Annotated in this window: 51 protein-coding genes, 1 tRNA gene and 2 pseudogenes (1 of these 54 running past the window's edge); 19 read left to right on the top strand and 35 right to left on the bottom strand. The window is 70.6% G+C overall.

Annotated features, from left to right (window positions below):
* A protein-coding gene (locus ACZ4XD_RS30670) for a sigma-70 family RNA polymerase sigma factor (RefSeq protein ID WP_468047393.1) crosses the window boundary here: on the bottom strand, positions 1-1303 show its 5' portion. 206 nt of this gene lie to the left of the window's left edge; only the first 1303 of its 1509 coding nucleotides appear in the window; it begins with the start codon at positions 1301-1303; its stop codon lies off the left edge, out of view.
* 313 nt (positions 1304-1616) lie between these two features.
* Here ACZ4XD_RS30670 and ACZ4XD_RS30665 point away from each other — a divergent pair, with 313 nt between their 5' ends.
* The gene (locus ACZ4XD_RS30665; protein ID WP_468047391.1) at positions 1617-2543 is read left to right on the top strand and encodes a CAP domain-containing protein; all 927 of its coding nucleotides are present in this window, start codon (positions 1617-1619) and stop codon (positions 2541-2543) included.
* 69 nt (positions 2544-2612) lie between these two features.
* On the opposite strand, the gene ACZ4XD_RS30660 is transcribed toward ACZ4XD_RS30665, so the two are convergent.
* Positions 2613-3263 (bottom strand): alpha/beta hydrolase, encoded by a 651-nt coding sequence (locus tag ACZ4XD_RS30660; RefSeq protein WP_468047389.1) that lies wholly within the window; start codon positions 3261-3263, stop codon positions 2613-2615.
* Positions 3264-3608: 345 nt separating this feature from the next.
* Here ACZ4XD_RS30660 and ACZ4XD_RS30655 point away from each other — a divergent pair, with 345 nt between their 5' ends.
* The gene (locus ACZ4XD_RS30655) at positions 3609-4118 is read left to right on the top strand and encodes a MarR family winged helix-turn-helix transcriptional regulator (RefSeq protein ID WP_468047387.1); all 510 of its coding nucleotides are present in this window, start codon (positions 3609-3611) and stop codon (positions 4116-4118) included.
* Positions 4119-4125: 7 nt separating this feature from the next.
* On the opposite strand, the gene ACZ4XD_RS30650 is transcribed toward ACZ4XD_RS30655, so the two are convergent.
* The 8 genes from ACZ4XD_RS30650 to ACZ4XD_RS30615 all read right to left on the bottom strand — a co-directional run bounded on the left by ACZ4XD_RS30650 (position 4126) and on the right by ACZ4XD_RS30615 (position 12343).
* Positions 4126-5388, bottom strand: coding sequence for an amidohydrolase family protein (locus ACZ4XD_RS30650; protein WP_468047386.1), 1263 nt, complete (start codon positions 5386-5388; stop codon positions 4126-4128).
* Positions 5385-5912 (bottom strand): nuclear transport factor 2 family protein, encoded by a 528-nt coding sequence (locus ACZ4XD_RS30645; RefSeq protein ID WP_251085683.1) that lies wholly within the window; start codon positions 5910-5912, stop codon positions 5385-5387. Before ACZ4XD_RS30645 ends, ACZ4XD_RS30650 begins: the two co-directional genes overlap by 4 nt.
* Before the next feature lie 76 nt (positions 5913-5988).
* On the bottom strand, positions 5989-6672 hold the full coding sequence (locus ACZ4XD_RS30640; protein ID WP_468047384.1) for an O-methyltransferase: 684 nt from the start codon (positions 6670-6672) through the stop codon (positions 5989-5991).
* Positions 6669-7610, bottom strand: coding sequence for a TauD/TfdA family dioxygenase (locus ACZ4XD_RS30635; protein ID WP_468047382.1), 942 nt, complete (start codon positions 7608-7610; stop codon positions 6669-6671). Before ACZ4XD_RS30635 ends, ACZ4XD_RS30640 begins: the two co-directional genes overlap by 4 nt.
* Positions 7607-9178: an AMP-binding protein gene (locus ACZ4XD_RS30630; protein WP_468047380.1), complete on the bottom strand. Its 1572-nt coding sequence runs from the start codon at positions 9176-9178 to the stop codon at positions 7607-7609. The genes ACZ4XD_RS30635 and ACZ4XD_RS30630 overlap by 4 nt, the downstream gene beginning before the upstream one ends.
* Positions 9165-9815: a thermostable hemolysin gene (locus ACZ4XD_RS30625; protein WP_468047378.1), complete on the bottom strand. Its 651-nt coding sequence runs from the start codon at positions 9813-9815 to the stop codon at positions 9165-9167. Before ACZ4XD_RS30625 ends, ACZ4XD_RS30630 begins: the two co-directional genes overlap by 14 nt.
* 29 nt (positions 9816-9844) lie before the next feature.
* Complete coding sequence (locus ACZ4XD_RS30620) at positions 9845-10849, bottom strand: methyltransferase (RefSeq protein WP_468047376.1); 1005 nt, start codon at positions 10847-10849, stop codon at positions 9845-9847.
* Between the two features lie 882 nt (positions 10850-11731).
* Entirely contained in the window at positions 11732-12343 is a 612-nt protein-coding gene (locus tag ACZ4XD_RS30615) for a flavodoxin family protein (RefSeq protein WP_042153236.1), read from the bottom strand.
* Positions 12344-12854: 511 nt separating this feature from the next.
* On the opposite strand from ACZ4XD_RS30615, the gene ACZ4XD_RS30610 reads away from it, so the two are divergent.
* On the top strand, positions 12855-13160 hold the full coding sequence (locus ACZ4XD_RS30610) for a hypothetical protein (protein WP_468047374.1): 306 nt from the start codon (positions 12855-12857) through the stop codon (positions 13158-13160).
* Between the two features lie 176 nt (positions 13161-13336).
* Here the strand turns inward: ACZ4XD_RS30610 and ACZ4XD_RS30605 are convergent, their stop codons facing one another.
* Positions 13337-13735: a DUF3662 domain-containing protein gene (locus ACZ4XD_RS30605; protein WP_468047372.1), complete on the bottom strand. Its 399-nt coding sequence runs from the start codon at positions 13733-13735 to the stop codon at positions 13337-13339.
* A gap of 146 nt (positions 13736-13881) precedes the next feature.
* Here ACZ4XD_RS30605 and ACZ4XD_RS30600 point away from each other — a divergent pair, with 146 nt between their 5' ends.
* Together ACZ4XD_RS30600 and ACZ4XD_RS30595 are read left to right on the top strand one after the other, a co-directional pair.
* A complete protein-coding gene (locus ACZ4XD_RS30600) occupies positions 13882-14448 on the top strand; it encodes a GNAT family N-acetyltransferase (RefSeq protein ID WP_468047411.1) in 567 nt (188 codons plus the stop codon).
* Between the two features lie 186 nt (positions 14449-14634).
* On the top strand, positions 14635-15039 hold the full coding sequence (locus tag ACZ4XD_RS30595) for an HIT family protein (protein WP_468047370.1): 405 nt from the start codon (positions 14635-14637) through the stop codon (positions 15037-15039).
* A gap of 33 nt (positions 15040-15072) precedes the next feature.
* On the opposite strand, the gene ACZ4XD_RS30590 is transcribed toward ACZ4XD_RS30595, so the two are convergent.
* The 8 genes from ACZ4XD_RS30590 to ACZ4XD_RS30555 all read right to left on the bottom strand — a co-directional run bounded on the left by ACZ4XD_RS30590 (position 15073) and on the right by ACZ4XD_RS30555 (position 24782).
* Entirely contained in the window at positions 15073-15492 is a 420-nt protein-coding gene (locus ACZ4XD_RS30590; protein WP_468047368.1) for a hypothetical protein, read from the bottom strand.
* Positions 15489-17144, bottom strand: coding sequence for a hypothetical protein (locus ACZ4XD_RS30585; RefSeq protein ID WP_468047367.1), 1656 nt, complete (start codon positions 17142-17144; stop codon positions 15489-15491). Before ACZ4XD_RS30585 ends, ACZ4XD_RS30590 begins: the two co-directional genes overlap by 4 nt.
* A 15-nt stretch (positions 17145-17159) precedes the next feature.
* The gene (locus ACZ4XD_RS30580; RefSeq protein ID WP_468047365.1) at positions 17160-18425 is read right to left on the bottom strand and encodes an OmpA family protein; all 1266 of its coding nucleotides are present in this window, start codon (positions 18423-18425) and stop codon (positions 17160-17162) included.
* Positions 18422-19324, bottom strand: a complete 903-nt coding sequence (locus ACZ4XD_RS30575; protein ID WP_468047363.1) for a hypothetical protein — start codon at positions 19322-19324, stop codon at positions 18422-18424. The genes ACZ4XD_RS30580 and ACZ4XD_RS30575 overlap by 4 nt, the downstream gene beginning before the upstream one ends.
* Positions 19325-19374: 50 nt before the next feature.
* On the bottom strand, positions 19375-21678 hold the full coding sequence (locus ACZ4XD_RS30570; RefSeq protein ID WP_468047361.1) for a hypothetical protein: 2304 nt from the start codon (positions 21676-21678) through the stop codon (positions 19375-19377).
* Positions 21675-22301 (bottom strand): toll/interleukin-1 receptor domain-containing protein, encoded by a 627-nt coding sequence (locus ACZ4XD_RS30565; protein ID WP_468047359.1) that lies wholly within the window; start codon positions 22299-22301, stop codon positions 21675-21677. The genes ACZ4XD_RS30570 and ACZ4XD_RS30565 overlap by 4 nt, the downstream gene beginning before the upstream one ends.
* 232 nt (positions 22302-22533) lie before the next feature.
* Positions 22534-23832 carry a helix-turn-helix domain-containing protein gene (locus tag ACZ4XD_RS30560; RefSeq protein ID WP_468047409.1) on the bottom strand — a complete coding sequence of 433 codons (1299 nt, stop codon included), beginning with the start codon at positions 23830-23832 and terminating at the stop codon, positions 22534-22536.
* Positions 23833-24155: 323 nt separating this feature from the next.
* Positions 24156-24782: a hypothetical protein gene (locus ACZ4XD_RS30555; protein ID WP_468047357.1), complete on the bottom strand. Its 627-nt coding sequence runs from the start codon at positions 24780-24782 to the stop codon at positions 24156-24158.
* Between the two features lie 139 nt (positions 24783-24921).
* On the opposite strand from ACZ4XD_RS30555, the gene ACZ4XD_RS30550 reads away from it, so the two are divergent.
* The 3 genes from ACZ4XD_RS30550 to fabV all read left to right on the top strand — a co-directional run bounded on the left by ACZ4XD_RS30550 (position 24922) and on the right by fabV (position 28738).
* Positions 24922-24993: transfer RNA gene (locus ACZ4XD_RS30550), tRNA-Ser, on the top strand.
* Positions 24994-24995: 2 nt separating this feature from the next.
* Positions 24996-27314, top strand: coding sequence for a hypothetical protein (locus ACZ4XD_RS30545; RefSeq protein ID WP_468047355.1), 2319 nt, complete (start codon positions 24996-24998; stop codon positions 27312-27314).
* A 215-nt stretch (positions 27315-27529) separates the two neighbouring features.
* Positions 27530-28738 (top strand): enoyl-[acyl-carrier-protein] reductase FabV, encoded by a 1209-nt coding sequence (gene fabV, locus ACZ4XD_RS30540; protein ID WP_468047353.1) that lies wholly within the window; start codon positions 27530-27532, stop codon positions 28736-28738.
* Positions 28739-29052: 314 nt separating this feature from the next.
* Here fabV and ACZ4XD_RS30535 read toward each other — a convergent pair whose 3' ends face one another.
* From ACZ4XD_RS30535 to ACZ4XD_RS30495, 9 genes are all read right to left on the bottom strand, one after another.
* Positions 29053-29523 (bottom strand): ATP-binding protein, encoded by a 471-nt coding sequence (locus ACZ4XD_RS30535; RefSeq protein WP_468047352.1) that lies wholly within the window; start codon positions 29521-29523, stop codon positions 29053-29055.
* A gap of 813 nt (positions 29524-30336) precedes the next feature.
* The gene (locus ACZ4XD_RS30530) at positions 30337-32127 is read right to left on the bottom strand and encodes a coagulation factor 5/8 type domain-containing protein (RefSeq protein WP_468047350.1); all 1791 of its coding nucleotides are present in this window, start codon (positions 32125-32127) and stop codon (positions 30337-30339) included.
* Positions 32128-32639: 512 nt separating this feature from the next.
* Positions 32640-34475 carry a glycoside hydrolase family 15 protein gene (locus ACZ4XD_RS30525; protein ID WP_468047348.1) on the bottom strand — a complete coding sequence of 612 codons (1836 nt, stop codon included), beginning with the start codon at positions 34473-34475 and terminating at the stop codon, positions 32640-32642.
* A 312-nt stretch (positions 34476-34787) separates the two neighbouring features.
* Positions 34788-35108 (bottom strand): hypothetical protein, encoded by a 321-nt coding sequence (locus ACZ4XD_RS30520; protein WP_468047346.1) that lies wholly within the window; start codon positions 35106-35108, stop codon positions 34788-34790.
* 219 nt (positions 35109-35327) lie between these two features.
* A complete protein-coding gene (locus ACZ4XD_RS30515; protein ID WP_468047344.1) occupies positions 35328-36020 on the bottom strand; it encodes a DUF4232 domain-containing protein in 693 nt (230 codons plus the stop codon).
* Positions 36021-36331: 311 nt separating this feature from the next.
* On the bottom strand, positions 36332-37471 hold the full coding sequence (locus ACZ4XD_RS30510) for a GDSL-type esterase/lipase family protein (RefSeq protein ID WP_468047407.1): 1140 nt from the start codon (positions 37469-37471) through the stop codon (positions 36332-36334).
* A gap of 174 nt (positions 37472-37645) precedes the next feature.
* The gene (gene tpg, locus ACZ4XD_RS30505; RefSeq protein ID WP_468047342.1) at positions 37646-38203 is read right to left on the bottom strand and encodes a telomere-protecting terminal protein Tpg; all 558 of its coding nucleotides are present in this window, start codon (positions 38201-38203) and stop codon (positions 37646-37648) included.
* Between the two features lie 9 nt (positions 38204-38212).
* A complete protein-coding gene (gene tap, locus ACZ4XD_RS30500) occupies positions 38213-40453 on the bottom strand; it encodes a telomere-associated protein Tap (RefSeq protein WP_468047340.1) in 2241 nt (746 codons plus the stop codon).
* An 88-nt stretch (positions 40454-40541) separates the two neighbouring features.
* A complete protein-coding gene (locus ACZ4XD_RS30495; protein ID WP_468047338.1) occupies positions 40542-40802 on the bottom strand; it encodes a helix-turn-helix domain-containing protein in 261 nt (86 codons plus the stop codon).
* A 10-nt stretch (positions 40803-40812) separates the two neighbouring features.
* On the opposite strand from ACZ4XD_RS30495, the pseudogene ACZ4XD_RS30490 reads away from it, so the two are divergent.
* Positions 40813-41105, top strand: a pseudogene (locus tag ACZ4XD_RS30490) (transposase); the annotation flags it as partial.
* 18 nt (positions 41106-41123) lie between these two features.
* On the opposite strand, the gene ACZ4XD_RS30485 reads toward ACZ4XD_RS30490, so the two are convergent.
* Both ACZ4XD_RS30485 and ACZ4XD_RS30480 read right to left on the bottom strand, forming a co-directional pair.
* Positions 41124-41585: a hypothetical protein gene (locus tag ACZ4XD_RS30485; RefSeq protein WP_468047336.1), complete on the bottom strand. Its 462-nt coding sequence runs from the start codon at positions 41583-41585 to the stop codon at positions 41124-41126.
* A gap of 110 nt (positions 41586-41695) precedes the next feature.
* Positions 41696-42682 carry an ArsR/SmtB family transcription factor gene (locus tag ACZ4XD_RS30480; RefSeq protein ID WP_468047334.1) on the bottom strand — a complete coding sequence of 329 codons (987 nt, stop codon included), beginning with the start codon at positions 42680-42682 and terminating at the stop codon, positions 41696-41698.
* 158 nt (positions 42683-42840) lie between these two features.
* On the opposite strand from ACZ4XD_RS30480, the gene ACZ4XD_RS30475 reads away from it, so the two are divergent.
* The 4 genes from ACZ4XD_RS30475 to ACZ4XD_RS30460 all read left to right on the top strand — a co-directional run bounded on the left by ACZ4XD_RS30475 (position 42841) and on the right by ACZ4XD_RS30460 (position 46563).
* Positions 42841-44199 (top strand): alpha/beta hydrolase, encoded by a 1359-nt coding sequence (locus ACZ4XD_RS30475; protein WP_468047332.1) that lies wholly within the window; start codon positions 42841-42843, stop codon positions 44197-44199.
* Positions 44200-44517: 318 nt separating this feature from the next.
* Positions 44518-45522, top strand: coding sequence for a trypsin-like serine peptidase (locus ACZ4XD_RS30470; protein ID WP_468047330.1), 1005 nt, complete (start codon positions 44518-44520; stop codon positions 45520-45522).
* Between the two features lie 120 nt (positions 45523-45642).
* Positions 45643-46122, top strand: coding sequence for a potassium channel family protein (locus ACZ4XD_RS30465; protein WP_468047328.1), 480 nt, complete (start codon positions 45643-45645; stop codon positions 46120-46122).
* 96 nt (positions 46123-46218) lie between these two features.
* The gene (locus ACZ4XD_RS30460) at positions 46219-46563 is read left to right on the top strand and encodes an MmcQ/YjbR family DNA-binding protein (protein WP_468047326.1); all 345 of its coding nucleotides are present in this window, start codon (positions 46219-46221) and stop codon (positions 46561-46563) included.
* A gap of 84 nt (positions 46564-46647) precedes the next feature.
* Here the strand turns inward: ACZ4XD_RS30460 and ACZ4XD_RS30455 are convergent, their stop codons facing one another.
* Positions 46648-46803 carry a hypothetical protein gene (locus tag ACZ4XD_RS30455; RefSeq protein WP_167536036.1) on the bottom strand — a complete coding sequence of 52 codons (156 nt, stop codon included), beginning with the start codon at positions 46801-46803 and terminating at the stop codon, positions 46648-46650.
* A 458-nt stretch (positions 46804-47261) separates the two neighbouring features.
* Here ACZ4XD_RS30455 and ACZ4XD_RS30450 point away from each other — a divergent pair, with 458 nt between their 5' ends.
* From ACZ4XD_RS30450 to ACZ4XD_RS30440, 3 genes and pseudogenes are all read left to right on the top strand, one after another.
* Entirely contained in the window at positions 47262-47399 is a 138-nt protein-coding gene (locus ACZ4XD_RS30450; RefSeq protein ID WP_468047323.1) for a hypothetical protein, read from the top strand.
* 29 nt (positions 47400-47428) lie between these two features.
* Positions 47429-47686: pseudogene (locus ACZ4XD_RS30445) on the top strand (glycosyltransferase family 2 protein); the annotation flags it as partial.
* A gap of 58 nt (positions 47687-47744) precedes the next feature.
* Positions 47745-48140: a nitroreductase/quinone reductase family protein gene (locus ACZ4XD_RS30440; RefSeq protein WP_468047321.1), complete on the top strand. Its 396-nt coding sequence runs from the start codon at positions 47745-47747 to the stop codon at positions 48138-48140.
* An 84-nt stretch (positions 48141-48224) separates the two neighbouring features.
* Here the strand turns inward: ACZ4XD_RS30440 and hemC are convergent, their stop codons facing one another.
* The 3 genes from hemC to ACZ4XD_RS30425 form a co-directional block, all read right to left on the bottom strand.
* Positions 48225-49160: a hydroxymethylbilane synthase gene (hemC, locus tag ACZ4XD_RS30435; RefSeq protein WP_468047319.1), complete on the bottom strand. Its 936-nt coding sequence runs from the start codon at positions 49158-49160 to the stop codon at positions 48225-48227.
* 562 nt (positions 49161-49722) lie between these two features.
* The gene (locus tag ACZ4XD_RS30430) at positions 49723-50421 is read right to left on the bottom strand and encodes a class F sortase (protein WP_468047317.1); all 699 of its coding nucleotides are present in this window, start codon (positions 50419-50421) and stop codon (positions 49723-49725) included.
* A gap of 124 nt (positions 50422-50545) precedes the next feature.
* The gene (locus ACZ4XD_RS30425) at positions 50546-50890 is read right to left on the bottom strand and encodes a hypothetical protein (RefSeq protein WP_468047315.1); all 345 of its coding nucleotides are present in this window, start codon (positions 50888-50890) and stop codon (positions 50546-50548) included.
* A 15-nt stretch (positions 50891-50905) separates the two neighbouring features.
* Here ACZ4XD_RS30425 and ACZ4XD_RS30420 point away from each other — a divergent pair, with 15 nt between their 5' ends.
* The gene (locus ACZ4XD_RS30420) at positions 50906-51328 is read left to right on the top strand and encodes a hypothetical protein (protein WP_468047314.1); all 423 of its coding nucleotides are present in this window, start codon (positions 50906-50908) and stop codon (positions 51326-51328) included.
* A 1029-nt stretch (positions 51329-52357) separates the two neighbouring features.
* On the opposite strand, the gene ACZ4XD_RS30415 is transcribed toward ACZ4XD_RS30420, so the two are convergent.
* A complete protein-coding gene (locus tag ACZ4XD_RS30415) occupies positions 52358-53083 on the bottom strand; it encodes a Mut7-C RNAse domain-containing protein (RefSeq protein WP_468047312.1) in 726 nt (241 codons plus the stop codon).
* Positions 53084-53327: 244 nt separating this feature from the next.
* On the opposite strand from ACZ4XD_RS30415, the gene ACZ4XD_RS30410 reads away from it, so the two are divergent.
* Entirely contained in the window at positions 53328-54617 is a 1290-nt protein-coding gene (locus tag ACZ4XD_RS30410) for an ATP-binding protein (protein ID WP_468047310.1), read from the top strand.
* A 272-nt stretch (positions 54618-54889) separates the two neighbouring features.
* Positions 54890-55945 carry a cytochrome P450 family protein gene (locus tag ACZ4XD_RS30405; RefSeq protein ID WP_468047308.1) on the top strand — a complete coding sequence of 352 codons (1056 nt, stop codon included), beginning with the start codon at positions 54890-54892 and terminating at the stop codon, positions 55943-55945.
* The last annotated feature ends 73 nt before the right edge of the window (positions 55946-56018 follow it).

The following is a 56018-nucleotide window of genomic DNA, read 5'->3' as shown; positions in this document are numbered from 1 at the left end:
TCCGGTCGTCGGGGCCGGTGCCGTCCGGGGCCTGGTGCTCGTAGTACTGGCGGGCCGCCATATCGGCGGAGTGACGCTGTGCCGCGGTGTGCAGTCGCCGGTCGATACGCAGCGGCCCGCAGCCGGCCCGCGCCCGCCGCTGGTTGATGAGTGCGGTGGCCTGCTCTTCGAGGTCGGGCGGGGTGGCCGAGGGGGTGGGAGTCGGGGTGGCGGAGCGGGTGGGGGGTGCGGTCTTGGAGCGCGACGGGGACGGGGTGGGCGTGGGGGTAGGGGTGGGCGACGGGGTGCGCGAGGCCACGGTGCGGGTCGCCTTCGGCTCGGCCGGCTGTTTCTCCGGGGACGTGCTGGGAGACCACCACACGGCGGCGCCGACGGCCACCACGAGGGTGGCGGTGCCCGCGACGACCGGGCCCGTCTTCCCCCGGGGCGGGCGCGGCGACACGGGGTGTGCGCCGGATGTACCGGAGGGGTGGTGCGGCGGGGGTGTCGAGGTCGCCTGCACGGTCGCGGCGGCCGGGGCCGGCAGGACGTGCGGCGGAGTGAGATGCGAGGGCAGCGGCAGCAGGGCGAGACCGGCCAGCAGGCCCTCGGCGGGCAGCAGGCCGTCCCAGTGTCCGGAGCAGTCCGTGCACTGCCGCGCATGGCGGGCTATTCGCTTGCGCCACAGGGCGCAGGGCTCCTGGTCCCAGGCCGCCGTGAGCTGGGAGAGTTCGGGGCAGCGCGGCGTCGCCGAGAGCGCGCGGACCACGACGCGACCGGCCTCCAGCTGCTCCTTCATGCGCTGCACCCGCACCGCCGCATGGCGGGAGTCGATGCCGACGGCGGCGACCAGCTCCGGCCTGGTGATCTCGCCGGCAGCCTCCAGCCACCACAGGGACAGCAGCGACCGGTCCCGCTCGTCCAACCAGCGGGTGGCCGCGGCCACCTCACGGCGCTGGCCGGACAGCCCCAGCTTCAGAATGGTCAGGTCCACGAAATCGGCCGAGCGGTCGGCCCGTTCCGGCGCCTGGTCCAGGCCGACCACGGGGGTCTTCCGGGCGGCGGACCACCGGCGGCGTACCTGGTTCATGGCGATCGCCACCAGCCAGGAGCGGAAGGACGCCGGCTCCCGCAGGTCGGCCAGCGACTCCAGGACCCGCAGCATGGTCTCCTGCACCACGTCGTCGACGTCCGCATGACCGTCCAGCGCCCGTCCCACGACGTTGTAGATCAGCGGCAGGTAGGCGGCGACCAACTGCTCCCGGGCCTCTTCGTCCCCGGCCTTGGCCGCCTCGACGGCCGCCGTCCCGTTTTCCTGCTTCACGCCCACTCGTTCCTGTTCCTTCGTGCGTACCCGTGGCCCCCGCACACCGGAGACCCCGCGCGCCGGCCGCGATAACGAAAACCTACGTGGTCCCGAAGAGCCCCGTTCCCCGGCCCGCGCCGGTGGCGCGCTCCCGGTGTCCCGGCCCCTCACGCCGGGTGCGATCCGGCCTGCCGACGGCCCGCGAAAAAAGTTTTCGCGCTTTTCGTTATCGGGTGCCGGCCCCGTGGTCTCCCCTGTGTCGGCCGCGAAACCAACGGGTCCCCGGGCTCCGCGGGCCGACGGATCGCTGTCCCCCACAGGAAACGGAACCATGAACTACGACCACCTTCAGACGGAGCGCCACGACGAGACTCCGGCCGGGAGCGGCCGCGGGACGGGCGAGGCCGGTACGCACCGGCGTTCCGGCGGGGCCGGGACGGGCGGCCGGCACGGGCGGACCGGCGGTTCGCACCGCGCCGGCAGCACTCCCCGGCGCAAGGCCACCCTGCTGGCGGTGGCAGCCGTGGTCACCGTGGGCGGCGCGTCCGCGGTGCTGCTGCGCCCCGATTCCGGAGCCGACCGGGCACTCGCGGCGGACGCGTCCGAGCCGTCGGCGCCCACGGCGAAGGTCTCCGCTTCCGCGACACCGGACACCTCGCCCTCGGCCAAGCCCCACAAGCCCTCGGCCTCTCCGTCCAAGGCCAAGAAGCAGGCCAAGAAGCACACTTCGCCCCGGCCGAAGGCCAGCCGTCCCGGCAGCGGTTCCGGGAGCGGCTCCGGGAACGACCGGCAGACGACGCCCCGTACGCCGCACGTCGATTCCGGTGCGGGTGCCACCACGCCGAACGGAGCGCAGACCGCGTCGGGCACCGCCGCGCGGTTCGCGCAGAAGATCGTCGAGCTGGTCAACGCGCAGCGGGCGCAGCACGGTTGTGGCCCGCTCACGGTCGATGCCCGAATACAGCGCGCGGCGCAGGCCCACTCGGACGACATGGCCGCCCGCAACTTCTACGACCACAACACCCCGGAAGGCGTCGACCCCGGTACCCGGATGACCAAGGCCGGGTACCCGTGGGGAAGTTGGGCGGAGAACATCTTCAAGAGCCCGAAGGACCCGGCCACGGCGATGGAGGGCTGGATGAAGAGCCCGGGCCACCGGGACAACATCCTCAACTGCTCCTACAAGACCACCGGTGTGGGCGTCAATCTCAGCGGCAACGGCCCCTGGTGGACGCAGGACTTCGCCACCCACCGCTGATACGCCGGGGCTTCCCGGCGGTGCGGGCCGGAGCCGGCTCGCACCGCCGGTTCCCTGCGGGAGCGCAGGTCAGCTGTCGGCCGGGGCGAAGGTCCGGTCGAGGAAGCCGTCGAGACTGCGGCGGGCCGCCGTACCGTGCGGGCCGGCGAAGATCTCGGCGGCGTGGCGGGTGCCGGGCAGGACCGTGACCTCGGCCTCGGGGAAGCTGTGCGCGACCTCGCGCAGCCGCTTCTCGTCGGCGAGCGGGTCGTCGGCGGTGCCCAGGAGCAGCAGTTCCCCGTCGTACGAGGTGCCGCTCCCGGCGGAGTAGCCGCCCAACGAGGCGAGGGGGCTGATACCGGCGACCCCGGCCGGGCGGTCGGTGCGGTCCGTCAGCATGCCGAGCATCACGTTGCCGCCCATACAACCGCCCACCCACGCCACGTCCTTGGCACCGCGCGAGCGCAGCAAGCGGGTCGCGTCGGAGATGGTCCGGCGGCGGTCCGTACCCCAGTCGAGGGTGACCACGTGATAGCCGCCGGCGGCGAGCCGCTTGGCCTCGGCCGCCCATTCGCAGGCGTCGCCCCAGGAGATGGGGGCGAAGACCACCCCACGGGGACCGCTGCCCAGGGTGACCAGGCGGCCCTTCCCCGAGGAACCGGGCAGACGGTACGCGGTGGCGCCTGCCACGTCGTGGAAGCACGACGGCAGCCGGTCCGGTGTGGCGCTGAACTCTCGCACGGCGATGGTTCCTTTCTCGGTGGTTCCTCCCTCGGCGGAGCGACGGTTTTCCGCCATTGCGCTCCCTTGTGGGGCCTTTTCCGCGTCACCGCCGGCGCACGCGGTGGCACTGGTCAAGGCCAGAAACAGGACCGCTGTCATGGCCAGGGCACGTCTCGGCGCACATGCAAACATGAGAGAAGCATAGAGAGAAAGCATTGGGAAAAGCTATATTGAAAGGTAGATGGAAAGCTTTTCACAGCGTCCACATCTGGCAACCACACAGTCTCCCCAGGTCAGAACATGCCTGTACGGAGGGTGGGATATCTTTGTACTGAGCATCGGGAAGAGGGAAGGCGGTTCACAGTGGAGCCTGACCACGTAGACGAGATCATCTCGGCATGGGGACACGAACTGCCCGAAATCGCCGGCCTTCCCCTGGAACTGGCCAAAAGGACCGCCCTGTTGGTTTCGGCCTTTGATATCGCCGCGGCCGCCGAGCTGGAGAAACTCGGGCTCACCCAGGCCGAGTACGGGGTCCTCGCCACCCTCCGCCGAATCGGCGCCCCCTACCGCCTCAAGCCGACCGACCTCACGCACGCACTCCTGCTGTCCTCCGGTGGGACCAGCAATGTCATCAAGCGTCTGGTGGCCGCCGGCCATGTCACCCGCGCGGCGGCCGAGGACGATGCGCGCAGCAGCTGGGTGCAGCTCACCCCGAGCGGGGTGGAGACCGCCGAGGCGGCGGTGCGCGCCACCACCGCCGTGCACGCCCGGCTCGTCGACCGGATTCCGGAGCGTACGGCGAAGGCCCTCAGCGAGCAGCTGCGCATCGCGCTGGCCGCCATCGAGGAGGGCGTACTGATCCGGCGCTGACGCGAGGTCAGCGGCCGGTCAGCCGGTCACGCACCTCCTCCGCCCGGTCCAGCAGCCGCGGCAGCCCCGCGTATTCCAGCCGCCCGTCGCGCTTGACGATCCGCCCGGCGACCACCACGGTGTCGACATCGGCGCGGTCCATCGACGAGACGACGGCCGCGGTGGCGTCGTGCACCGGCGCCACTCCGGGGCGGTCGGTCCGCAGCACCAGCAGATCCGCCTGCTTGCCCGGCGTGAGGGAGCCGATCCGGTCCGCCATCCCGAGCGCCTCGGCTCCGCCCAGCGTCGCGAACTCCAGCACCTCCCGGGTGGTGAGCAAGGGCGCGTCGGGGCCCGCGTGGCCCTGGAGCGCGGCGAAGCGGCCGACCTGGAAGGCGGTCCGCATCTGCGTGAACATATCGCTCGGTGCGGCGACTTCGACATCGACGCTGAGGCTCGGACGCAGACCCGCGGCCGCCGCCGCGGCGAACGGCGGCAGACCGTGCCCCATGGTCATCTCGATGGCGGGCGCGACCGACAAGGCCCCACCGCTGTCGCGGATCAGCTCCAGCTCGCCGGCGTCCAACCCGGTGCCGTGGATGAACACCGTTCCGGGGCGCAGGACGCCGAGGCGGCGCAGCCGGGAGACGGGTCTGCCGCCCCGGACGTGCAGCGCGGTCGGCACCTCCAGTTCACGGGCCAGGGCCCAGCTGTTCCGGGTGCTCTCCTCGCCGCCGAACTCGGCGTTCAGCGCCATGGTCACCAGGCCGTCCCCGCCGTGCAGCCGACCGCCGCGAATACGGCGGGCGTCCTGCGCGGTGCCCTGCCCGTAGGCGAAGACGCTGCGCAGCCCGGATTCGGTGAGCGCGTCGAGCAGGGCGTCGGTGTGCTCCTCGGTCGGCTTGTCGACATTGGAGATGTCCTGGACGGTGGTCACCCCCGCGTCCAGGGCACCCAGCGCACTCAGCAGATTGCCCAGGTGGAGGTCGTCGGCGCTGAGCCGGGGCGCCAGGGTGTGCAGCACCGTCGCGAAGTACTGGTCGAGGGTCTGGTCGGCGCCGCTGCCGCGGAGCGCCGCCTGCCACATGTGCCGGTGGGTGTCGACGAAGCCGGGGAGCACCAGGCACCCCCGGGCGTCGATCCGCTCGTCCGCCGCGGCGGGGTCGATGCCCGGGCGTACCTCGATGATCCGGCCGTCCGCCACCAGGATGTCGGCGGACGGCAGTTCACCGGTGGCCGGGTCCATGGTGAGGACCCGGCCACCGGTGACGAGCAGGCGTGCGGGGGTCATGCAGTGCCCCACCCCTGGGGCGGTGCCAGGCGGCCCATCTGGAGGTTCCAGTACTCGGTGTTGCGCCGGCAGCGGCCGTCGGGGGCGAAGGTGAGGAAGTTGGTCTCCAGGAAGGTGACCCAGTGCTCGCCGTCGGGGTTGAGGGCGGGGGCCCGCAGGGTGACCCAGAGTTCGACGGCCGCCCGGTTTCCGGTGACGACCGGGGTGCCGTGACGGCCGGTCATGTCGCTCTGGCCGGCGGTGATGTCGCGCCAGTAGCGGCCGATGGCGTCGCGTCCGCGGAAGGTCTGCGCTTCCACGCCGGGCACCGCCTCGTACACGGCGTCCGGGGTGAACAGCCGGACCGCGGCCTTGTCGTTCTTGGTCCGCCAGCTCTCCAGATAGGCGTCGGTCCAGCTCGACACCTGGGCGGCGGTGAGCCGGTCGGATCGTTCATCGGCCTGGGCGGCCGGCGCCAGGGCCGCCAGGGGCAGCGCGGCGGCGCCGGCGCGGAGCAGGGTGCGGCGGTGGGTACGGGGGTTCACTGGTGTGAGGTGCCCTTTCCGTGCGGACGGGGTGACGCGGCCGGCGACGGCTTCGCGCGGCCGGGCGGAGCCGGTGTCATCCGGCTTCGGCTTCCTGGAGGCGGACGGAGAATTCGATGCCGTCACCCAGCGGCAGCTGCTGGGAGAGATAGCCGTTGCCGGCCGTGCGGACATGGTCGGTGAACTCCGGCGGCAGCATCGGCAGGTTGTCGGAGACGACCAGGCCACCGCCGCGCAGTTGCGGTTCGAGCAGCTTGAGGACGGGAAGGTAGAGCTCCTTCCAGCCGTCCAGCAGCAGCAGATCGACCGGCCCGGGGAGCGTGCCGAGCTGCTCCCGGGCGTCGCCGGTCCTGATCTCGGCGTAGTCGGCGAGCCCGGCGCGCTCCAGGTGGCTGCGGGCCCGGTCGGCCTTGCCCGGGTGCAGCTCCGAGCCGATGATGCGGCCGGCGCCGTTGTCGCGCAGGGCGGCCGCCGCATAGATCGTCGAGGCGCCGAAGGAGGTGCCGAACTCCACGACGAGGGCGGGGCGCAGGCTCCGTACGAGCTGGTAGAGGAAGGTGCCGACCTGCGGGTGTACGGGCAGCGCGGCCTGGGCGCACAGCTCGGCCGCCTCCTGCGCGGTGGGCGGCTGCGGCCAGTCGGCCGCGGTGGCGTAGGCCCGCTTCATGACGTCCGGGTCGTTGCGCTCGGCGCTCCGGGCGATCTCGTCCAGGACGGCGCCCACGCGCGGGTCGGCGAGTCCGGTGGTGGCGGTGGTCATGCCTGGGCCCTCCCGTCCCGCACGGCGGTCAGCAGCGCGGGGTCGAGGTAGCTCTGCGCGTTGTAGATGGTCCGGTCGGTGTCGAGTATCTCGCGCCGGCCGTGCATCACCCGGGTATTGTCGATCAGCGCCACGTCGCCGTCCCGCCAGTCCAGCTCCTCGGTCAGTTCCTCGGTCAGGCGGCGGAATTCGGCGAGCAGTTCCTCGGGGATCTCCGTGCCGTCGGCGAAGGTGATGCGCGGAGCCTCGTAGTTGTACGAGGGCCCGAAGACGCTGTTGGCCCAGGAGAGCCGGCTGCCGAAGAGCGTGGGGTGGACGGCACCGACGCGGTAGGCGTAGTGGATGGAGCCGTCGTCGTTGAGCTGGAGGGTGGTGGACACACTGCCGCCCACCAGTTCCTTCATATCGGCGAAGGTGACGTCGTCGAGCGCTTTACGGCCTTCCGTCTGGTGGCAGACGAAGGCCTTCCACTTCTGCTCCTCCACCCGGCGGCTGTACATGATGTCCCTGACGCCGAAGACCTCGCGGGCGGTGTCACTCGCCGCGTCCCAGACCCGGTAGCCGTCACAGACAGTGGTCTGGGAGCCGCTGGCGGCGGCCTTCTCGCACAGGAACCACGTCAGGTCGGGGCCGAAGGGGCTGTTGCCGTTCTCCAGATGGAGGCCGACGGCGACGGTGCCCGCGTCCACCTTCTGGGCGACCTCACCACCGTGGAAGGAGCGCGCCGGGTCGAGGGTGATCCGGCTGGAGTGCGCCTTCACGAAGGAGGTGAACTCCTCCAGGTCGGTGCGGAAGCCCCGGAACAGCAGAAAGCCGGCGTCGGCGAGCAGCCCGGTGACCCATGCGGGGTCCAGTGCTCCGAGCGACCGGTCCCCGGTGGGCAGGACGAGCCGGCCGGTGGCGGCCCCGTAGGGCTCGACGTCAGCGATGGTGGTCATGCGTCTGCTCCTTGGTGGTCGTACAGCGTTCCGTTGGACAGGGCGGTGCGGATGGCTGCCCGCATGGGCCGTCCGGTGACGGTGAAGAACCGCCGGTAGAGGCGCTCGTCGGCGACGGTGAGGTGTGGCACGGCGATCCGCTCCACCTCGGAGAGGTGCGCTTCGCCGAACTCCCGGACTGCCGTTTCGGCCGCCGCGAGATCGGTGGACTCCTTGACGAGGAAGAGTCCGTGGAGGGCGGCGAGCCCGTCACCGATCACGGCGACGGCGCGGACGAACGGGAGTTGGGCATACTGCGCCTCGACCCACTCGGGGGCCACATTGCGGCCGGCCGCGGTGATGATGACGTTCTTCTTGCGTCCGGTGATGCGGATGAAGCCGTCCTCGTCGATCTCGGCCAGATCGCCGGTACGCAGCCAGCCGTCGGCGTCGAGGACCAGGCTGGAGGGGTCGTCGCGGGTGTAGCCGGCGAACAACGAGGTGCTGCTGACCAGGAGTTCGCCGTCGTCCGCGGTCCGGACGCGGACATGCGGCAGCGGCCGGCCGACGGTGCCCGGCCGGCGTGCGTCCGGGGTGTTCCAGCTGACCACGGAGCTGTTCTCGGACAGGCCGTACCCCTCGTGCACGGGGAGCCCGTGGTCTTCCAGCCGCCGCAGCAGCTCCGGGTGCACGGGTGCCCCGCCACAGCAGATGAGCGGCGCGCCGGGGGTGCCGAACAGGGCCGGTGCGACCGCCTGTCCGCTCGCCAGGGCCTCGTCCGCGGCGGCGGCGAAGGCGTCGACGAGCGCGGGCGTGGCGACCATCGCGGTCGGGCGGGCGGCCGTCACATAGGGCAGGACATCGGCCGGCGCCGCCGCCGCGGTGCCGACCAGGGCCTTGCCGGGCGGCATCAGGACCACCGTCCCGCCGTCGAGCAGGACCATGTAGAGGCCGGTGACCTGCTCGATGAGCAGGCTGAACGGGACGACGGAGAGATAGCGGGAGAAGGCCCCGTCGGGCATCACCGACCGCAGTGAGCCCAGCAGTTCGTTCAGGGCCGCCGCCCGGATGCGTACCCCCTTGGGACGCGAGGTGGTCCCGGAGGTATGGATGATCTTGCACTCCCAGTCCGCTCCCCCGGCGGCGGCCGGCGGCAGCACCAGGGGCGTGGACGGCACGGGCCCGTCCGTGGAGAGCGGCAGCACCGTGCAGTCCGGGCGCAGGACCCGGTCCCTGCCCCACTGGGTCAGCCGCTCCTGCCCAGCGGCGTCCACCACGCACAGATCGGTCCCCTCCAGCAGACCGGCGGCCTGCTCGGCGGAGAAGGCCAGCGGGACCGGCACCTCGGTGGCGCGCGCGGCGATCAGTGCGAGGTCGGCGACCACGTACTCCGGGGTGTTGCCGCAGACCACGCCGATGCGCAGCGGGCGGTCGCCGCGCGGGCCGATCCGCTCGGCGAGCTCCGCGGCCCGGCGCGTCACCTCCTGGTAGCTGAGGGTCCGGGCCGGCGTGCCGTCCTCCCCCAGGACCTCGACCAGCGGCCGCGCCGATTCACCGAAGCGGACCAGACTCTGCTCAATGCCCAGCATGGCCGGCCACCTCCATGGCGCTGATGCTCAGTTGGAGATCGGTGACGGAGTAGCGCCCGGTGGCGTCGGAGAACAGCCGGTCCAGGGCGTTCAGCGGGATGACGCCGACCTGTGGCTCCTGGTCGTAGTACGTGCCCCAGCGCGCCGCCTCGTCGGGAGACAGCCGGCTCGGGTCGGCGGGGCCGAACGGCACGAAGGAGATGCCGGTACGGTCCAGCGTGGTGATGAGGCTCCGGGTGACCGTGCACAGGATGTACTCCATGCCCAGGCACCAGGCGATGATCGGGGTGGCTCTGATCAGTTCGCGGCCGACCGCGGCGCGGCGGGTGGCCAGCGCCCCCACTTCCACCACCCGCCTGCGGTCCACCGAGGCTCCGAGACGGGCCAGTGCGGCGTCCTCGACGCCGGTGTCGAGGTACCGCTCGGAGAACAGCTCCTGGTCGCTGCCGAAGGTGAGCCCCGCGCAGGCCAGTGGCGCGCAGGGCTCCTCCGCCGCGCCGCAGGCCGGCCGGGCGACGATGAACGAGTCGGGCCGGGGCGCCACATCGGCGCCGTATGCCTGGGCGTACACCTCGCGAGCGAGGTCCGCGGCGTCCAGCCATGAGCTGGTCGACCGGTGTGCCAGATCGATCTGCACGGTGCTCCCCCCTTCCCCGGCTGCCGGCTTTACTTGGTGCCGACGACCAGAGACACGGATGAAGGCAGCGCGATGCGCTCGACGGACTTCAGACCCGCGTCGGTGAGCCAGCCGGAGATCTCCGGCTCGCTGTAGGTGCGGTCGCCGGAGCAGGCGTACATGGCCAGCGAGAACGCCGCGTTGTGCTCCTCGAGCTGCTCGCCGCGCACGTCTTCGAGCACCACGATCCGGCCGCCGGGGCGCAGCGCCTTGGCGGCCCGCGCGATCAGGTCCCGGTTCTCCTCGTCGGTGTGGTTGTGCACGATCTCGAAGAGGAAGACCACGTCGTAGCCGGTGCCGAGGTCGCCGCTGAGGAAGCTGCCGCGCTGGAGGGTGATCCGGTCGGACAGCCCGGCCTTCTCGATCGCCGCGCCGGTGTCGGCGAGCGCCTCGGGCAGGTCGAGGATGGTGGCGGAGAGCTCGGGGTGCCGCTCGCACATGGCCATGGAGTGCAGGCCGTGCGAGCCGCCCAGGTCGAGGAGGCGCCGCGCCCCTTCGGGCAGCGGGACGGCCTCGACGATGGGCTGCACGGTCAGCCGCGACTTGACCCGCATGTACGCGGAGAAGTCCCGCCCGGCCTCGGGGTTGTCGGCCCAGCGGTCCCAGAGGGACTGGGCGGGCTTGCCGTCCCGGACGGCCTGCGGCAGTTCCCACATCACGTTGGTGAGTTCGTACGCCCACAGCAGCGCCGGGGTGAAGTCGTACTCGGCGTTCTTGCCCAGCCAGCGTTCGGCGAGCGGGCCGTTGCGGTAGCGCCCGTCCTCCAGGGTCAGCCAGCCGAGGACGGCGGCGACGTCGGCGACCGCGCGGGTGCCGTCCGTGCTCGCGCCGATCGCGGCGGCCAGCTCGTCGAGGGTCTTGGGGCCGTCCTCCTCCAGGGTCCGGAAGATGCCGAGCTTGGCGGCGGAGGTGAGCGCGGCGTAGCGGATGGTGGAGCCGATCACCTCATCGATCGGGTTGCCCGCCAGCTCGGCGTCGGTGGTGGTCTTGAACATGGCTGATCTCCTCGGGATGGCAGGGAACGGCCGCACAGCCTGCGCGGCCGGGATGTGCCGTGCGCGCGACGGCCGCGGGCACGGTGATGTGTGGGACTGCCGAACGGGGACGAACGTCAGCCGGCCGGGACCGGTGGGAGCCGGTACGCCCGGGGGCGGGCCGGCGCCGGCTGCGCCGCGAGGGCGAGCGGGAGGTGTGCCACGCCATGGCGGCCGTGGTATCTCGCTCCGGGTGCCGGGTCCCCGGAGTGGTGTTGCTTCGGGCCGCGGGCGAGGCCCGTCGGCGTCGCGCGGCGCCCCTTCGGCACCGGCCACCCGGACCGCACGGCACCGTAGGGCTTCATCGGGCCCCGGCCGGTGTGCGGCGGAGCGGGAACCGGGTGGTCGGGGGGCCGGACGGGAAGGGTCTCACGGAGCCCGTGCGGCGGGGGCCCGGGACGTGCCGGACGCGGGTGGCGCCGGGCGGAAACCTCTTGGGGCCGGCCCGGGGAGGGCAGCGGGGACCGCCGCTCTCCCCAGCGGCACGCTGCTGATGACCTGTTCGCTCCCCGGGCCGGGCTGCGGGGCTCCGGGGCCGCCGGACGGCGAACTGCCCCGGGCGGGCCGGCGCCCGAAGACCCCGCGGTGGAGGGCTGCGATACGGAAGGGGCGGGCCGGGTCGCCCCAAGGGGCGCCGGGAGTGAGCCCGGCCATGGTGCCCGCGCCCCCACGACGCGGGCCGCCTCGGCCCCGGCCACCGTCGTCCCGATGAGTTCGTGACGGCTGGTCATGCCGCGGTGCACCACCCCGGACTGTGTGTCCGCAGGAGAGACCGCAGACTCCTGACGGCTGTTCATCGGGTCCCCCCCCGGTCGCAGCTGCCTCAGTGCGGCTCACCGGATGTCAGGCGGACACCTCGTCGAACCCGACGGCCGCGCGTCCCGCCTTGTGGATGTGGGCGGTCTCGGCGATCCGGCGGCCGAGTGCCTCGGCGGTGCGCAGGTCGCTGGCGCAAGGGGTGACGTCCGCACCCTCGTCGTTGTTCGACTGGGACATGGCGCCCAGCCAGCTGCCGAGCCGGTTGAGGTCCTCGGGGCTGCCGGAGGAGGTGTTCCAGCCGCCGTACTCGGCGAGACCGACCCAGACCATGCCGTGCTGGGCGGCGAACAACGCGATGTCGATCAGCGCGTTGAGCTTGTCGCCCGCCATGTTGCCGCTGTTGGTGAAGCCGCCGGCGATCTTGTTCTTCCAGCGCATGTTGTCGCCCCAGACCTGGCTGGTGGCCTCGACGAACGCGCGGAAGACGGCGCTGCTGCCGCCCATGTAGGTCGGCGTGCCGAAGATCAGGGCGTCGGACTCCTGGAGCACCTCCCACAGCTCGTCGTTGAGCTCGGCCAGGGAGACCAGGCGTACCTGGGTGTCGGGGACCTTCTCCGCGCCGGCCGCGACGGCCGCCGCCTGCTTTGCGGTGTGGCCGTATCCACTGTGATACGCCACCGCAACCTTGATCTGCATACTTCTCCCCCACCCGGGAACGGAACGATGTTTTAGCTTTCACTAAAGCTGTCCAGAAAGCTTTAGGTGCTGGTTACGCTATCCATGCCCGCACTTCCAAGGCAAGCGCCTCCGGCCAACACCCTGAAAAGAACAGGTAAACCCGCAGGTAGGGACAGCTCGCCCAATCACATCCGTACCTCCCGAAACCTGCGCACCACGCCGGACACCCCATCAGCAACCCATCGGCGCACCTCCCGACACCGACCGCGAGGCGACGGGCGAAATCGGGCGCCACGGCACACTTGCCTATCAGACGCACAGGGCCGATCCCAGAGCGCTGACTCGCCGTCAAATCTGTTTTCAGCCAGGGAACTTCACGAGAGGACGAGGCGAAGAGGGCACCCTTCGTCAGACCCCGACGACGCCGTGACGCACGTCACATGAGGGGGTGTCATACGTCGAGGGGGTGCCATCCGTGTGCAGGGTGACGGGCCCGCAAGGGGCTCTGAACTACGGGGAAGGACAACCCATGCGTAACAGGCGAATTCTCAGCACCGCGGTCGCCGCTGCTGCCCTCACGGTCGTCGGACTGGGCGGGGCCGCCCAGGCTCACGCCGCCACCGGGGCCAAGGCCGTAGCACCGGCCGCCTCCTCCGCACAGCACCAGCTCAAGCCGATGGACGGCCCGCCCGGAACCGTGTGGACCGGCAAGAAGTTCTGGACCCTCAGCGGCTGCCAGGCGGCCGGCACCGACCTGGTCAGCAGCGGCAAGTGGGCCGACCCCTTCTGCGACGGCACGGGCCTCCAGTACGACCTGTGGGCCCGGCCGCTGTAAACCCCGTACGGCTTCCGGCAGTTCACCGGTAGTCGCTCGCGGCAACCCCGAGTAGGCGGCCCGTCCCCGCGCACATCCGCGGTCACGCGGGGACGGCCGCCCCCTCGGTCATGAAGAGCAGGACGGCGGCGGCGTCCGCATCCGGCGCCGCCCCGCTGTCTCGGCGGGCTCCCTGATCAGGCTCCCCGGGGACCGGCGGCAACGGCGGGAACGTGGGCGAGCGCCGCGCTCGAAATGCGGTACCGGCCGTTCGGCACCTCGGCCGTGGTGACATGGACGGTGAGCGGGCCCGCCCATTCGTAGCCGCGGTCGACGGCGTGCCCGGCGAGGACATCGGTCAGTTGCCGGCCCACCTCTCCACCGCGGGCGGCCAGTTCGTCGTGTACGTGCTGCGCGAGTTCGACGGTGTAATCATTGGGTACCAGGACTCGGCTCTGGCTGCACACGATCGCGTGGTCGTCGCATTCCTGCCGGAGGGCATCGAGCAACTGGACCGGGTCGGTGCGGAAGATCTTGGCCACCAGTGCGCTCTCGCAGTCCTCCACCACGCGCTCCCAACGCCTCAATATTCCCATGCGATTCACCTGCCCCGGAGCCCGGCGCCACATGCAGGCACGATGCGGGTTCGCGAGCACCGCGGCCGCGGCACCGTACGGGTCCGGCCGACCCAAAACCCCTGGCCTCCGCCGTACGGGACCGTCACAATGAGCGCGTGCCGATCATGACCTTCCGGGAGACCGAGACCCCGACCGCGCTTCAGACACAGGTGTCGGAGCTCCGGGACGAGGCGTGGCCGCCCGACTCCGCGTCGGCGCCCGGCACGTTCGCCCATGACCCGGCCCTGCGGCCGGTGTCGATGCTGCTCGTCGACGGTGCCACGGTGCTCGCCGCGCTGGACATCCTCTCCAAAGAGATCGTCCACGCCGGACAGCGGTACCGGGCCGCCGGGCTGAGCACGGTCGTGACCCGTGGCACCGCCCGCGGAAAGGGCCACGGCCGCCGTCTGGTGGTAGCCGCTCATGACGCGATGGCCGCCATGGACCTGGATATCGGCCTGTTCACCTGTGACCGGCCGCTGCAGCCGTTCTACGAGAGCGCGGGCTGGCAGTGGCTGCCCGGCGCGGTGCTCATCGGCGGTACGCCCCAGGCCCCGTTCCCCAGCGACCGGCCCGGCTTCGACAAGGTCACCATGGCCGACTTCTTCTCGCCGCTGGGCCGGGACCACCGTTCCTCGTTCCCGCACTCCCGGATCGAGTTGTACCCGGGCGAGATCGACAGGCTCTGGTGACGACGGCTGCCCCGGGGCGGCCGATGGCGTGCAAAACGGCTGGAACAAGGCCAAGTGCCGCATCAGCGGAGCGAAGGGGCGATGATGGGGGCAGCGGATGTGCGCGTCGGCCCGGCCCGGTGACGATCCGACCGTCCGGCCGGCCCCTGCGGAGGATCGATGATCAGTTACGGGGAGTCCCGCGAGGTGACCGATGGAGCTGCGGACGCCCGCCCGCGGCCTCCCCGTACTACCCCGCGGCCCGGCTGCCCCTTCTGCCTCATCGTGTGCGGCCGGGCGCCGGCCACGGTACTGCGCGCTTGGCCGGACGCCCTCGCCATCCGGCCCCGCCATGGCGGTGTCACCGCCGGGCATGTGCTGGTCATCCCCCGGGTGCATGTCGCCGATGTCGCCGAGGACCCGGTGGTGTCCGCGGCCACCATGCTGCGGGCCGCCGAACTCGCGGCGGAGGCCGGGGACTGCAATGTGATCACCTCACGCGGCCCCGCGGCCACCCAGACCGTCCGCCATCTCCATCTCCACCTCGTCCCGCGTGCCGAGGGCGACGGTCTGCTGCTGCCGTGGACCGCCGCCCGGTCCGCGGAGAGGTGAACCGCACCGCCCTGGGCGGACCGCCCGCGGCGGTCAGGCGAGGAAGAGGACCGTCATCGTGTCGATGGCGACCAGCACGCCGTAGGAGAGCAGCATCGTCCGGGACAGCGCCACCGCCCGCCAGGGCACCGGGCCGCCGTGCTGCTCGGCGTCCATGCTGAACGGCGGCACCGACGGGCTCACCCGCCCGGCGACGTTCTCGTAGAGGCTGCGGAACCTCCGTTCCTGGCGGAGGTAGTAGCTGTCGAGCAGCCAGAATCCCGTCGCCAGTCCCACGGCGACCGCGGCCGTTTTCCAGCTCGGCCCGCGGGTGGCGACCGCGATGAAGGCGCCGCTGACGGTCATGGCCCAACTCTTGACGAGGAACGAGGTGTTGGCGTGCCGGGCGATCACCGCCTGGAGGAACTCCAGATGCTTCACCTCCTCCGGGCCGAGGGCCGGCTGGGCGGTCATGATGCCGAGCCTTCGTCCCCGGACTGCCGGTTGTCCGGGCCGGCGTCGCGGGGCTCGGCCATGGGATCACCGGCAGCCTGCTCTTCCCCCGGCGGCTGATCGCGATCGGGTGCCTGGCCGGGGGCGGCGGGCTCCTCAGGTGCCCGAACCCCCTCCTCCGGCGCCCGGCCCTCCGGCGCCCGGTCCTCCTCGGGCCGGTCCTCCTCGGATGCCCGGACGTCCTCCGCTGCCGCCGGGGCCCCCTCGGGTGCCTGATCCTCTTCGTCCTCGTCGGAGCGCGTCGACCCTGCGTGCTCCCCCGGCTGCTGCGGCGAGGCACGGAACTGTGCGTTCAGATCACCGGCGATGCCGTTGAGGCGGTCTTCGAGCTGATCGGGGCCGTAGCGTACGAGGACCGTGTAGACGTGATCGAGGAGTTCGAGGCGGGCCCGGGGCGGTGTGGGGTGGGCGGGTGCCCGGTCTCCGGTGGGCAGGCGGGCGCCGTTGCGTGCGGCGGCGGGGTAGGGCCAGGCGGGTGCGGTCAGCGGCAGGTCGTAGCTGCCGGCCACGCCGGTGCGGGCGCGCTCCTCGACGATGCGGATGCAGGCCTCGTCGAGCGTACGGTGCGCCTCGCTCGCCGCCGCCTCGACCGTGGACCGCAGCCGCCACCAGGTCTCGGTGTGCGCCACCAGACTCCGCCGCGCCGCGCCCAGCAGCCTTCTGCCCTGCTGCTCCGCGTCGGTGACGTCCCGCCGGGCCTCCCGGTCACTGTCGGCGCAGGGGTTGTGGGCGAGCACCTTGACCACGATCGCGGCGGTGCTGAGCACCAGGGTGAGGATGACGACGGCGCTCTGGTCCGGTGCCAGATCCACATGCTCACGCACCGCACCGGCCGCGCGCATCCGCGCCCATATACCGACCATGGTGAGGATGGCCAGGGTGAAGAGCACCGGTCCGGCCGCGTTGGGCCAGGGCAGTTCGCCGGCCTTGCGCCGTTCCGTACGCGGGCTCCTGGGCCAGAGTGCTTCGCGCAGCGCCGCGACCGGACCGCGGCGCGTCCGCTCCAGCGTGCGGGCGGTACGGGTACGCCGCCGGAAGACGGACTCGGCCAGGAGACTGCCCGCGGCGAGCAGACAGACGGCGACGCCGAAGCCGGGCAAGTAGGCGAGGTAGTAGCCGACTTCGGTCTCGCCCAGTCCGAAGAACCGCTGCATCAGGGTGCCGATGAACATCGTGTCGAAGGCCACGCAGGCGACCAGGGTGGGCCACAGCAGCCGCCGCCAGAGCACCGGCCGGCGGCGCAGGCTCTCCGGTCCGTCCTCGGCATGGCGGGCGCGCAGTTCGCCGACGCGCTCCTGGGCCTGCTGGGACGACCGGGCGACGACGAACCGCTCGGCCGCTTCGAGGGTCGTCCTGGCTTGCTGGAAGGTGTCGGCGACCGCGGTGGCCGCGGTGCCGAGTCCCGGCTGCGCCGCGGTCAGCGCGGTGTTGGCGTCGGTGAAGGCCCGCATGAGGGCGGCCTGTTCCCGGCTGTCGGTCTGGTCCACGGGCCGGGCGGACGGCCGCTTCCTGAGGTCCGGTCCGAGGAAGGCGGGGTCGCTTCCGGGGCAGTCGACCGCCGACTGATAGCGGGCGGCAGGCCCCGCCCGGTTCTTTCCGTTGGTGGTGTTCATCGCTGCCCGCCGCCCTCACTTCCTGGTGATTTCGATGTCGACGCGCCGGTCGCACTGAAGCTTGTCCTCGGCGGTCATCCGGCCGCCCGCGGTGTGGTCCGGTTTGGCGCAGCCCGTGGGCAGGCCGCGTCCGTGTGCGGTCACCCGCTTCACCCCGAGTCCGGTCAGCACGTCCTTCACCGCGTCCGCGCGTGCCTGCGACAGCCGGTGGTTGTTGTCCGGCCGGCCGCGCGGGTCGACATAGCCGGAGACGACGACCCTGCTGCCGGGGGTGGTACGGGCGCTGACCGCGACATCGTTGAGCAGCGGCAGGGCCTGCGGGCGGACGGTGGACGAGTTGGTGTCGAAGAGCGCCGCGCCCGGGAGTGCGTAGGTCTGCGGGCGGTCCTGCGCGTAGTGGACGGCCGGGTCCTGGGGTGACTTCTTCCCCGGCCGGCGCCCCTCGGCCGTGCCGATGGCGGTCGGGGCGAGGGTGCAGGAGGTGCCGTGCGCGGCCTTGCGGCCGGCGCCGCACAGTGCGCGCCACAGGTTGCTCAGCCAGGTCCGCTGGGCCGCGGTGGGCGCGGGTTGGCCGGTGGCCGGCTGGCCCAGCCCGGCGAGGGTGAGATGCACTCCGGTCAGGGCGGGTGTCTCGTCCCGGGCGGCGCAGACCCGGGTGATGGCCTTGATCTCGCTGCTGTCCCGGAACGCCGCCGCGCGCAGATCGGCGCAGCCCGTGGTGGACAGCCCGTCGGTCAGGACGAGCAGGCCGCGGCTGCCGGACGCGCCGTCCAGCGAGGACGCTCCGGCCGTGAGGGCCGCGAGGACGTTGCTGCCACCGCTGCGGGGCTCGGCGCGCTCGGCCTTGCCGACCAGCCCGGTCAGGCAGCTGACCGCTTGTTGTTTCCGCGTCTTCTGGTTGATCTCGTTGTGGTTGTCCTTGACCCAGTCGGCCGAGCGGTCCTTGGCGATCCAGCTGATCTGTGCCGAGTCGCCGCTGAAGCTGCCGACCGAGACGGTGTCCTTGCGCTCGACCACCGAGGTGAGCAGGGCGCCGATGCTGTGCGCGTAGTCGCGCCCGGCGCCCGGACCGCGTACGGAGGAGGAGGCGTCGACGAGGACGACCGTACGGCCGGCGGAGTCGGCGGGCTGCTTCATCCAGGCGCAGGGGTCCAGGCGGGGCTCCTCGCCGCAGGCGCCGAGGAGGCCGGCCATCAGCGCCGCTCCCAGGGCGCCGGCGATCGTGGCCGTGCCCCGACGGCGTCCGGGTGCCCGGACCGCGCCGCTGACTGTGGTGTTCACGGCGCCAGCTCCCCGACCTCGCCCACGGTGTCCACCCAGGAGAAGGGGTTGAGCCCCATCTGTCGGCAGAATTCGCTCAGGGCCTTGTCGTAGGCGTTGGCGTACTCGAACAGGCCCACCTGCTCGTGGTGCTTGGTCGCCGCCGTGAGGACGTCGGCGAGCGCCTCGGCGCCGTTGCGGCGGGTGTTCTTGAGCGCCTGCATGACCTTGAAGAAGTCCTCGTCGGCGAGGGCCGCGGCGAAGGGCACCAGGAGCCGCCGCTCGGCCGCGCCGAGGGTGCCGAGGAGCTCCAGTTCGCTCATCACCTGGAGCCAGCGCTCGGTCAGCACCTGCACCTGGTCCGCCTTGAGCTTGCCGAGGCGGTGCTCCTTCGCCATCCGTACTTCGGCGAGGTGGAAGGGCAGCACATGTTCGCGCAGCGCCGGGTCCATCCGCATCCGCACCGAGGGGCGGCAGCGGATGAGGCCCTTCTCGTCGTGGTAGCACCAGCCGCCGCGCAGTTCCTTGTTGACGGCCTTCTCCGCGGCCACCGGATCGCCGGGGTCGCAGACGCGGGCGACGGACCAGGCGCGTCGCAGCAGCTTGCCGCGGGCCGCCTCCTCGTGGAGCGCCGCGCGCTCCCGCAGGACGTCGAGCGTCATCTCCTGGCTGCTCCAGCGGAAGTGCGGGACGAGTTCAAAGGCGAACACGTCGCCGTCGGCCGCCACCGACAGCGTCTCCTCGACCGGCGGCAGCTCCACGGCCACCTCGCCCCGGGCCGCCTGCCCGAGCGCCGGGGTGTCCGGGCTCTCCGGGTCGTCGGCGGACTCCGGGGCGCCGACGGGCCCGGTCTCGTCCTTGCGCGTCACCCGGCGCCACCAGTTGCGCAGCCTGGTGCGGAGTCCTTTGCGCTCTGTCATGGTCTGTCTCCTCTTCGTACGGGGTGTCGTCGCTGCGTACGGGGGTGTCGTCAGGACGCGGAGCGGGAAGCGGTCCCGGCCTCCGGGGGCTGGTCTCGGAGCTGGCGGATGGTGCGCGAGTCCGGGTGCCGGCCGGCCCACATGCCGAGGTAGAACGCGGCACGGAGGGAGAGCGGCCGGGCCCAGATGCGCGGGACGAGGACCTCCAGGAACGCGGCCAGCTCTTTGTCCGCGTCCCCTGCCAGCAGCCAGCGCCGCAGCAGGTCCCAGGCGCGCGTCGAGCTGTCCTGTCCCATCAGGGCGTGCCGCCACAGACGGACCAGGGCATCGGCCCGGTCCGGGTCGGTCATCGCGGCATCGGCCAGGACGGGGCGGTCGCGCCGGTCCGGTCCCGCGCCGTAGCGGCTGAGGATCAGCAGGGTGCGGATCGCGTGCTTGGCCAGATGGTCGTTGTCCGAGGCGAGCCAGCGGTCCAGGGCGTCGGCGGTCTGGCCCGGTGCGCCGGCGAGGTAGAGCCAGGACATCGAGAAGGCCACCGAGCTGCTGAACGCCAGCTCCGGCCGGGTGCCCAGTTCGCGCAGCGCCCAGAGGGTGTCCGGGACGTCCTGGGCGCCGACCAGGGTTCCGTAGGCCCGTGCCGCGCTGTCCTGGTACTCCCACCGGGGGCTGCTCAGCCAGCTGCGGATCTGGGCCCGCACCCGGCCCACCATCCGGGGGTCGTGGGCGGCCATCTCCAGGGCGAGCGCGGCGGACTGCCGGTAGGCCGTGGACTTCCGGGCCCAGTGCCGTATCAAGTCCCGGTAGACGCTGTCGAAGTCATGGCTGAGCAGAATCCCGGCGATGTGCGCCGCCCGTACCCGTATCCGCTCCAGCGGCCCGGCGACCAGCGCGGTCAGCCATTCGCGCATGGGGTCGCGCAGACTGTCGTAGTCGTGCCAGACGACCTCGATGACGGCGTGCATCAGCTCTTCGTCCACCAGCCGGGCGCACCGGGGGTTGTCGTCGGTGCGCCCGCCGGACATCGCGTCCCCGGAGGCGCGCATCTCCTGCGGTATCAGCTGGTCCAGTTCCCGCTCGAAGACATGGTTGGTGGGGGCCGGTTCACGGGTCTCGTAGCGCGGCAGCACGGTCGCGCTCAGGACCTCGCCGGCCTCGAAGACATCGGAGAGCGGGAGGCCGTGGAAGAACGCGTAGGCGATCCGGAACGCCTGGCGGTGCGGGTCCAGCACCGGCCCGTGCGAGGTCTCGGCGGGGACCTGGAGCAGCTGTTTCGCGAGTCGGCGCAGCCGGTCGCGCCACTGGCCGATGACATCGCTGAGGCTGGTGTCCTCGGAGTGGATGCTCTGTGCCAGGACCTCGGCGAACTCCACCACGCTGCGTACGGACGGAGCCCCGTCGAGGGTGCGCTGCACCTGCTGGGACTCCAGCATCCGGGCGGTGAACGCCGTGGTGTGTTCGGCGGTGCAGTCCGGCTCGGGGCACACACCGGGGTGCCCGGCGAGCAGGCGGCGCAGATGTACGGCGAGGACCTGGCCGGGGGCCGGGCGCCGGTGCTCGAAGGCGTGCGGCCGCAGCCGGTCGGGGTCCACCCGGCCCAGCTCACCGAGGATGACGAGGAAGGCGCGGTGTTTGCGGGCGAGATGGCCGAGGGTCTCCAGTGTCGACAGCTTCAGCGGCTGGTCGTCCAGGTCCACCACGAAGCCGCCGGGGGTGAGCAGGTCGTCGGCGCGTTGGCACAGCGCCTGGAGGATGCCCGGGGCCTCACTGTGCAGGATCTTGATGCGGTCGTCGGGGCAGCAGCCGGCGAGCAGGGTCAGTGCCGTGGACTGCCGGCCGCTGCCCGGCTGCCCGGCGAGCACCAGGACGTGCTGTGCGGCGAGCCGGGCGGCCATCTGGGGCTGCTGCTCGACGTCCTGGTGGGAGTCCAGGTGCTGGGCGACCGTCAGCGAGGTGACGCTCAGTACCTGGATCTCGATGCCGTTGTCGCCGCCGATGGTCAGCTGCTCGGCGTAGAAGGCGGAGCCGCTGCCGTTGGCGACCGCGCTGCGCTTGAGCTTGTTCAGGGCGTTCTGCTGGCGGGCCTGCTGGTAGCGGGTGAAGTCGCCGCCGTCGCCGGCTTCCCGGCGGGCAGCGGACCGGGCGGTGTCCTGGGCCGATGGCCGGCCGTCGCTGTTCCGGGGTGCGGCGAGGTCGTCCGGGGCGCTCGCACCGGTGGACTCGGCGCCGTCCGACGGTCCGCCCGGGCTCGGCTCCACGCCTTCGGGCGGCGCCGGTTCCTCCGCGGCGGCAGCGGGCTCCTCGACGGGCGCGTCCGCCGCCGCGCTCTCCGGCCCGGCCGGTTCGGTCTCGCTCACTGTCGGCCTCCGCTCTGTGCGTTGCGGTCCTCGTTCACGATGGCGTTGCCGTTCCCGTTGTTGACCACGGCGCAGCCGGTGTAGGTGGAGTGCGAGCCGGCCTGCGCGGCGCCGCTCGCGGGAGGTACCGGCTGCGGGTCCGGCTGCGGCTCGGGCCTGCGCACCGGTACGTGGCTGCGCAGCACCTCCGTGATGACGGGGAGATCAAGATGCGCGTACGGCACCCGCAGCTGCATGAACTGACGTTCCGTCAGCTCGGCGATATCGGCGGGCAGTTGCTCCTTCGTCGGGAGCTGGGCCGAGTCGATCAGCACGGGGATGACAGTCTTGCGCCAGGTGAGGGCGCGCTGGATCTCGTCGTGGACGTAGTCGCCCGGTACGTCGATCCGGCGCCGGCCGTCGGTGTCGCACAGCGAGAGCCAGTTCGGGCCGATCAGCACGAGGAGAACCCCACAGCTTTCGAGGTGGTGCCACAGAACGGGCGGAAAGTGCACGCCAGGCTGCGCGGTGCGGCGGTCCCGGAAGACGTTCTCCGGCCCGAATACCTTTTTCAATTGCTCATCGAGCAGGACAGCCGCTTGGCCGCCGTCGTTGGTCCGGTAGTTGATGAATACTCCGGCCATGATTGTTCTGCCTTTCCTTATGCGGACAGCGGTGGATTGCGGCAGCCGGGTGCTGTGTTGGTTACTCGGGCTGTCGCGGGCACAGGGGGATGAAGCCGAGATTCACAGGGGTTTCAGGCGTGGTCAACGCGTTGCCCCCGGCCTTTTGGCCGGGCAACGGAACACCGCGGATGCGGCGGGAGTGCGGTTCTTCGGGCGGCCTTCTGCGTGGTGCGGGCCGATGGGTGAGAAGTCAGGCCGGAGTTCCCGGACCGGTCCGGTGGGTGTGCAGTCCGATCGCGAGGTGCGGAAGGGTCCGACGGACGGTGGGATTCTTTGGCCAACGATTCAGTGCGCGGCTCAGCCGCAGAAGGTCGGCGCGGATGGTGGCCGAGTCGATCAGGGCGACATGAGAGGCGACCAATTCCGCGATCGCACAGGCCTGCTCGATTTCCCCGACGTTCGCCAGTGCAAGCGCCAGCCGGGCGCCATATCGGGCTCTGGCACGGCGGGATTCCGGCGGAATGGCCTCCAGACCGTCGCCGAGCAAAGTAACGGCCTCCGCCGGGGAACCGAGGTCGTGCATGCACCAGCCGGCGACGAAGGCCGTCAGATCCGGCAGATGGATGCTGCCGAGGACCGGGTCCGTGCCGTCCGGCGGCACCGCACCGGCCGTCAGCTCCGCGCCGCGGTCGAGCGCCCGTCGGCAGGCGTCACGGTCCCCCACCAGCGCATGCCCCTGCGCCTCGCGCTGCGCCGCGAGTCCGCGGATGCGTACGCTGCGGGCCTGCTGCGCCGCCCGTCGCGCCAGCTGGACGGTGGCCACCGAATCGCCGGAGTACAGGGCCAGTTCCGCGCGCCGGATCAGGGCGTAGGCGGCCAGTTCGTCGTCACCGCCGTCCGCGGCCAGCTGGACCGCCTGTTCGGTCCACCACAGCGAGGCCGCGTCGCTGCCTGCCTCCTGCGCCATCCAGCCGGTGTACTCGGCGAACCGGGAGGCGAGCCGGAGCACCACATCGCGGTGCGCGGGCTGCGCCTGGTGCGCCATGCCCCGCAGCGCGCTGGTGGCCGCGATACAGAGCTGGGCGACCACCGACGGCCCGAAGAGCTGTCCCAGCCGGCGGAACTCGTCGAAGACATTGCGGAAGTACGGCAATGCCGAATTCGTCTCCCCGCTTTCGAGGAGAGGCGGTGCGAGAGACCAACTCACAAGGGTGGCGGGCATGGACCCGCCGCCGGACGACGCGGGATCAAATGCCACGAAGTCGCTCTCACCGCCGGCCCGCATACGTAATGTCCAGGGCGTACCGATCTCCGCCTCGGTCATCGGCGTCGCGGGGGTACTGCGCTCGGGTGCGGAAATCAGGCTGCTGAGTTGTCCGCCGGCGTGGAGAGCGCTGTCACATAACTGCGCAAGATCGTGACTGGGCGCCTTCACACCGCGCTCGATCTTGCTCAAGTGGCCTTTGGAAAAACAGATCAGGCTCGCCAGTCCTCCCAGCGACAGCCCCGCTTCAATCCTTCGCCGGCGTAACTCCGCCCCGAACCGCACAGGAATCCGCTGCACCCCGCTCGCCCCCCTCGTCGTTCGCGACCGGTGAGGGGAGTGTGCCACGCCTCACACCAACTCTCACATCCCCTTCACGAATTGCTTGCTATCGGTTTCATCACGCTCCGCTTCTGGCGAGGTAAATCGCCTTCCCCGCAGGAAGGACCCCTTGCGCAACGGTCACATCAAGGCTGCGGCCCGTTCCGCAACGCCGAATTCCCGCCCGGCGAGCCGCCCGCCGCACTCCGGGCCGGGACGAACGGACCAGTCGGCGTCGGGCTGCGTCCCGCCCACCGGACCGCGCACCGCGCGGGCCGGTGCGCGTCCTAGCTGATGAGGTCCTGCGTGCGCAGATAACCGGCGGGCCGCTCGTGTTCGCCGAACCAGCGGTGTGCGGCGCGGGAGCGGGCCGCTTCGATCAGCGCGCCACCGTAGTGACGGATGACGAAGACCGGCAGGCCGATGCGGTAGCGCCGGTCGGATACGCCCGCCACGCCGGACTGCTCCTCGATGAACAGCGGAGCCAGCGCCGGATCCTGCGGTTTCCGCACACCCCCGGCGGGGCACAGCTCAAGGCTCACCAGCCGGTGCCCCGAGCCGTCCGGTCCCTGAGGGCACCAGAACAGGCCCACGGCATCCAGGGAGTCCCACGGAATGACCACATACGCCTTCTTGTTGCGCCACCACCACACACCGGTCGTGTCGAACGCCAGGCAGGCATCACGGTCGCCCCACACGGCCCACGCCATGAACACCGCGGCCGTGCCGAAGACCAGGAACCAGATCACCGCGAACACCCAGGTGCCGACGCCGTATCCGTAGACCACGCAGGAGACCGGCAGTGACAGTCCGAGGGCGAGAGCGGCGACCGCACCGGGCATGGTCCGGCGCATCCGCTGCCTGCCGAAGCGGAACATGATGGCGTCAGGGGCTGGGGTACGTCCGGAGAGCATGCAGGCAGCTTACGAAGCGTCGGTGCCCCACGGGACAGCGGCCCCGAGTGCCCTGACCGGGCCGGGAGTCCGGGGCCGCGACCGCCGTCGAAAACTCGTTTGTACGGCCGCCGACGAGCCGTCTAGTCTCACGGCTCATCGACGTGTAGCTCAGCAGTAGAGCACCGGGCTTGAGACCCGGAGGGCGCGGGGGCGGAACCCGCCACGTCGGCTATGAACGACGACGCTGAGCAGCAGCCCCTCACCCGCGTCCCGTCCTATGCACGGGACCAGTTGGCGAAGGCCTTCGTCACGGCGCTGACCCACGAGGACACCGAGACCCGCCATCGTGCGGAGGAGCGCGCCCGCCGCTGGCGCGCAGTCTTGGACGGCGTGGCCGATGGCTCGTTGACGGTGGGTTCGCGCACCCCGGTAGCCGGCCTTCCGGCCTGGGTGACCCCCGAGGTCGTCCGGGGTGGCTTCGCGACCGGTGAGGCGAGCGCCGGCGGGCCGCTCCAGCCGTACGAGAAGGAGGCGGCGCGCCGGGCCGGCGTCAAGGCCGACCGCCGGGCGCTCTTCGCGCACGCGCTGACCGAGGCCGGGCTGGCCGACCTGTGCGCGCTGCTGGACACCGGGCGCTATGAGGTGTCGGTGCCCGAGGAGGCCGCGCTGCTCACCGTCGCCTGGCTGGTGCGCTCCGGGCAACTGGCCGAGGCGGTGGAGCTCGTCGAGGCGCTGGGGCCGTTCGCCCACCGGCTGCGGTTCACCCCCCGGCCGTCGGTCGCGTCCGCGCCGGACGCCTCCGCGGTGCACCGCCGCACGGTCGCCGATGCCGCCCGCACCCTGGCGCGGCGGCGGCCCCACGCGGCGGTCGAGACCCAGCGGGAAGCGCTCACGGTCTGGCAGCCGTTCGCCGATGACCTGCTGGTCCACTGGCTGGAGACGGCCGAGGGCGAGCGGGTCCTCGCGCGCACGCCGGATGAGGGCTGGTACGAGCGCGGGGCCGCCCTCCTGCGCCGATACCGACAGTTGGCAAGGGCCCACACACGCTGCGCGAAGCATCGCGACCCCAAGGAGAACCTGGGCATCCTGCGCGGCGCACTGGAGAAGACCGTCGCCGGGCGTCCGCTCGATGCCCGCCGGCTCGGTCTGCTGCGGCACGCCGTCGCGTCCATGGTGCGGCGTCGCGGGCTGCCCGGCTCCGACCGGCATCTGACCCTGCGCGCCCGGCAGGCGGCGCAGGGGGCGCTCCCCTCGCACCACGCCCTGGCGCAGCTGGTGCTGCGCCGGCTCGGCGATCTCCCCCAGGACGTGGGCGCGGCCGATGTCGAGGCGCTGGTCGCCCCGGTGACCGAGCCGGAGCACCGGGAGACCGGGCTGCCGGCCGGAGCCCCGGTTCCGGCGACGCTCCGCGGGGTCGTCGAGGCGACGCTGAGCGCTCCGCTCGGCACGCTCGTGGCGCGGGGCGTGGTGCCCTCGGCCGAGGTCCTGGCCGAGCTGGTGCCGCAGCTGGTCGCCGCCACTACTGCGCAGGCATATCCCGATGAGGCGCTGCGCACCCTGATGGCCGCGAACTACCGGGCGTTCCGTAACCGCCGTTCGCTGCTGCTGCTCCATCTGGAGCGGCAGGTGCGGATCGAGGAGCTGCCCTGGGTACGGGCGGTCTCCGGGCAGCGGGGCGACGAGGCGGCGCAGGAGGGTGCGCATACCGCGCTGCGAAAGCTGGGCGAGCTGGCCGTGCAGGGGTTCCCCGGCACGCTTCTCCCCAACCCCCTGGTCCGCGAACTCGGCGTGCTGGCCCGTCAGGCCGACCTCGGTGCTCCGATCGTCGAGGAGCTGGCGGCGGACATCTTCATGGGCACCTTCGCCCCGAAGTTCCTCACGGCCGCGCGGATCGCGGGCGACCTGCTGCGCGGCACACTGTACGAGCGCTATTACGGGATCGACTACGCGGCGCTGCGCAACCTGGCGATCGCCGAGACGGCTGAGGCACTGACCCGCACCTACCGGCCGCGTACCTCCCCGCAGTTCGCGCGGCTGTGCGCCGCGCGGGCCGGGTCGTCCGGGCGGGGCTCGGTGGCGGCGAACGGCAAGGTGATCGAGCAGGCGCAGATCCTCACCACGCACAATCTGGCGACCCTGGTGCGCCAGGTGGGCATCGCCCCGGAGCCCGGCTGGGCGGATCTGGCCCAGCGCTGCTTCCGTACGGTCTGCCGGCTGACGGCCCGGGTGCACCACCACCCGCGGCCCTTGGCGACGATCAAGGACGCGGCGTACGCCTGGCGCCAGCTGATCTTCTTTCTTGCCCTGTGCACGCCCGCTGAGCAGACCCGGCTGCTCGCCTGGCTGGACGAGGAGACGGCCCGTCACCCGGCACATGTCGCCGCCCGGCTCGCCCCCGCCCTGGCAGGGCTGCGCCTGGTGGCGGACGGCGGAAGCTTCACCGCGGACGGGACGGCGCTCGGCGGCCGGGCCCGCCGTTTCCTCGGCTGGAGCACCGGAGAGCACTGGCTGCGCCGGCTTCCGACGACGAAGGGTCGGGCGACGGGCTGAGAGGCGGCTTGTCGGGTCGGAGACACCGGACCTCCCGCAGGCACGTCGGCCGGCCCCGCCCACTGCCCGAACTGAGGGAAATCCTCCAAAACGGCCCCCTCATTACTGTGACCGTCCAACTGATCATGAAATGGTGCGTGGTCGCAGACTTGCAGGGTGCGGTGCGTGCTCCGGTGCGGGCCGCCGCCTCCGCGACGACCCGAAGGACGTGCCTCATGAGCGAACGAGTCATCACCCCGCGCAGCCGCGGTTTCCTCTTCCTCGACTCCCATCCGGCCGGCTGCGCACGCCTGGTGCAGGAGATGTGGCAGGCCGTCCCCGCGCCCAGCGAGGTTCCGGACAACGCACCGGTGGCGCTCATCGTCGGCTCCTCGGCGGGCTACGGGCTGGCCGCGACGATCGCCGGCCTCGCCCGGGTGGGCATCCGCGGCATCAGCGTCTGTTTCGAGAAGGGCCCCACCGAACGGCGTACCGCCACGGCCGGCTGGTACCGCACCGCCGCCACCGCCGAACTCGCCCGCCAACACGGCCACGAGATGGTCTTCCTCAACGGCGACGCCTTCTCCGACGCCATGAAGGACCAGGTCGCGGAGCTGCTCCGGGAGCGTTTCGGCCGCCTGGACCATCTGATCTACTCGGTCGCCGCACCGCGCCGCACCGACCCGGACACCGGTGCCACCTACGCCTCCGCCCTCAAGCCCATCGGCGAGGCGTACCGCACCAAGACCCTCGCCTTCGACAGCGACGGGACGCCGGAGGTCAAGGAGGTGGAGACGGCGCCGGCCACGGAGGACGACATCGAGCAGACCGTCGCCGTGATGGGCGGCGCGGACTGGGAGCGGTGGATCGACCACCTCGCCGAGCGTGAGCTGCTCGCCGACGGATTCAGCACCGCCGCCCTGTCCTACATCGGCTCGCCGCTGACGGACGGGATCTACCGGCAGGGCACCATCGGCGCCGCGAAGTGCCACCTCGAAGCGACCGCCCGTACGCTCAACGAGCGCCTGGAGAAGCTGGTCGGCGGCCGCGCGGTGACCTCCGTGAACGGGGCCGCGGTCACCCAGTCCTCCACCGCCATCCCCGGGATCGCGCTCTACGTGGGCCTGCTGCGCGGTGTACTCGGCGATGCGATGGTGCCGCCGATCGCCCAGCTGACCAGTCTGTGGGACCAGCTCACCGATGCCCGGCCGCTCGATGTCGACGACGACGGCCGGGTCCGTCTCGACTCCTGGGAGCTCAACAGCGCGGTCCAGGCCGCCGTCACCGAACGGTGGGACACGGCCACCACCGAGAGCATCACCCGCCTCGCCGACCTCGACTGGTTCCACGCCGAGGTCCAGCGGCTCTACGGCTTCGCGGTACCGGGAATCGACTACTCGGTCCCGACCAACCCCCAGGTCCCCTGGCCGGACGCGGTCTCCTGACCCCGGAACCCCGGAAGGAATCCCCATCCCGACCGAACGCCCGAGAGTGGTGAAAAGCAAGGGCAGTGAGGGGACGTCACCGGGCGCGCTCGGACGATTCCTCTCCGCCGGTTAGTCACGCAACTCTGCGATTCGGCCGGGCTGTTGACGGTGTGATGGATTCGGCCGACCGCGACACAGCGCATTTAGATGCCGATTACACGTCAAGGAATGTGAACGATGACTGAGCGCCGCCCCATCACATTCCGACTGCGCCGAACATGACACCCGCACCGACCGGGCGCACGGAGAATTGCTTGGCAGACGGTTCGCTTTCAGGCCGTGGCACGTGAGTCACGGCCTGAGCGGCCACCGTCCGGGGCGCTCTGGCGGGAGATGACCGCCGTCACGGTTTTACCGGCCGGCTTGCTGTGGACCTCTACGGATGTCGCGAGGCGACACACCATCGACCATCCGAAGCCGCCGCCCTCTCCGGTGACGTCCGGCGTACGGGGGCGCGGAAGAACGGGGCTGGAGTCGCCCACGGCGATCACGACCGACTCCGGGTCGGCCGTCAGTCGCAAGGTGCAGAGCTTGCCGCCCGCATGACGTACCGCGTTGGTGACCAGTTCGGAGACGACCAGGATCACCGCGTCCCTGGCATCCCTTTCCAGGGAGGGTTCCAGGCGCTCCAGGAACGTGGCCGCAATGTGCCGGGCGGGACCGACAACTTCGGAATAGCAGTCCAGTTCAAGCTCCAGCACCGGCGACGCCGTGACCGTGCGCGGAGCCTCGGCGGTGCTCATGATAAAGCTCACCTCGTATCGCATCGACTTGCCTTCAGGCCGGAAAGCGTGCCCCCTTCCCGAAGTGTCAACCACACATTTCCGAGTTCGGACGAAAATGTTTACTCTTCGCAACCTCGGAATGATCGAACCCCGGCCCGCCCGAACCGACACGGGGCAAGCGGAGCGCCGCGGAACACCTCACCGGACCGGAAGTCGCGCGGTGAGCTCGGTGACCGCCACGGCCATCAGGTCTTCCCTACGATTCCGGCACCGGAAATGATCAGTGCGGCAGCATCAGAAGAAGGGGAACCACAGTTGTCAACCTCAAGACATTCGCGTGCCCGTATCCGCTGCCGCCAATCGGAAATCGTCCCCGGTTTGCCGCACGATCCGGTGGGTAAAAGCGACTGCGCTCCTTCCGCTGCACGACCCGCCGCGCGGCAGATCCCCTGACGGCCGACGACCCCGGACCCGCCTCCCCGCGCGAGGAGCACAGCCCCGGGCGCCTGCCCTGGCGCGAGCGCGGCTCATCCACGCGTTCCCGGCACAGCCGCGACCGACTCCGCCGTCCCGGCCTTATCCGTGCGCACCAAAAGCCGCAAAGACGCATAGACCACCACAGAGGCCAGGAACGGGACGTAGTACGCGAAATCCGCACCATGTGGTGCGGCCGCGACCGGGCCGACGAACAGGTTCAGACACGCCCCACCGCAGGCCCGAGCACCGGCCCGCCCGTCAGGGCCCCCTGGCACGGTACCGCCACCGTTGCCGTTGCCGTACGGGGGCCACACGGCGGCCATGCCCAGGTCGCAGGGGGGCCGCGCAGGCGGGTCACGGATAGGAGACCACCGTGGACGGCACCGTCGACGTGCCCGAGGTGGGAGCGCCGAGGCTGTTGATCACGTGCTCGTACTGGCCCTTGCCGCCCAGCGAGACCACCAGCAGATGGCGGAGCTGCACACCCGGTTTTCCGGGGGCCTGGAAGCCGTGGTCCTGCCGGATGGTGGGGTCCACGTTGTAGTAGCAGTAGCTGCCCAGGCCCCACCCTTCGTGGGTGGTCACACCATCAGCGATCTTGTACGCGGCGTACCCCTTGATGTCGCCGTTCTGAATCGCGGCCTGGTTGGGCGCGTCGTAGGCCTTCTCGTTCTGGAAGAAGACCGTCCGTCCCCGTTCGCCGTGCCACTCCACGTCGTACTTGTTGAAGTGCTCGACGAAGAGCCCCGTTACCAGGACGTCGTCCCCATTGACACGGACCCCGTAGTCGGCCCGGTTCGTCTCCCAGCCCACCCCGTCCCCGTGGTCGGCCCGCCAGACCCAGGTGTGGTCGATAACGGTGTGATTGCTGTTGATCACCATGCTGGTGGTCGCCTTGCCGGGGCCCGCCCCGCCGATCCGTATGAACACGTCCTGCACCGTGGTCGGATTGGCGGCGTGGTCGGCGGACGCGCCCTCGGGGCCGACCTCCAGCAGCGTGACGGAGTTGGCCGGACCGGCGTCGATCAGGAACCCGGCGAGCCGCACACCGTCGACATCGGCGACCTTCATGGCCGTCGCACCGTTGTCGGGAACGAGGGTCGGATACCCCAGCCCCAGAACCACGGTGTTCGCACGCCGTACCTCGACCGGCCGGTCGAGGTGGTAAATCCCGGGCGTGAGCAGCAGGTTGAGGCCCTGGGCCAGCGCCGCGTTGAGAGTTGCCGCGTCGGCACCGGGCTTGGCCACATAGAACCGGTCGAGCGGAAGGGACTCGCCCCTTGGTGTGCCACTCCCCCAGGTGGTGCCGCGGGCGTTGACGCGCTTCTCCGGGAGAAACACCTTGTAGTCGGCGCCGTCGAGATAGAGGAAGGGTTTCTCACGGGAGACCGGGGTGGTGTCGAGGGTGGTGTACGGCGGATCGGGGAAGCTCTGTGCCGGGGCTCCCTCGACGCCGGAGAACACCATGTTCCACACGGCGTTGTTCCAGCCGCCCACCACGCTGTCACGGGTGTACCACTGCTGCTGCGAGTAGGGGCTCACGGTGCCGTCGATGCGGCTGTCGGCGATATAGCCGCCGCTGGCCCAGCCGTAGCCGTCCGGCGCCAGATTCAGTCCGCCCTTGACATGCATCCGCCGGAACGGAGCCGCCTGTGCCACGGCCCAGCGGTTGGTGCCGCTGACCGGATGGAGCGTGAGGTTCTCCGCCGAGCGCCAGAAGTTCTGCGTCGCGTTGCCGTTGAACCAGCCGGCGTCGACGGTGACATCGCCGTGGAACGTCGTGTCAGCGGGCGACAGTCCGAGCCCCGCGATCGAGGTGTAGAAGCCGATCTGGGCGTTCAGCCCGCGGTATGTACCCGGTTTGAACAGGAGCGCGAAGCGCCCCTCACCGAACTGCGCCGACTCCTGCCGCTGGAAGATCTCGTCGAGGGTGCGCTGGATGTTGGGCGTGGCGGGGTCGAACACCAGCACATTCGGACCCAGGTCGCCGCCGCCCGGCAGCGCGGCCGCGGGCGCTGCGGGCGCCCGAGTGGGAAGGGCCGGCAGACTCGCGGCGGGCACGGCAGCCGCCATCGCGGCCAGGATGCTGCGGCGTGCGGGCCTCGGTGTACGGGGCGCCGGGTCGCCGGTGGGGGGTATGGGCATAGCGGCTCTCCTGATTCAGGAAGTGAACGATTGAAGTTCATGGGAGCGCTCTCTTGCCCGATGCATGTTCACCATGTGTGGAGGGCGCGTCAAGGGTTCTGGCGAAATCCAGCGGCGGGAACTGATCGATCGTCAACTTCTCGACGAGACGGAGCAGTTGAAGCCGAACCGGGCCACAAGACTCCCCCGGCCCGAAGGTTCACCTGTTGAGCCCGCCACCTCAGGCACTGAAGACGGGCGCCCGGCCGGCAAAGGTGACGGAGTCCCGCACTCCGCTCGCACCCGCACCCGCACCCGTACCCGCACCCGGACAAGGAAGGCGGCTGGGGCGCACCGACGTGCGAAGGGCAGTGCGCCGCAGCCTTTCCCCGCCATCGGGACGGGTTCTCCGCCGACGGTAGAGCGGCTCGCAGCACCGCGCCATTGCGGGGACGCCGAACGGGGCGCGCGGGGGAAGTCCTCGCGGAGAAAAACAGAGTCAGCCCGCTCCGGAGTGGTCTCGACCGCCGGCCTCAGCCCAACGCCCGGTCGAGGTTGAATGCGGCGCTGATGAGGGCCAGGTGGGTGAATGCCTGGGGGAAGTTGCCGGTCTGTTCGCCGGTGCGGCCGATTTCTTCCGCGTACAGGCCGAGGTGATTTCCGTAGGTGAGCATCTTCTCGAAGGCGAGCCGGGCTTCATCCACCCGGCCGGCGCGGGACAGCGCCTCGACATACCAGAACGAGCAGATCGAGAAGGTGCCTTCCTCACCGCGCAGCCCGTCCGGGCTGCTGCGGGGGTCATAGCGGTAGAGCAGGGAGTCGGACACCAGCTCCTCGCCCAATGCGTCCAGAGTGGAAAGCCATTTCGGGTCCGTGGGGGAGATGAACTTGGCCAGCGGCATCATCAGAACGGAGGCGTCGAGAACGTCATCGCCCTCATGCTGAACGAACGCCTGCCGCTTGCCGGACCAGCCGCGGTCCATGATCCGCCGGTAGATGGTGTCCCTGGCCTTTCCCCAGCGGACCATGTCCGCCGGCAGCCCCCGGTGAGCGGCGATCCGCATCGCCCGTTCCACCGCGACCCAGCACATCAACTGCGAGTACAGAAAGTTCTGGGTCTTGCCGCGGGTTTCCCAAATGCCTTCGTCCGGCTGGTCCCAGTTGTCACAGACCCAGTCCACCAGCTTGCCGATGGTGTCCCAGTGCTCGCTGGACAGCGGCTCCCCCCATTTGTCATAGAGGTAGAGGGAGTCGATAAGTGCCCCATAGATGTCCAGTTGGAGCTGATTGACGGCGTCGTTGCCGACCCGGACGGGGCTCGATCCCAAGTGGCCCTCCAGGTGAAGGAGTTCTTCCTCGGGCAGCTCGCTGCGACCGTCGATGCCGTACATGATCTGCAATGGGCCCTTGGCGCATTCCGTGAGGCAGACGTTCTGGGACAGGAAGTGCACAAAGGCTTTGGCCTCGTCGGTGAAGCCCAGTCTGAGCAGCGCATAGATGCAGAACGCGGCGTCTCTCACCCACGCATAGCGATAGTCCCAATTCCGCTCGCCACCGATCTGTTCGGGCAGGCTGGTCGTGGGTGCGGCCACGATGGCGCCGGTCGGCGCGTAGGTGAGGAGCTTGAGGGTGAGCGCGGAGCGGTGCACCATTTCCCGCCAGCGCCCTCGATAGCGGGAGTGCGACAGCCAGCCGCGCCAGTACCGCACCGTGGCGCCGAACAGATCCTCCGCCTCCGTCAGCGGACAGGCCCGTGGCTCCACCCCGTCACCGATCCGGTCCAGGGCGAACACCGCGGCACTCCCCTCGTCCAGCGTGAAAGCGCAGCGGGCGTCCGGGCCATCGATCTCGACCGGAACACTGGACGACAGCGCCAGCGAAAGCCCCGGCGAATCAAACACGATCTGCCCCTGCTGGGAGCTCACGGTGTGCACACTCCGCCCGTAATCGAAGCGCGGAGCGACCCGGACGATGAACGGCAGCGACCCGCGCACACAGAGCACCCGCCGGATCAGCCGGTGCCGGTCCGCCTCCCGGGAGTCACCGACGATCGGCATGAAGTCCTGGACCTCACCGACCCCGTTGTCCGCGAAGAACCGGGTGATCAGGATGTTGGTGTCAGGAAAATAGAATTGCTTCGTCCGCGCGGGAACATCCGCGGCCAGCTGAAAGGCGCCACCGCGATCGGCATCCAGAAGCGCCCCGAAGACGCTGGGTGCGTCGAATCGCGCACAGCAATACCAGTCGATTGTTCCATTGGTACCGACGAGCGCAGCGGTCCGCATATCGCCGATCATGCCGTGCTCGGCGATGGGCGTATAACGGAGTTCATCCGCCTTGCCGGGACGAAGACTCACACCGGCTGTCATATGCCCTCCCCGGCATTGGGGAGCAGGTGCAGTGCCTTCAGATTACCTCCCGGGGCCCTTATGTCCCCGTCGTGGCGGACGGGGCACGACCACCACCGCCCCCAGCTCCACACGGTGCGAATCAGTCACTCACCGTGACCGCAATCGGCCCGGCCACCCCGACGATCGGGGTGCCGGGCCCTGCCCCGCTCGTGGCACCGGCTCCGGCCCTCCGCCCTCGCCTGCGCTGCCCAGCCCAGCAGCCCCGGCGGACAGACACAGACACGGGGCCGGAACCCGTGCACCGGGCATGACGGATGTCGCTTCAACCGGTCACAGACCGGCAACGTCCCGGGCACCCTTCAGCACGGAGTCGAGCGCGTCCACCACGGCGTTGTGCCGCTTCGCGCGCGCCGCCCGGTCCGCCGGCACCAGCCGCGCGGCGGCCTGCACGGCGCAGGCGTCCGGGTCGCCGAAGGCAGTCCGCGGGTGCTCCCCCGTATCCGCGCAGTGCGCCGTGACATCCTTGACCGCCTGGAGCACGACCGCCCGGTCCACGCCCGGCTGCATCGCCAGCCGTACCTGGAAACGCGCCATCCACTTTTCGCGGTCCTTCTCCCGCGCCGCGTCCGTCGTCTGGTCCTTCTTCGCCACGTGCTCTCCCGGGTGATCAGCAGCCGTCCGTCATGGAGTTGGACGCCGGGGCATCGAAGTGGGTTGCGAAAGCGAGATCTGACGAGTTTCATCGGGAGGTCCAGCGTCCCCGCCCACGACCAGCCGGACACGATCGCCGGCCCACCGGCGCCGGGCCGGCGGAGTTCGGGACGCGCGGTGCGGCGCGTCCCGAATGACACGTCACTGGCCAACGGGCCGTCAGAAGTCGTACGGCTTCTTGGTGCTCCAGTTCAGCACGTCGGCCTCGTTCCAGCTGAACTGCGGCTTCTCGCCCTTGATGGCGACGGAGTAAGAGGGGCCGTTCTGACCGTCCGCGCCACGCAGCGCGAGGGCGAGCGACTGCGCCGTGTGGTTCTTCGAGCCGTAGTCGAAGAGGTTCACCGCGCTGTATGCCGTGCCGCCGGGCTGGAGCGTGATGTGCTTGCCGCCACCGGCCTTGTCCTTCTTCGAGTGCGGCAGTGCGGCGCCGGCGTCGCCGAGCTTCACGGTCGGGTACGAGGTGACCCAGCAGGGCTTGGAGCCCTTGTTCGAGGCGGTGACCAGCAGGTGGTCGCCCTGCTGCCCGGCGAACCGGTGCACCGCGGTGAGCAGCATCTCGTCACCGCGGCACTGCTGGGCGCCGGCCGTGGCGCCCTTGTTCGCGGCCTCGCTCGTCCCGCCCGGGGCGGTCTTCGCACGCGCGCCGTCCTTGGTGTCAGCGCCGCCGTTGGCCTGCTCCGCGCCGTCCTTGCCGTCCCCGTTGGACGCGGACCGGCTCTGCGCGCTACCGGCGGCGTTGTCGCCGCCCGCCGCCTTCGAGCCGCCGTCGGCGCCGCCGCAGGCGGTCAGGCCCAGCGCCAGCGCGGCGGTGACGGCGGCCAGTGTGGCGGTGCGAATCCGGGAAGTACGCATGATCAGGTTCCCCCTGCGTTTCGTGCGGGAGTCTTTGGTCGTTCCCGCGGTGTGGACACCACTTTTGCCGGAGCCACTGACGTTCTGGAAACGCTTCACTCACGTCCCGCAAACAAACCGCACGAACGGGTGAGGCCGAGCCGCGGGCGGCCCGGAGTTCCGCAGGCTGCCTTGCGGACAGCTGTCGCGCTTCGGCTCAACCCGCCGATGTGACTGAGCACTCCAGTTGGCCAGTTGAGCGTGCGGGCGAACAGGGTGGCTGCCCGTACGCTCGGGCTCGGCACCTGATGCAGGTACGGAGCCCCGATCACTCAGCGGAACGGGCCGTCGTCGGCGAAGGCGTGCGCGGCGAAGCGTTTGCCCATCCGGCGGTAAGCGGCGGCGGTGGGGTGCAGGCCGTCGGCGAGGTCATCCACCTCGTGCGGGCCGAGCAGTTCGCGTCCGTCGAGATAGTGCAGGTGGGCATCGCGTGCTCGCCGGGCCGCCACGATTCGGGCCAGTTCGTCGCGGACCACCTTCAGCGACAACGCCCCACGGGCCACATCGGCCGGGTCGCCCAGGGCTGTGATCTTCCCGTCAGGGCCCATCGCGGTCGGGCCGGGAGTCTCTTCAAGTGCCGGACAGCTCACCGGGGACATCAGCAGCAGCGGAGTGTCCGGGTGGCCGTCCCGGATCGTGTCCAGGAATCCGTGCACCGCCGGGCCGAACGTCCGCAGCCGGAAGGTGGCCAGGCCCACGATGTTGACGCCCACCTTGAGGCTGATCAGGTCGGCGGGCATGTCGCGGATCGTCCGGGCGACATAGGGGTCCAGCATGTCGTTGCCCGCCTGGCTGAGGTTGATCACCTCCACTCCCCCGAGAGAAGCCGCCACCACCGGCCAGGTGCCGGTCGGGCCGTCGGCTTCGAGGCAGTGGCTGATGGAACTGCCGTGGTGCACCCAGCGGTGCCGACCGTCCGGCAACGGTGCCAGCACCTCGCCGTCAGCACGCAGTGCCACCAGTTCCGTGGGGGTCTGCTGAGGCAGCCACAGCTCGACGTTCTTCATGCCGGTCGGCAGCCCGGCGAACCGTACGGTCCCGGGCTCCCCGGGTACCAGTCGCTGCGCGGTCCCGGGGCCCGCCATCCGCACCACATTGCCCATCGGTGCTTGCCGGCGCCCGGCGGGGGCACCGTCCACCAGCAGTTCCAGCATCCCGGTCGGGCGAGGTCGGGGGTCGGTGTCGAGCTGTCCTGTAGAGGTGAGTACCTCGAACTCAAGCTCACGCGCATCGGTACGGAACACCAGCCGTACCCCCGAAGGCATCACCGTCACCCCGTAGACCGACGGGTCCTGGTACTGCTCCTTGGTCCACGCGGGCAACCGGCGAGGCATCACCCCCGCCTGCGTCCTCTCCAAGTCCAGCGCACCCCGTAACTCCACCGGCCCGCCCACCAGCGGAAATGCCCGCATCGCCACCGTCACGACTCCCCAGCGTTCTCAGGTCCGGATGCGTGTACGCACCCGCGAGTTCTCTACCGCCACCCTGGCACACAAGCCGACACGCTCAACTGGCCAAGCGCAACGCTCACTGGCCAACTGAAACGCTCAGTCATACGACCGCGCCCCACGACCGCGGCAAGCGTCCTAGAACTCCATCTCGACATAATCGATATCGGTGAACTCCACCTGGAGCCCGTCCGCCCGTCGGCCGCGGTCCTTGAAATAGATCTCCTGAAGACCTTCCGCGGCGATGTTCTGGAGCTGTTGTTCCGATGCTCCGGCGGCTTGGGCGTCGAAGAGGCGGGCTGCGTACGCCGGTGGCAGATGCTGGGTGATGAGACGGATACGGCCGTCGTCGGTGGTGCCCGGTGCGGCGGTGAAACCGAAGCGGGCGCGGGTCTCGATGACGATGCCGCCTGTGCTGGCCGCCTGCTTCTTGGCCCGGTCGCGGATCCTGGGCTGCCAGTCCTTGGTGACCTCGGCGACGAGTCGCGCGGCCAGCTCCTTGCGGGGCCGCTTGATCTGGTCCTTCAGGTAACGCTCCACCGTGCGCTGGGAGATGCCGAGTCGTTGCGCCACCGCTTTGGTGGAGCCCTTCTCGCGCTTCACCAGGAACCGCATCTGCGCACCGGCGGATTTCGGAATCGGGCGGGTGGCGGTATTCGCCGCGGCCTTGTCCAGGCTGTCGCCGAGGATGCCCATCGCGTCTGCCTACTCTCCGCCTGCTGCGGCGTCGCTGCCTTTGATGTGCCGAGCCGGGTTGATCCGCTCGTCCTCGATCATCGACGCCACCCACAGGAAGTCCTGGGTGCCTTCGTGCTTGACCATGCCCGGGGAGACGCCGAGCCGGAACCCACCCGGCAGCGGCTTGCCCTCTTCCGTACGGGGGAGGAAGTCGAGCGGACCGGCGCCGTGCGAGAGATAGACGGCGCAGTCCGACAGTACGGCGACCGGGAAGACGCCGGCCGACGCGAGCTTCCGCATTTTGCGGTGCATGTTGGTACGGGCCTTGCCGATGAGCTCCGCCCGGATGTGCGGGCTCCAGGTCGGCCGCTCCAGAGCAGGCCACCGCTCACCGTATGTGTAGCCGATGCCCTGCGGCCGCTCACGGAGCTTGCCGATGCCGCCCTTGACGGACGACTTGATGGCAGACAGCACGGCGGCCTGTCCCGGGTCGAGATCCTTGTGGCGGGCCATGGCGGCGAGGAATTCGTCATCCGGCATACCGGCGGTGACGCCGAGATCCGCCATGGTGGCCATGTAGGCATCGCGCAGCCGGGTGTACCAGGCGTCCAGGTAGGCGCCGTGCTCGTACCGGACGTATGCCTCAATCGGCTGCACCGGCGCACCGAGTTCCACCGCGTAGGCGACGGTCGAGGTCGCGTACCAGGCCGGTCCCGTAGGACGGGTGCCCTTAGGGGTGAAGGGCGACGGGAGCCGGGGATCCAGGTCGAGGTGGGAGAGGTCCACCAGCCAGGAGCCGGGCAGCTTGGCGTCGAACGCCGGGGAGCTGACGTGGGTGGCCGGGCCGGTCCCGACATTGAGGCGGTTCGCCGCGGCGGCGAAGGCCATATTGACGTCGATGCCGACCCCGTGGGAGTAGCCCCGGGCACACTCCTCGTCGGTGAGCGGCCGGAACCAGTCGTACGCCTCCTCGTCCAGGGCCTGGTCCGGGGTGCGTTCGTGGTGGCGCGGGTAACGGGAGGCGACGACCGGATGCTCGCCGGGCGCCTCGGGGGGCGCGGGGTCGACCGGCTCGGTCAGGGCGCCGGGGTTCGGGCCGGACACCCATGAGCCGGTGGCCTCTTCCCTGACGGCACGGGTCGGTGGGCGCAGAGCCGTCATCAGCTCCAGGCCGCAGACCGCGGTCGAGCCGCGCGGGGTGATGACCCGGGTCGCGTAGGAGCCAAGTACGCGCGCGAGTTCCGCCGGCGGCAGCTGATCCGAATTCCCCCAGGAGCGCGCATCCAGCGCGCCCCAGGGAAGGATCGCGAACTGCACACACTGCCGCTCCCCGCCCTGCGCCGGGCGGTAGATACGCGGCCAGGGTCCGAAACCACGGCGCGTGAGCCGCCACTTCGCTCGCACGAGCTGCCTGACGACCGGGTGGTCCTCGGCCAGTCGCAGACCGCGCCGGTCCTCCAACTCGCGGGGCAAGCCCAGGCGTTCGGCAGCTTCGGCGGTGATGACGAGGAGCGGATCGGCGTCCTTGCCGTGGCGGTGGAGGCGCGTCGCGCCCAGCTTCGCCTCGTTCAGCGTCCATTCGACCAGGGCCGGGAAGGTCGCGGCAGGGCAGTCGAGGACCAGACCGTCGACGCAGTACGCCGAGCCGTCGCCGTCCAGTACGGCGAGCGGCCCGTGGACGAACCGGGGATCGGCAGCGGGCGGGGGCGGGGCCGGAGCGGTGGCCCGCTTGTTCGTCGCGGCCTTCTTCGCGGGCGGACGACGGGACGCGGACCGGGATGAGGAGGTGGGTCCGGTGCGCGCCCCCTGGGTGGGGGCAGGGACGGGGGCGGGAACGGGGGCAGCGCCGGGCGCCGAGGGCGGGGACACGGCCGGGGCAGGGGCAGGCGCCGGGGCCACGACCGGGGCCGAGGCCGGGGCCGGGGCCGGTGGCGACGGTGATGTGGCGGCAGGGCCATGGCATGCATCCGGCGCGGCAGCGGGCGACGTATTGCCCTGGCTCCCCTGGGTGGGGAAGCGTTCGGCCAGGCCCTCCAGGAGCCGGATGTAGGCGGCGCGCTTGGGTGGCCGCGGTTCGGTCCGGCCCAACTCCCAGCTGGTGATGGTCTCGCGCCGCACCGAAAGGGCCTTGGCCACCTGATCCTGGCTCAGGCCACCGGCCTCCCGCAGCCGCTTGCGCTCGGCCGGCTCGGGCAATGCGTCCTGCGCGGCAGCCTGCTCAAGCAGCGCATCGACCGATGCGAACAGCTCATCCTGATCGTTGGGCACAGCGAACACCTCCGCCCCCACCCTATCTGAGACGCACCCCGAAACGCTGATCAAACGCACGGCGGATCGCACTGCGCCCGGGCCTTGCTCACGTCTCCCTCCGGAGATCCTCTGCCCCGCTCCGCTCGCAGCGACGGCGGAAGAGCGCGCGGTACTCCCGCGGCCGCCGACCCGTGTGCTGGGCAAAGAGGGCGCTGAACGCTCCCGGGTCGCGGTACCCGACGTCGGCGGCGATGCTCGCGACGGTTTTGTCGGTCGTCTCCAGCAGGTGTCTGGCCCGCCGCACCCGGGCCGTCTGAAGGTAGGTGAGTGGCGTCTGGCCGGCTTCGTCGCCGAAGCGCCGGAGCATGGTTCTCGCCCTCGCGGATCGCGCCTACTCATCACGTGCGATCCATGGGCATCTCAGGCGGCGCGGAATCCGTGCCGTCATCCGCAGCCCGCCGATCAGATCTGACACCGTCTACGGCGAGGCCCCGCAGGAGGCCGCCCGCCCGGCTACGACGCCAAGGCATACAAGCAGCGCAATGCTGTCGAGAGATGCATCAACCGGCTGAAGCAGTGGCGCGGCCTGGCTATGCGTACGGACAAGCTCGCCATCGCCTACCAGGCCGCACTGCACCTCACCGCCATTCGCATGTGGGCACGGCGGTGACGATGAAGAGACGGCCTTTCAGTCGTAGAAGAAGAGCTCAAGGTCCTCGATGGACCCCGGCCCGGTGAGGAAGCCCTCAGCCTTCGCGACCTCGTCTTCTGTTGGCAGTTCGCCCTTCATGAGCTGCTGCATCCAGATTTCTCCTTGCTCGCCGATCGCGTAGATGCCAGACAGCAACTCGGTCATGCCGGCAGGGTGCGGCGGGTTGCGCCCGGCGAGCGGTTGGAGCACCCAGCCGCCCGACCGGGCCGCGAGCCGCAGCACCCCGGCCCAGTTCGCGATCCTCCCGATGCGTACGTGCCACGAGTCCTCGGTGAACGGGGCCATCCGCCCACCATGAAGAGGGTTCGTGGCGGCGCCGATGTCCGCGATCACTTGCCGCTCCACGGCGTCACGGACCCAGCGCCCCTCCTGCGCTTCTTCGATGGCGGCCTCCCACCACTTCCACCCACCGTCGAGTCGGTCCGCGAATGTGTCCATGTGGAGAGGCTTCCATGCACGATGCCGCAAGCATTCAGGGGGCGCCGATCAGTGGATCGACTCATCAAGGAGACAGTTCCTAGGGGCTGTCTCCCCCTATGCCCACCGCCTCAGCCGCACGCGCTCCCCGTTCGGCCGCGGCGCCGCACCAGCAGGCTCCCCAGCGCGGTGCGCCGGTGCAGGACCGCCCGGCCCGAGCGGGTCGTGGTGATCAGGCCCGCGCCGCGCAGTGCGGCGGTGTGGACGGAAGCGGTGGCGTTGCTGACGTTCAGCCGCCGGGCGAGTTCGCTGGTGGTGTGCTCGTCCGCGAGGAGCAGCAGGATGTCGAAGCGGGTGCGTCCCAGCACGCCGGCCAGCGCCTCGTCCGTGCCGACCGCCCCGGCCGGCGAGAGCGGCAGCCCCGGGCCGGCCGGATAGGTCACGGCCACGGGGCGGTCGGGCAGGTCGGAGATGAGCGGGTGGCCGGTCCAGTGGAAGGTGGGCAGCAGGAGTACGCCGCGACCGCGCGGCTTGATGTCGTGCTCGTAGGGCGCCGGGCAGTGCCAGACGTTCTCGTGCAGCCGGGCGCCCGGGACGAGTTCGGTGAGTGCCGCGCCGATGCCGTGCTCGGCGACCGCCAGCGCATGGCGGGTGAACTCCGCCTGGTGGAGGTCCTGCACCACGGGCCACACCGGGCGCAGGGCCGTATCGAACGCCGCATGCTGCGCGCGGCGGAGGAGGTGCCAGGCGGCGCCGTCCCCCCGGTGCAGATCGCGGAGCCACAGCGGAGCCGGGGACGGCTGCCGGGCGTGGACCCGCTCGATTTCGGCGCGGACCAGCTCCGGGGGCGAAGCTCGGACGGTGTCCAGTCCGTCCTTCAGGGTGTCGCTGAAAACGTCGAGGAAGGCGGGGGCCACCGCGGCGGGGACCAGGTCACCGAACGGCTGGGCGGCGGGCGGCAGGGACCGGAGCAACCGCCGTCGCCAGCGACCGAACAGCAACTCGTCGCCCGGCGTGCACATCTTCATGAGCGCCACGTTCAGCTCTTGCAGCGGGGCCGGCCGGGGTGCGAACCGGACCTGGGCGAAGTCGGCCGCCGTGAAATGGATCCGGATCACTACTCTCCCCGGCGGCGGACCGCCATCGTTTAGGGCAGGGCCTGAAGGATGGTCTGCCCTGCCCCCTCGCTGCCAACATCCAGGCCACGCCCCGCCATTGACTCAGGGGCTGCCGGAAGGCACAAGGACCGAGATCACAGAGGCACAGGGGGAGAGGTATGTTCCACAAAAGCGGCAACGATGGGGAGCGAGCGGACGCGGACGGCAGGTCTGCACTGGAGCGCGGCCATGAGGGTGCCGTGCCCGGCGGCGAGAAGAAGGCAGGAATCAACCGTCGGACCCTCACCGCATCAGCCGCGCTGGCCACCACGATGCTGCTCACCAGCGGCGGGCTCGCGCGGGCGGAGCCCAGGAAGGGGGAGCCCGCGAAGGCGGAGCCCGGGAAGGCCCGCGGCGCGAAGGACCTCACTCTCCGCTTGCCGGCGCCGACCGGACCGCACCGGATCGGGGTCACCACGCTGTATCTGGTCGATCGCGCCAGGCGCGACCCATGGGAGCCGCTCCCCGTCCGGGAAGTGATGGCGACGGTGTTCTATCCGGCCCGCACCGTGCGCGGCTACCCGGTCGCACCGCAGATGTCCAGGGGCGCCGCGGGGCGGGTGCCCTTCATCGACCCGCTCTTCCATGAGGGGCTGCCGGCGAACGGCGTGAACTGGGCGGCCACCAGGACCCATGCGCATACGGGCGCGCCCGCGCAGGATGTGCGACGGCCGGTGCTGCTGTACAGCCCGGGAGGCGGCGACCCGCGCACCCTCGGCACGGGTATCGTCGAAGAACTGGCCGGGCGCGGCTACGTGGTGGTGACCATCGACCACCCCGGCGACGGCAGTGAGGTCGAGTTTCCGCACGCGCGGGCGGGGAGAAAGAAGGTCCGGGAAACGGTTTTCCGGGGGAACCCGCGGACGGACCCGAAGATGTTCCGTACCACGATCGACACCCGTATTGCCGACACCCGGTTCGTGCTGAACCAACTGGAGGCGCTGGCCGCCGGACGGAATCCGGACGCGGCGGGCCGTCCGTTGCCGGAGCACCTCGGTCGTGCGCTCGACCTGCGGCGGATGGGCATCTACGGCCACTCGGCCGGTGGCACCACCGCGGCCGAGGCGATGTACGAGGACCGGCGCCTCCGGGCCGCGATCAACCTGGAAGGCTTTCTGGATCACCCCCCGGCGTCCCCCGGCCAGGAAGGAAAGCTCTTTCCGATCGCCCAACACGGCACGGACCGGCCGCTGCTCCTCCTGGGCACCGATGGCTTCCCCTACAAGATGGAGTTGGAGGGTTCCTGGTCGGCGATGCTCGCTCACCGGCACGGCTGCACCATCCGTCGGCAGCTCGACCACGCCGCGCACGCGGTGTTCACCGACTACGCCGCCATCGCGCCGCAGTTGCAGGCTGCCGGGCTGATGTCCGCCGCCCACCGGATCAAGCTGGTCGGCGCGATCGATCCGGCCGTTTCGGTCCCCCTGGTCCGCCACCACGTGGTCTCGTTCTTCGCCCGGCATCTGCCGACATGCTGAGGGGCGGGGCCTGGCCGGGTGGCCCGCGTGCTCGGGGCTCGGGATCTCGGGGGCTCGTCAGACCGCCGAGCCCGTCGGCCAGGCCCGGGCTCCGACCCCGACCCCGGCTCCGGCCCCGGTTCGGCTACGCGGAGCCATGAGTTCCGCGCCCAGCCGCCCAGCCGTCACCTCATGTGCTCTTGACGGTATGCCAGGCGTTCCGAATGCCAGACATTCCGACCCGGCCTCTCGCCATACGCTCCCCGGCCGTAGGACCATGGCACGCTCGCCTCGCGCACGTCTCTCGTTCCGTAGCCGGCCCTCGGGAGGACCCGGATCATGAGCAGACCGATTGCTGTACGCGGCCGTCTCGCCCTGCTGCTCACCCCGCTGCTGCTCGGGCTGTCATTCACCCTCGCCCCGGCGGCGCCCGCGGCCCCGGCGCACGCCGCGCACATCGCGGACGGCCACGGCCACGGCCACGGGTCACACCTCACCGCCGAATCGGCCGAGTCGGCCGACAGGTACTGGACCCCGCAGCGGATGCGGGCAGCGCGGCCGGCCGCCGCGAGAAAGGGTGCGGGGGCGCCGCGCCCGACGGCGGCCGACACCCCGCCGAGCCACCCCTTCGACGGCCTCCCCCAGGTGGGGACGTTCTTCTGGACGGACGGCAGCAACACCGGCCGGTTCTGCGGCGGTACGGTCGTCCGCAGTCCGCATCGCGACCTGGTGGTCAGTGCCGCCCACTGTCTGCGCTCCCCCGACCCGAAGCGGCATCTGTCGTTCGTCCCGCAGTACCACGACGGGCTGAAGCCGCATGGGATCTACCCCATCGAGCGCATCTACCTCGACCAGCGGTATTACGACCTGGGCACGGACGCGGGCGCACGCTGGGACTATGCCGTCGTGCGGCTCGGCGCGCGGGAGGACGGCGCCGAGGTGGAGGAGGTGACCGGCGGCTTCGACCTGCTGCCGTACCCGGGCTATGCCCACCGGACCGTACGGCTCATCGGCTACCCCGGCAACAAGGACACCACCCACCCCAAGCCGCTCGACTGCACCTCCTCCACACACCGCTACACCAGCACCGATCCAGCAGCCCCCGGCCATTTCCTGGAAATTGCCTGTGCGGGCTATATCGGCGGCACCTCCGGCGGTCCCTTCCTGGTGCGGAATGTCACCGGTTACGCCCTGATCGGCGTCATCGGCGGCTACCACACGGGCGGCGACTTCCCGGACGTCTCCTACAGCTCGTATTTCACGCTCGACATCCTGGCGCTCTATCTGCACGCCGTCCATGGCGATCCCCCGGCCACACCACGCCAGAACGTCGCAGCGCACTGATCACGGCCACCGGCATATCCGGGGCATGGCGTTCGCTCCTGTTAATGTCAGCGATGGCGAAAGGCCGGTTGCCCACCAGGCCGCAGTGGAAGGTGACGCCCCTTGGTGCCGTCGTTTCTCATGTCCGTACTGAATCGCCTCTTCCGTAATGAGGCCTGGCGCCGGCTGCACGCACAAGCGGCGATCTGGGTCACCGTGGTCATGACCGCGGTACTCCTTGCGGGCGCCGCGCTGGTCGTGGTCGCCGAATCCGGTGCGCCACACGCCAATATCACGTCGTATCCGAAGGCGTTGTGGTGGTCGATCGAGACGGCGACGACCGTGGGTTACGGGGATTTCTATCCCGTCACACTGTGGGGCCGCGTCATCGCTTCCCTGCTGATGCTGAGCGCCATTACGGCATTCGGGGTCATCACGGCGGCCCTGGCCACCTGGTTCGTCGGCCACGCTGAGCAGGACATGGTCCGCCTGGGCAAGGCGGTGGGAAACCATGCGCGCGAGGACGCGGAGGCGCTGCGTTCGGAGCTGCACACGCTGCACGAGCGCTTCGATCACGTCGAGAGTCTGATCCGGGACAGGGGGACGCACTCCGCCTCCTGAGCAAGGGCGGCGCAGCCCTCGGGGGCAGCTTCGCGTATGCGGGGAGCCCGGCACATCCCTGTTCGTGCACTTCGCCGCACGTCTAAAGTACTTACCGTGATCGATTCCGCTGACGTCCGCCGTATCGCCCTCTCCCTGCCCGAGACAGTGGAGAAGGAGGCCTGGGAGATGCCCACCTTCCGGGTCGCCGGGAAGATGTTCATCACGATCCCCGACGATGAGACGTCATTCGCCGTGCGATGCCCCATTCACGAGCGCAAGGAGCTGATCGCCGCAGAACCGGAAAAGTTCTGGGTGCCGCCGCACGAGGCGAGCTCCCATTGGGTGCGAGTGCGCCTGGCCGCGCTCGATGACCTGACCGAACTACGGGACATCCTCGTGGATTCCTGGAAACAAGCGGCACCGCAACGGCTGGTGGACGCTTTCCCCGGGAACGACTGATCCGGCCGGCGCTGACCCGCCGATCGCTGCCATTTACTACCGCCTGCTGCCGTCTGCTGCCATTGCTCACCGAGCAGACCGCGGTCAGCGACGGCGCAGATCGCTCCAGTCCAGCGCCTGGGACGCGGTCAGCTGGGAACGCTCGGCGGCCTCACGGGCCTCGGCGAGAATATCTCCGTGCTCCTCGACGAGCTCTTCGTAGATCGGCGTGGGGCTGGAGGTGTGCGTGGAGGTCGTCATGTCTCGTCCCGTTCCCTAGTGATTCCTTGTGCTGCGGCTTGGTAGGTTCTCGCCGCCCTGGAAAGAAGGGAGCACCACGGTGGAAATCGCGGTGCGCAAAGGGAGGTTGTCCCCACACGTGTGCCGCTCCCCCGTGCGGCGCTGGACATCGTGTCATGTGCGCGGCGAGCACGCAAAAGATCATCCCAGAGCCTGAGACCACGGCCTGAGGCCCCAGAGGCGCGCTGCGTTTCGGGCGCGCGTGTTCGACCCCGACGCCGTGGCCGTGTCCCCCGACGACCGTCCGGCCGACCGCTAGGGTGAGCCGACCAGTGAGTGAACTCTGAGCGACGGCCAAGGGTCTACGGCATGAGTGACGTCCTACGCCCGGCCACGGGCACCCCGGCCGACACCTACTGCGGGCCGCTCTGACCCCCGGGAGCCAAGCCCGACCGACGCACATCGACGAGGTACTCCTGATGCCCCTGCCCCTCCCGCTGCCTCGCTTCGGCGCGATTCTGCTCACCATGAATGACCGGCCGGAGGACTTCCCCCGCGCCCTGGACTCACTGCTGGCCCAGCAGGGCGTCGAGCTGGAAATCGTGCGGGAACGGTGACGGTCATGACCGAAGGCGTTGTCGTGATCCGCCGCGACGTCTACTACCGGCTGGTCGCCCGCAATCGGGTATGGCTCGCCATAAGGCTCCTGCCGCTGCCGCTCATCCCCGTCTATCTCGCCACCTGGATCCTGCTGAGCCTCGTCCGCATCCACTCCCCCAAGGCCCTCCGCACGTGGTTCAGCGGCCTCCGGGAGGGACTGACAGGCGGCTGGGGGTCCAGAACTCCCTTGCGGTGGCGCACCGTTCTCCGTCTGACGCGCGCCGGCCGGCCACCTGTCGTGTAGTCGGCGGGCAAGGCGAGTACCAATAGCAACGAAGCTCTCACCAACGGGAAGGCCGTGGATGTCGCGCTATCGCGAGATCAAGTTCCGGGCTGTGACGTCGTTCCAGAGAAGAATCGGCAATCCGATTCTCTCCCGGCTTCCGCAGCAGACTCTTCTGGAGACGACCGGGCGGAAGTCCGGATTGCCCCGGCGGACACCCATCGGTGGACGCCGTATCGGGCGGGCCTTCTGGTTCGTTTCCGAGTACGGCGAGAAGTCACAGTACGTACGGAACATTCAGGCGCAGCCGCAGGTCCGGGTCCGGATCAAGGGGCGATGGCATACCGGAATCGCCCATCCGGTCCCGGAGGACGACGCCCGCGCGCGGCTCAAGACCTTGCCCCGGCTGAACAGCACGGCGGTCCGGGCGGTGGGGACCAATTTGCTGACGTTCCGGGTCGATCTCAACGACTGACCGAGCCGGTCGCCGGGCACGGCTCTGCCGGAGAGCAGGGTGACCGCGCAGGCCGTAGTGGCCTGCCCTCCGGGGACGCGGCTCTCAGTGCGCGATGCTGTCGATCAGTTCGCGGGCCCCCTGGCGCAGCAGGGCGACGGCCACGGACGTGCCGAGGGTCTCCGGGGTGAGCGGGCCGGCCCATTCGTGTGCGTTGAGGACCGTCTTGCCGTCGGGGGTGAAGACGCAGGCCCGCAGGGACAGTTCGCCGCGACGGTCCGTCTTGGCGTAGCCGGCGATCGGGCTGTTGCAGTGGCCCTGTAGGACGTGCAGCAGCATGCGTTCGGCGGTCGTCTCCTGGAACGTCTGGGGGTGCCCGAGGCCGCTGACGGCGTCGATGGTCCGGGTGTCGTCCTCGCGGCACTGGAGGGCGAGAACGCCCGCACCTACGGGCGGGCACATCTCGTCCACGGACAGGATCTGGGTGATCACGTCCGGGCGCCCGATGCGCTCGAGGCCGGAGACGGCCAGCAGCAGTGCGTCCGCCTCACCGGCCGCCAGCTTCTCCATCCGGCGGTTGGCGTTGCCGCGCATCGGCACACACTGGAGCTGCGGATGGGATCCGGCGAGCTGGGCGATCCGGCGGACCGACGAGGTGCCGATCCGGGTGCCTGCGGGGAGTTCGTCGAGGGTGAGCCCGCCGGGGTGGATCAGCGCGTCACGGACGTCATCGCGCTCCAGGAAGGCGGCGAAGGTCGTGCCGGCCGGCAGCGGACGGTCACCGGGGATGTCCTTGACGCAGTGCACCGCGAGGTCCGCCTCGCCCGCCAGGAGGGCGGCGTCGACCTCCTTGGTGAACGCCCCCTTCCCCTCGACCTGGGAGAGGGCGCCCATCCAGCGGTCGCCGGTGGTCTTGACCGGGATGACCTCCGTGGCGATGCCGGGATGCAGCGCGCCGAGTTCGGCGCGGACGCGCTCCACCTGGGCCAGCGCCATGGGCGAGTCGCGGGAGACGATACGGATCAGTTCTGGGGCGGACATGGGCCCACGATAGACCGTCAGATCCCGTTACCGACCACGCGCTGCCCCGGGTCCCGCCCGGCTCCACTCGTAGCGGTACGGTCCCACATGTCCCGGTCAACTTCCCGCGGCCGAAGCCGCGCTGCCGCCGTCGGCCGTGGCCGCTGTGGGCCACCGGGCGTGCTGAGCTGCTGAGGTCTGCCTCGGCGCACCACGTGGCGCTGGGACGCGAGGGTGTAGGGACAGGTCCGCGCGATTGCGCCGGCCGGGTGTGCCGGGGCGGACGCGGACACCCCGGCCCGGCCCGGGACGAATTGCAGCAGACGCGGGGCGCGTCGGCATCCCGTGGAGAGCGGGCCCTTCAGCCGCCCTCAGTGCCGCGCCCAGGGGTGCCGCAGCCGGATCCAGAGGTCCCTGGCCCGGCGCCCCGCTTCGGTACGGCTCTTGGCCACCAGCTCCTGAGACGGCCCGCGGCTCCCGGCCTGGCTCCCGCCCACGACAAAGCCCAGGCCGGTCGGTGGAGCGGCGGCCTGGGCTTGTCTGGGATGCCAGTGCGGGCCTCTGCGATGCGCAGCGAGCCCACTCAGGCGTTTCTGAACGACGCGAGGTGGGCGAACACCACCACGTTGTCGACGTAGTCCTTGACCTTCCGGTCGTACGCGCCGCCGCAGGTGATCACGCGAAGCTGCGCGGTGGGAGCGTCGGCGTAGACCCGCTCGTTCGGGAATCGCGCCTTGTTGAAGGTCTCGACGGAGTCGACCTTGAAGGTGGCGATGATGCCGTCTTCACGGGTGATGTTGATCGAGGCGCCGGGCTTGAGCGATTCGAGTTGCAAGAACACCGCCGGTCCGGTCTTGGTGTCCACGTGACCAGCGATGATCGCCGATCCGCGCTCGCCCGGCGCGGCACCGTCCTTGTACCAGCCGACGAGATTCTTGTCGCCCGCGGGCGGCGCGTTGAGCTGCCCGGTCGGGCCGATGGTCAGCTGGGTGAAGGGCGCGTCGACGGCGATCTGCGGAATCGACACCCGCTTCGGTGCGGAACGGGGCAGGGCCAGGTCGGGGACCGCCGGAGAGGCGGAGCTGTGCGGGTTGGCGGACTCGGCCACGGCGGAGTGGGACTGCGGCTTGGGGTCCGCCGAGGTGTCCACCGAGTTGTAGACGAGAAGTGAGCCCAGCAGAAACGCTCCCGCAGACCACAGCAGACCGCGGCCGATGGGGCGCGACGCGGAGGCGGTCCGGGAGGGATTCGAATTCGGCTGAGGCGACTGCGGGGCGGTCATGTCAGGGTGCCTTTCGTGAACGAGGCGGTGGGGCGTGAGGGGGGCATCGGTGCGCAATCGCCGCGGCCACCGTCCACGTGGAACGGTGGCCGCGACAGCGCATCGGTCTCCGTGCGGTGCCTGATCAGGCAGCCGCGGTACCCGAGGCATTGCGACGACGCAGCATGTACGCACCGGCGCCGAGACCGCCGAGCATCAGCACGGAACCCGCGGCCATCCCGCCGCCGGTCGCCAGGCCGCCACCACCGGTGTGGATGCCGCCGTGCGGCCTGCGGTGGTCACCGCCGTAGCCGCCGTGGTCACGGTCGCCGTAGCCACCGTGGTCACGGCCGTGGTCGCGGTCGCCGCCGCGGCCGTGGTCACGGTCACCGCCGCGGCCGTGGTCGCGGTCGCCGTGGCCGCCACGCCTGTCGTGGTCGTCGCCGTAGCCGCTGCCCTGGTCCCAGTCACCGAGCACGGTCTTGGCCATGGCACCGCCACCGGTGTGCATGCCACCGCTCGGCCTGCGGTTGTCACGGCAGTGGTCACGGCCGTTGCCCCGGCCGTCACGGCCGTCGCGACCGAAGTCACGTCCGCCGCGGCCATCGCGGCCATCGCGGCCATCGCGACCGTCACGGCCGTCGCGGCCATCACGACCGTTGCCCCGGCCATCGCGGCCGTCGCGGCCGTCACGGCCGTTGCCCCGGCCATCGCGGCCATCGCGGCCGTCGCGGCCATCACGGCAGTGGTCACGCCGGCGGTCACGGTCACGGTCACGGTCCCGACCGTTGTCACGGTCACGGTCGCGGTCGCCGTTCGTGGCCTGGTTGTGGTTGCTGGAGGAAGCGCTGTCCGACGCAATGTCCTCCGTGATCATGGCGTTCGCAGCCGGAGCAGAGATTGCAAGCACCGCCGTGATGGCGGCTGAAGCGAACAGGGTGCGAGCAGTGCGCATGGGGACATGTTCCTTTCGGCGCGACTGCGAAGGCTGACTCTTTGTCGGCTCATCGGATCGCAGTGGCGACGTGATCACCGTCAGCCGGATCGCGGTCGCGCACCACCGGAGAACGTCGCATTCGAGGTACGCCGTGGGCTCTTCGGGTGGCGGAAGGCAGCGGATTCACCCATTGGACGGCGCGCGTCGTCGGCGTGTCGCGTAACGAGTGGGCTAGAGGGCTCCGAGGGGCCCTCCGAGCCGCGCCATTCCTCGCGCAACGAGCATCGCGAACCGGGCCCTTCCGCGACACGCCGACGGTTCCTGACGGTCTGAACAGCTTCGCCGTGCCGGGCGACGCAGCAGGGAGTCCACGCCCCCTGGAGGGGCGGGCGGGTGGCCGGCCACAGCCGGCGCGACGGGCATACCGCCCTGGGCGCACAAGGCTCCGGCGGGCATCGGGAACGGCTCCGGCTGCGCCTGCCGACGAGGGCGACTCGCCTTCGCCGGCCATCTCCTCTCGTTCCGCACGGCAGTGCCGGTCGATATCGGCGGAGTGGGCACGGGGTACCTGTTGGCGGCATACGGGGCGCGGCGGGGCGGCCGCCCATTCGCCAACTCCCTTTTTATGGCCGCCCCTTCGAGAAAACGACAAGCAGGTCTCATCGCAGGCGGCCGCGAAGGGCTCTGGTGGTGAAGCGCCGCCACGGAATCAGCTCGGGCCCAACTACCCCGATGGCGCATCGCCTTGCTTTCAGGGCGAGTTGGGAAGCAGCTCTGCGAGACCTGGTCGTCGGCCTACCCGGCCTCGTGGACGGCGTCGCCCTGTCCGCGATCCCGCTAATGATCAACGGCCCTCGCAGCCCACTCGACCACCTCCCGGCAATAGGCAATGACCAGCCCTGCCGACACCCCTGAACGAGAGCCCTCACCCGGATTGCGGAATTCGTACGCCCAACAGGATCAGCCGAGAGGCCGTCCGATGTTTCATGTGAAACATCGCAAAGCGACCTGCCCCGCCCTTCAGGTGGCGCTTTCCCGGAGCGCCTGTTCGACGATCGCCTCCAGCCGGGCATGGTGCGCCCCTCGCCAGTAGACGCGGCCGCATGCCGTGCACTGCGCGAAGACGTCATACGTACGCTGCGTGCCGTGCTCAAGGTGCTCACGGACGGAGTCCTTGTCGGCGTCCATGAGCCGGCCGTTGCACGCGGTGCAGCGTGTCCACGGCGCGAGGGTGGGGGCGAAGCGCCCCAGCACGTCCCGGAGTTGCTCATCGGGCCGGTCGCTGTAGATGAACGCGCCCGCCCAGATCTCCCGCCGTCGCAGCAGCCCGCGGTCCCGGGAGAGGAGTACCCGTTGTTCCTTCGCCGAGAGCGCGGCCAGCGCCGCGTCTCCGGGGTCCTCGTTCGTGTAAGCCGCATCAACGCCGAGCAGCCGCAACCTGCGTGCCAGGGTGCCGAGGTGTACGTCGAGCAGGAACCTCAGCGGCGCGCCGGGGAGCCGCTGTGGACGCTCGATGGCGTACACCTCGATGCGCTCGCCCTCCTGCGGGACATGGGAGACGGGAACCTCGGCACCGTCCACGACAAGCCGGCCGACCTCGGTGAGCGGGACGCCGAGCGACTCGACGACATGACCGAGCGTCGATGAGCCATCGGTTGCCACGGGCGTACCGGCGGTGCCGTGCGCTGAAGCGACGAAAAGGTGCAGTGCGGGGTCGAAGCTGAAGTGGATCTCGGGTCCGTTCACGCCGGACAGCATGCCATCGGGCGAGCCATGCCAGCGAGCGGATTCCTGCCGGTCAGAGGCACGGGGTGCGCCGCCCGGCAGGTGGCTGTGCCGTGGCTCCACCGCGGCGGTGGCGCGTCTGGCTACATACGGACCGTAGCGGTCGACGCCCCGGATTGTGCACGGTGGAGCAGGCCCCGCTCCCCCGCCGCCCCTAGCCTCACTGCCACCACACCACCACCATCACCAATGAGGGGCGGCACCGGTGAACTGGCACATCCACGACTACCGCGAGAACGATCTCGCCGAAGTGGTCCACCTGATCGACTCCACGGCCGAGCTGGGGCAGGAGTCCGTCTTCTCGCTCGCGGAGTGCATCAGTGCGCTGACTTCTCGGCAGCCTGCCGTGGTGGCCGTCCACCAGGGCGCTCCCATCGGGGCGGCGCTCGCTTGTGTGGCGGGTGAGCGGGGCTGGGTGATGCGGATCGCGATCTCCTCGGCCTGGCGTGGCCGGGGGCTGGCGAGTGCGCTGCTGGTGGAACTGGAGCGGCGCCTGGTGGCGGCCCGGGTGAGCCGGATCGCCTATGTGCTTCCGGAAGAGGATCTGCTCGGCGAGGGCCTGCTCAACGCGGGCTATACGCGGCAGCCCGCGGTGGCCTACTTCGAGAAGGTCGAACCGCACCACGGCCCCGCGGCCAGCCTCCTGGAGGACCTCGGCGGGCGCTTCCTGCCCGCTGATCTGTGGGCCAAGGTCGCCGGCATGGAGGCGGAGAAGGACCTCATCGAGCGGCGGGTCGTGCTGCCGCTGGCGGAGCCGGAGCGAGCCGCCCGGCACGGGGTACGGCCGCCTCGTGCCATCGCCCTGTTCGGGCCGCCGGGGACCGGGAAGACCACTTTCGCCAGGGGTATCGCTGCCAGGCTCGGCTGGCCGTTCGTCGAGCTGCTGCCGTCCCGGCTGGCCGACGAGGGCAATCTGGCGGCGGCACTGCGCAGCGCGTTCGCCCGGATCGCGGAACTGGAGCGGGTCCTCGTCTTCATCGACGAGGTCGAGGAGATCGCTCCGGTCCGCCATGAGCCCGCCCAGCCGGGCGGGCTACACGGGGTGACGAATGAGCTGCTCAAGCTCATACCGGGGTTCCGGGAGCGGGACGAGCGGCTGCTGGTCTGTGCGACCAACTCCATCCGCTCGCTCGATCCGGCGTTCCTGCGGCCGGGTCGGTTCGACTACCTGATCCCGATCGGTACGCCGGACGCGGCGGCCCGGTCGGCGATCTGGTCCCGGTACACGGACGGCCGTCCCGAGGTGGATGTGGCGGCACTGGTGGCGGCCAGCGAGCTGTTCACCCCGGCCGATATCGAGCACGCCGCCCGGATGGCCGCCCAGACGTCCTTCGAGCGGGACCTGGAGGCGCTCGGTGGCGGCGCGGCCGCGCACGGGCGGCTCGGGGCGAGCACCGACGACTATCTCGCCGCCATCGACCGGTGCCGGCCGACCGTCACCCCCGCCATGGTCGACGAATTCAGTGCGGACATCACCGCACATGCCCGCTGCTGACGGCCGGCGCGGCCCTCCCCCCCCCACGCACCGACCGGCGGGAAGCCGGACGGATCGGCCCCAGCCACGCACCCACTGCGGGCCGGGCCGGGGGCTCTCCCACGGAGCCGACGTCGGACGACAGAACTACAGCCGGAGCACTGCAACGGGAGGACATGGACCGCTGCGATTCCTCCGTGGGACCGATGTTGACTCCGGGTTCGCGTACGTACGGTCTGACCGGTGCCGGAACTCGTGCACCATCGGGGATCATCGAGAGGGGCGGACCACGCATGGCGGAGATTGTCGATCTGGGGGCGTACGGCGAGGACTTCACCAAGGACCCTTACCCGTACTACGCCAAGCTGCGTGCCCAGGGGCCCGTACACCGGGTGCGCCTCCCCTACGGCAACGACGCATGGCTGGTCGTCGGGCACCAAGCGGTCAGGGCCGCGCTCAGCGACTCCCGCCTCAACAAGGACTGGCGCGTCGCCATGCCGCAGAACGACGAGGGCGAGGTCTCGGCCCTCTTCACGAACATGCTGGACGCGGACCCGCCTCAGCACACCCGGCTGCGGAAGCTCGTGGCCAAGGAATTCACCTCCCGCCGCGTCGAGGCACTACGGCCACGGGTGCAGCAGATCACCGACGAGCTGCTGGATACGATGCTCGCCGCCCCCGAGGGCCGTGCCGACCTGGTGGAGGCCCTCGCCTTCCCGCTGCCCATGACCGTCATCTGCGAACTGCTCGGCGTCCCCGCCATGGACCGCGAGGCCTTCCGTGCCTGGTCGAACGAGATCGTCGCGCCGACCAGTGACGAGGCGGCACAAGACGCGGTTGCGGCGATGTCCGGCTACCTCGTCGACCTGATCGAAACCAAGCGCGGCGCCCCCGGCGACGGCCTGCTCAGCGCCCTGATCCGCACCAACGACGAGGACGGCGACCAGCTCTCCCGTGACGAGCTGGTCGGCACCGCCTTCCTGCTGCTGGTCGCAGGCCATGAGACCACCGTCAGCCTCCTGGCCAATGGTGTACGCGCCCTGCTCCAGCACCCGGACCAACTGGCCGCCCTGCGAGCCGACTTCTCCCTCCTCGACAACGCCGTGGAGGAGATGCTGCGCTACGACGGCCCGGTGGAGACGACCACCTGGCGCTTCACCGGCGAGCCGGTCGAGATCGGCGGCACCCTGATCCCCGCGGGCGAGACCGTAGTGATCGCCCTGGCTTCCGCCTCCCGGGACCCGGAACTCTTCGCCGTCGCCGACGACTTCGACATCACCCGCGACGCACGCGGACACACCGCCTTCGGCCACGGCATCCACTTCTGCCTAGGCAGTGTCTTCAAATGATCTCGGGTGGTGGATCATGGTCGGGTGATACGTCGCCATGAACTGTCGGATGCCGAGTGGGAGTTCGTCCGGC

The sequence above is a fragment of the Streptomyces sp. NPDC029466 genome, assembly GCF_055574515.1.
Note: the sequence above shows the minus strand (reverse complement) of the source record. Positions and strands in the feature narration are given on the sequence as shown.

Excerpts from the sequence above, each read along its gene's own strand:
- ACZ4XD_RS30450 (WP_468047323.1), top strand. The coding sequence starts at position 47,262 with ATGCCCCTGCCCCTCCCGCTGCCTCGCTTCGGCGCGATTCTGCTCACC.
- ACZ4XD_RS30665 (WP_468047391.1), top strand. The coding sequence starts at position 1,617 with ATGAACTACGACCACCTTCAGACGGAGCGCCACGACGAGACTCCGGCC.
- ACZ4XD_RS30465 (WP_468047328.1), top strand. The coding sequence starts at position 45,643 with ATGTCCGTACTGAATCGCCTCTTCCGTAATGAGGCCTGGCGCCGGCTG.
- ACZ4XD_RS30615 (WP_042153236.1), bottom strand. The coding sequence starts at position 12,343 with ATGCAGATCAAGGTTGCGGTGGCGTATCACAGTGGATACGGCCACACC.
- ACZ4XD_RS30610 (WP_468047374.1), top strand. The coding sequence starts at position 12,855 with ATGCGTAACAGGCGAATTCTCAGCACCGCGGTCGCCGCTGCTGCCCTC.
- ACZ4XD_RS30525 (WP_468047348.1), bottom strand. The coding sequence starts at position 34,475 with ATGACAGCCGGTGTGAGTCTTCGTCCCGGCAAGGCGGATGAACTCCGT.
- ACZ4XD_RS30535 (WP_468047352.1), bottom strand. The coding sequence starts at position 29,523 with ATGAGCACCGCCGAGGCTCCGCGCACGGTCACGGCGTCGCCGGTGCTG.
- ACZ4XD_RS30620 (WP_468047376.1), bottom strand. The coding sequence starts at position 10,849 with ATGTTCAAGACCACCACCGACGCCGAGCTGGCGGGCAACCCGATCGAT.
- fabV (WP_468047353.1), top strand. The coding sequence starts at position 27,530 with ATGAGCGAACGAGTCATCACCCCGCGCAGCCGCGGTTTCCTCTTCCTC.
- ACZ4XD_RS30585 (WP_468047367.1), bottom strand. The coding sequence starts at position 17,144 with ATGAACACCACCAACGGAAAGAACCGGGCGGGGCCTGCCGCCCGCTAT.
- ACZ4XD_RS30475 (WP_468047332.1), top strand. The coding sequence starts at position 42,841 with ATGTTCCACAAAAGCGGCAACGATGGGGAGCGAGCGGACGCGGACGGC.
- ACZ4XD_RS30455 (WP_167536036.1), bottom strand. The coding sequence starts at position 46,803 with ATGACGACCTCCACGCACACCTCCAGCCCCACGCCGATCTACGAAGAG.
- hemC (WP_468047319.1), bottom strand. The coding sequence starts at position 49,160 with ATGTCCGCCCCAGAACTGATCCGTATCGTCTCCCGCGACTCGCCCATG.
- ACZ4XD_RS30630 (WP_468047380.1), bottom strand. The coding sequence starts at position 9,178 with ATGCTGGGCATTGAGCAGAGTCTGGTCCGCTTCGGTGAATCGGCGCGG.
- ACZ4XD_RS30515 (WP_468047344.1), bottom strand. The coding sequence starts at position 36,020 with ATGCGTACTTCCCGGATTCGCACCGCCACACTGGCCGCCGTCACCGCC.
- tpg (WP_468047342.1), bottom strand. The coding sequence starts at position 38,203 with ATGGGCATCCTCGGCGACAGCCTGGACAAGGCCGCGGCGAATACCGCC.
- ACZ4XD_RS30430 (WP_468047317.1), bottom strand. The coding sequence starts at position 50,421 with ATGACCGCCCCGCAGTCGCCTCAGCCGAATTCGAATCCCTCCCGGACC.
- ACZ4XD_RS30510 (WP_468047407.1), bottom strand. The coding sequence starts at position 37,471 with ATGCGGGCATTTCCGCTGGTGGGCGGGCCGGTGGAGTTACGGGGTGCG.
- ACZ4XD_RS30425 (WP_468047315.1), bottom strand. The coding sequence starts at position 50,890 with ATGGCCAAGACCGTGCTCGGTGACTGGGACCAGGGCAGCGGCTACGGC.
- ACZ4XD_RS30575 (WP_468047363.1), bottom strand. The coding sequence starts at position 19,324 with ATGACAGAGCGCAAAGGACTCCGCACCAGGCTGCGCAACTGGTGGCGC.
- ACZ4XD_RS30600 (WP_468047411.1), top strand. The coding sequence starts at position 13,882 with ATGACCTTCCGGGAGACCGAGACCCCGACCGCGCTTCAGACACAGGTG.
- ACZ4XD_RS30640 (WP_468047384.1), bottom strand. The coding sequence starts at position 6,672 with ATGACCACCGCCACCACCGGACTCGCCGACCCGCGCGTGGGCGCCGTC.
- ACZ4XD_RS30605 (WP_468047372.1), bottom strand. The coding sequence starts at position 13,735 with ATGGGAATATTGAGGCGTTGGGAGCGCGTGGTGGAGGACTGCGAGAGC.
- ACZ4XD_RS30440 (WP_468047321.1), top strand. The coding sequence starts at position 47,745 with ATGTCGCGCTATCGCGAGATCAAGTTCCGGGCTGTGACGTCGTTCCAG.
- ACZ4XD_RS30635 (WP_468047382.1), bottom strand. The coding sequence starts at position 7,610 with ATGACCACCATCGCTGACGTCGAGCCCTACGGGGCCGCCACCGGCCGG.
- ACZ4XD_RS30590 (WP_468047368.1), bottom strand. The coding sequence starts at position 15,492 with ATGACCGCCCAGCCGGCCCTCGGCCCGGAGGAGGTGAAGCATCTGGAG.
- ACZ4XD_RS30495 (WP_468047338.1), bottom strand. The coding sequence starts at position 40,802 with ATGCTCCGGCGCTTCGGCGACGAAGCCGGCCAGACGCCACTCACCTAC.
- ACZ4XD_RS30555 (WP_468047357.1), bottom strand. The coding sequence starts at position 24,782 with ATGCTCTCCGGACGTACCCCAGCCCCTGACGCCATCATGTTCCGCTTC.
- ACZ4XD_RS30530 (WP_468047350.1), bottom strand. The coding sequence starts at position 32,127 with ATGCCCATACCCCCCACCGGCGACCCGGCGCCCCGTACACCGAGGCCC.
- ACZ4XD_RS30470 (WP_468047330.1), top strand. The coding sequence starts at position 44,518 with ATGAGCAGACCGATTGCTGTACGCGGCCGTCTCGCCCTGCTGCTCACC.
- ACZ4XD_RS30405 (WP_468047308.1), top strand. The coding sequence starts at position 54,890 with ATGGCGGAGATTGTCGATCTGGGGGCGTACGGCGAGGACTTCACCAAG.
- ACZ4XD_RS30565 (WP_468047359.1), bottom strand. The coding sequence starts at position 22,301 with ATGGCCGGAGTATTCATCAACTACCGGACCAACGACGGCGGCCAAGCG.
- ACZ4XD_RS30485 (WP_468047336.1), bottom strand. The coding sequence starts at position 41,585 with ATGGACACATTCGCGGACCGACTCGACGGTGGGTGGAAGTGGTGGGAG.
- ACZ4XD_RS30650 (WP_468047386.1), bottom strand. The coding sequence starts at position 5,388 with ATGACCCCCGCACGCCTGCTCGTCACCGGTGGCCGGGTCCTCACCATG.
- ACZ4XD_RS30545 (WP_468047355.1), top strand. The coding sequence starts at position 24,996 with ATGAACGACGACGCTGAGCAGCAGCCCCTCACCCGCGTCCCGTCCTAT.